General features: G+C 46.6%; 57 protein-coding genes and 3 pseudogenes. 49 read left to right on the plus strand and 11 right to left on the minus strand.

The genetic code is table 11. From position 1 onward, the window contains the following. Positions 1–13: 13 nt before the first annotated feature. Positions 14–370: a S24 family peptidase gene (locus tag ACQG11_RS25595; RefSeq protein WP_004199403.1), complete on the minus strand. Its 357-nt coding sequence runs from the start codon at positions 368–370 to the stop codon at positions 14–16. A gap of 2 nt (positions 371–372) precedes the next feature. Further along, entirely contained in the window at positions 373–612 is a 240-nt protein-coding gene (locus tag ACQG11_RS25600; protein WP_001549892.1) for a hypothetical protein, read from the minus strand. A gap of 101 nt (positions 613–713) precedes the next feature. On the opposite strand from ACQG11_RS25600, the gene ACQG11_RS25605 reads away from it, so the two are divergent. Then, on the plus strand, positions 714–1,934 hold the full coding sequence (locus ACQG11_RS25605) for an ISL3-like element ISKox3 family transposase (RefSeq protein WP_417645277.1): 1,221 nt from the start codon (positions 714–716) through the stop codon (positions 1,932–1,934). A gap of 88 nt (positions 1,935–2,022) precedes the next feature. Here ACQG11_RS25605 and ACQG11_RS25610 read toward each other — a convergent pair whose 3' ends face one another. After that, on the minus strand, positions 2,023–2,685 hold the full coding sequence (locus ACQG11_RS25610; RefSeq protein WP_001549893.1) for a recombinase family protein: 663 nt from the start codon (positions 2,683–2,685) through the stop codon (positions 2,023–2,025). Between the two features lie 380 nt (positions 2,686–3,065). Between ACQG11_RS25610 and ACQG11_RS25615 the strand changes: the two genes are divergently transcribed. From ACQG11_RS25615 to ACQG11_RS25630, 4 genes are all read left to right on the plus strand, one after another. Further along, the gene (locus ACQG11_RS25615; protein ID WP_000516402.1) at positions 3,066–3,728 is read left to right on the plus strand and encodes a division plane positioning ATPase MipZ; all 663 of its coding nucleotides are present in this window, start codon (positions 3,066–3,068) and stop codon (positions 3,726–3,728) included. 99 nt (positions 3,729–3,827) lie between these two features. Further along, positions 3,828–4,112: a hypothetical protein gene (locus ACQG11_RS25620; RefSeq protein ID WP_001185481.1), complete on the plus strand. Its 285-nt coding sequence runs from the start codon at positions 3,828–3,830 to the stop codon at positions 4,110–4,112. A 205-nt stretch (positions 4,113–4,317) separates the two neighbouring features. Beyond that, the gene (locus ACQG11_RS25625) at positions 4,318–4,629 is read left to right on the plus strand and encodes a hypothetical protein (RefSeq protein WP_000469598.1); all 312 of its coding nucleotides are present in this window, start codon (positions 4,318–4,320) and stop codon (positions 4,627–4,629) included. Between the two features lie 35 nt (positions 4,630–4,664). After that, positions 4,665–4,949, plus strand: a complete 285-nt coding sequence (locus ACQG11_RS25630) for a hypothetical protein (RefSeq protein ID WP_001043731.1) — start codon at positions 4,665–4,667, stop codon at positions 4,947–4,949. A 20-nt stretch (positions 4,950–4,969) separates the two neighbouring features. Here ACQG11_RS25630 and ddp1 (ACQG11_RS25635) read toward each other — a convergent pair whose 3' ends face one another. From ddp1 (ACQG11_RS25635) to ACQG11_RS25645, 3 genes are all read right to left on the minus strand, one after another. Continuing rightward, a complete protein-coding gene (gene ddp1 / locus ACQG11_RS25635) occupies positions 4,970–5,323 on the minus strand; it encodes a DNA distortion polypeptide 3 (protein WP_000877224.1) in 354 nt (117 codons plus the stop codon). A 187-nt stretch (positions 5,324–5,510) separates the two neighbouring features. Beyond that, entirely contained in the window at positions 5,511–5,954 is a 444-nt protein-coding gene (locus ACQG11_RS25640) for a hypothetical protein (RefSeq protein WP_001074369.1), read from the minus strand. Between the two features lie 8 nt (positions 5,955–5,962). After that, positions 5,963–6,976 (minus strand): replication initiation protein, encoded by a 1,014-nt coding sequence (locus ACQG11_RS25645; protein ID WP_001348704.1) that lies wholly within the window; start codon positions 6,974–6,976, stop codon positions 5,963–5,965. 610 nt (positions 6,977–7,586) lie between these two features. Between ACQG11_RS25645 and ACQG11_RS25650 the strand changes: the two are divergent. The 31 genes and pseudogenes from ACQG11_RS25650 to ACQG11_RS25800 all read left to right on the plus strand — a co-directional run. After that, positions 7,587–7,739: pseudogene (locus ACQG11_RS25650) on the plus strand (DNA-binding protein); the annotation flags it as partial. 589 nt (positions 7,740–8,328) lie between these two features. Further along, positions 8,329–8,844 carry a DnaJ domain-containing protein gene (locus ACQG11_RS25655; RefSeq protein WP_001025390.1) on the plus strand — a complete coding sequence of 172 codons (516 nt, stop codon included), beginning with the start codon at positions 8,329–8,331 and terminating at the stop codon, positions 8,842–8,844. Positions 8,845–8,902: 58 nt separating this feature from the next. Next, positions 8,903–9,139, plus strand: coding sequence for a hypothetical protein (locus tag ACQG11_RS25660; protein ID WP_000792381.1), 237 nt, complete (start codon positions 8,903–8,905; stop codon positions 9,137–9,139). A gap of 59 nt (positions 9,140–9,198) precedes the next feature. Further along, positions 9,199–9,750 carry a hypothetical protein gene (locus tag ACQG11_RS25665; protein ID WP_000662998.1) on the plus strand — a complete coding sequence of 184 codons (552 nt, stop codon included), beginning with the start codon at positions 9,199–9,201 and terminating at the stop codon, positions 9,748–9,750. Positions 9,751–9,758: 8 nt separating this feature from the next. Continuing rightward, a complete protein-coding gene (locus tag ACQG11_RS25670) occupies positions 9,759–10,028 on the plus strand; it encodes a hypothetical protein (protein ID WP_001006717.1) in 270 nt (89 codons plus the stop codon). Beyond that, positions 10,018–10,260, plus strand: a complete 243-nt coding sequence (locus ACQG11_RS25675) for a hypothetical protein (protein WP_000008707.1) — start codon at positions 10,018–10,020, stop codon at positions 10,258–10,260. The genes ACQG11_RS25670 and ACQG11_RS25675 overlap by 11 nt, the downstream gene beginning before the upstream one ends. Before the next feature lie 93 nt (positions 10,261–10,353). After that, entirely contained in the window at positions 10,354–10,692 is a 339-nt protein-coding gene (locus ACQG11_RS25680) for a hypothetical protein (protein WP_001099725.1), read from the plus strand. A gap of 74 nt (positions 10,693–10,766) precedes the next feature. Further along, positions 10,767–10,931, plus strand: coding sequence for a hypothetical protein (locus ACQG11_RS25685; RefSeq protein WP_000004083.1), 165 nt, complete (start codon positions 10,767–10,769; stop codon positions 10,929–10,931). Continuing rightward, positions 10,928–11,185, plus strand: coding sequence for a hypothetical protein (locus tag ACQG11_RS25690; protein WP_004199355.1), 258 nt, complete (start codon positions 10,928–10,930; stop codon positions 11,183–11,185). Before ACQG11_RS25685 ends, ACQG11_RS25690 begins: the two co-directional genes overlap by 4 nt. Before the next feature lie 340 nt (positions 11,186–11,525). Further along, complete coding sequence (gene ddp1 / locus ACQG11_RS25695) at positions 11,526–12,071, plus strand: DNA distortion polypeptide 1 (protein WP_001348698.1); 546 nt, start codon at positions 11,526–11,528, stop codon at positions 12,069–12,071. 2 nt (positions 12,072–12,073) lie between these two features. Then, positions 12,074–13,234: a MobP1 family relaxase gene (gene mobP1, locus ACQG11_RS25700; protein ID WP_004199101.1), complete on the plus strand. Its 1,161-nt coding sequence runs from the start codon at positions 12,074–12,076 to the stop codon at positions 13,232–13,234. A gap of 352 nt (positions 13,235–13,586) precedes the next feature. Then, positions 13,587–14,096 (plus strand): transcription termination/antitermination NusG family protein, encoded by a 510-nt coding sequence (locus tag ACQG11_RS25705; RefSeq protein WP_000455437.1) that lies wholly within the window; start codon positions 13,587–13,589, stop codon positions 14,094–14,096. 232 nt (positions 14,097–14,328) lie between these two features. Then, on the plus strand, positions 14,329–14,973 hold the full coding sequence (locus ACQG11_RS25710) for a lytic transglycosylase domain-containing protein (RefSeq protein ID WP_000953538.1): 645 nt from the start codon (positions 14,329–14,331) through the stop codon (positions 14,971–14,973). Beyond that, the gene (locus ACQG11_RS25715; RefSeq protein ID WP_000916156.1) at positions 14,957–15,247 is read left to right on the plus strand and encodes a TrbC/VirB2 family protein; all 291 of its coding nucleotides are present in this window, start codon (positions 14,957–14,959) and stop codon (positions 15,245–15,247) included. The genes ACQG11_RS25710 and ACQG11_RS25715 overlap by 17 nt, the downstream gene beginning before the upstream one ends. A gap of 24 nt (positions 15,248–15,271) precedes the next feature. After that, positions 15,272–18,025: pseudogene (locus ACQG11_RS25720) on the plus strand (VirB3 family type IV secretion system protein). A 9-nt stretch (positions 18,026–18,034) separates the two neighbouring features. Then, on the plus strand, positions 18,035–18,805 hold the full coding sequence (locus ACQG11_RS25725; protein ID WP_000716326.1) for a type IV secretion system protein: 771 nt from the start codon (positions 18,035–18,037) through the stop codon (positions 18,803–18,805). 9 nt (positions 18,806–18,814) lie between these two features. Then, entirely contained in the window at positions 18,815–19,072 is a 258-nt protein-coding gene (locus ACQG11_RS25730; protein WP_000759841.1) for an EexN family lipoprotein, read from the plus strand. An 11-nt stretch (positions 19,073–19,083) separates the two neighbouring features. Then, positions 19,084–20,139, plus strand: coding sequence for a type IV secretion system protein (locus ACQG11_RS25735; RefSeq protein WP_000235886.1), 1,056 nt, complete (start codon positions 19,084–19,086; stop codon positions 20,137–20,139). Positions 20,140–20,333: 194 nt separating this feature from the next. Continuing rightward, entirely contained in the window at positions 20,334–21,062 is a 729-nt protein-coding gene (locus ACQG11_RS25740; protein WP_004199085.1) for a virB8 family protein, read from the plus strand. Positions 21,063–21,067: 5 nt separating this feature from the next. Then, positions 21,068–21,997 carry a TrbG/VirB9 family P-type conjugative transfer protein gene (locus ACQG11_RS25745; RefSeq protein ID WP_000783386.1) on the plus strand — a complete coding sequence of 310 codons (930 nt, stop codon included), beginning with the start codon at positions 21,068–21,070 and terminating at the stop codon, positions 21,995–21,997. After that, the gene (gene virB10 / locus ACQG11_RS25750) at positions 21,994–23,208 is read left to right on the plus strand and encodes a VirB10/TraB/TrbI family type IV secretion system protein (protein ID WP_001295060.1); all 1,215 of its coding nucleotides are present in this window, start codon (positions 21,994–21,996) and stop codon (positions 23,206–23,208) included. Before ACQG11_RS25745 ends, virB10 begins: the two co-directional genes overlap by 4 nt. Before the next feature lies 1 nt (position 23,209). After that, positions 23,210–23,407 (plus strand): DNA-binding protein, encoded by a 198-nt coding sequence (locus tag ACQG11_RS25755; protein ID WP_000629109.1) that lies wholly within the window; start codon positions 23,210–23,212, stop codon positions 23,405–23,407. Beyond that, entirely contained in the window at positions 23,404–24,438 is a 1,035-nt protein-coding gene (gene virB11, locus ACQG11_RS25760) for a P-type DNA transfer ATPase VirB11 (protein ID WP_000650512.1), read from the plus strand. Before ACQG11_RS25755 ends, virB11 begins: the two co-directional genes overlap by 4 nt. Positions 24,439–24,440: 2 nt before the next feature. Further along, the gene (locus ACQG11_RS25765) at positions 24,441–26,276 is read left to right on the plus strand and encodes a type IV secretory system conjugative DNA transfer family protein (RefSeq protein WP_000053822.1); all 1,836 of its coding nucleotides are present in this window, start codon (positions 24,441–24,443) and stop codon (positions 26,274–26,276) included. Further along, complete coding sequence (locus tag ACQG11_RS25770) at positions 26,273–26,665, plus strand: cag pathogenicity island Cag12 family protein (RefSeq protein ID WP_000738524.1); 393 nt, start codon at positions 26,273–26,275, stop codon at positions 26,663–26,665. Before ACQG11_RS25765 ends, ACQG11_RS25770 begins: the two co-directional genes overlap by 4 nt. Positions 26,666–26,752: 87 nt before the next feature. Continuing rightward, positions 26,753–27,067, plus strand: a complete 315-nt coding sequence (locus tag ACQG11_RS25775; protein WP_000754496.1) for a TrbM/KikA/MpfK family conjugal transfer protein — start codon at positions 26,753–26,755, stop codon at positions 27,065–27,067. An 85-nt stretch (positions 27,068–27,152) separates the two neighbouring features. Beyond that, positions 27,153–27,479, plus strand: coding sequence for a hypothetical protein (locus tag ACQG11_RS25780; RefSeq protein WP_004208538.1), 327 nt, complete (start codon positions 27,153–27,155; stop codon positions 27,477–27,479). Then, positions 27,476–27,970 (plus strand): thermonuclease family protein, encoded by a 495-nt coding sequence (locus ACQG11_RS25785; RefSeq protein ID WP_001215543.1) that lies wholly within the window; start codon positions 27,476–27,478, stop codon positions 27,968–27,970. Before ACQG11_RS25780 ends, ACQG11_RS25785 begins: the two co-directional genes overlap by 4 nt. An 82-nt stretch (positions 27,971–28,052) precedes the next feature. Next, entirely contained in the window at positions 28,053–29,315 is a 1,263-nt protein-coding gene (locus ACQG11_RS25790; protein ID WP_000517490.1) for an AAA family ATPase, read from the plus strand. 3 nt (positions 29,316–29,318) lie between these two features. Beyond that, on the plus strand, positions 29,319–31,646 hold the full coding sequence (gene topB, locus ACQG11_RS25795; RefSeq protein ID WP_004199098.1) for a type IA DNA topoisomerase: 2,328 nt from the start codon (positions 29,319–29,321) through the stop codon (positions 31,644–31,646). Between the two features lie 11 nt (positions 31,647–31,657). Next, a complete protein-coding gene (locus ACQG11_RS25800; RefSeq protein ID WP_001293458.1) occupies positions 31,658–32,113 on the plus strand; it encodes an H-NS family nucleoid-associated regulatory protein in 456 nt (151 codons plus the stop codon). A gap of 37 nt (positions 32,114–32,150) precedes the next feature. On the opposite strand, the gene ACQG11_RS25805 is transcribed toward ACQG11_RS25800, so the two are convergent. Then, positions 32,151–32,801 (minus strand): YkgJ family cysteine cluster protein, encoded by a 651-nt coding sequence (locus ACQG11_RS25805; protein ID WP_000351937.1) that lies wholly within the window; start codon positions 32,799–32,801, stop codon positions 32,151–32,153. Between ACQG11_RS25805 and ACQG11_RS25810 the strand changes: the two genes are divergently transcribed. The 7 genes from ACQG11_RS25810 to dqlB all read left to right on the plus strand — a co-directional run bounded on the left by ACQG11_RS25810 (position 32,791) and on the right by dqlB (position 35,903). Further along, on the plus strand, positions 32,791–33,057 hold the full coding sequence (locus ACQG11_RS25810) for a hypothetical protein (RefSeq protein WP_032072053.1): 267 nt from the start codon (positions 32,791–32,793) through the stop codon (positions 33,055–33,057). The two genes, ACQG11_RS25805 and ACQG11_RS25810, sit on opposite strands and share 11 nt — an antisense overlap. Positions 33,058–33,073: 16 nt before the next feature. After that, positions 33,074–33,253, plus strand: coding sequence for a hypothetical protein (locus tag ACQG11_RS25815; protein ID WP_023408316.1), 180 nt, complete (start codon positions 33,074–33,076; stop codon positions 33,251–33,253). Next, a complete protein-coding gene (locus ACQG11_RS25820; protein ID WP_000196235.1) occupies positions 33,250–34,071 on the plus strand; it encodes a SprT-like domain-containing protein in 822 nt (273 codons plus the stop codon). Before ACQG11_RS25815 ends, ACQG11_RS25820 begins: the two co-directional genes overlap by 4 nt. Positions 34,072–34,180: 109 nt before the next feature. After that, positions 34,181–34,435, plus strand: a complete 255-nt coding sequence (locus ACQG11_RS25825; RefSeq protein ID WP_000510385.1) for a hypothetical protein — start codon at positions 34,181–34,183, stop codon at positions 34,433–34,435. 17 nt (positions 34,436–34,452) lie between these two features. Beyond that, a complete protein-coding gene (locus ACQG11_RS25830; RefSeq protein WP_000557557.1) occupies positions 34,453–34,728 on the plus strand; it encodes a hypothetical protein in 276 nt (91 codons plus the stop codon). After that, entirely contained in the window at positions 34,725–35,003 is a 279-nt protein-coding gene (locus tag ACQG11_RS25835) for a hypothetical protein (RefSeq protein WP_001093608.1), read from the plus strand. The genes ACQG11_RS25830 and ACQG11_RS25835 overlap by 4 nt, the downstream gene beginning before the upstream one ends. 804 nt (positions 35,004–35,807) lie before the next feature. Then, entirely contained in the window at positions 35,808–35,903 is a 96-nt protein-coding gene (gene dqlB / locus ACQG11_RS25840; RefSeq protein ID WP_000609145.1) for a DinQ-like type I toxin DqlB, read from the plus strand. Between the two features lie 251 nt (positions 35,904–36,154). Here dqlB and ACQG11_RS25845 read toward each other — a convergent pair. Continuing rightward, positions 36,155–36,667, minus strand: a pseudogene (locus ACQG11_RS25845) (Tn3 family transposase); the annotation flags it as partial. A gap of 143 nt (positions 36,668–36,810) precedes the next feature. Between ACQG11_RS25845 and ACQG11_RS25850 the strand changes: the two are divergent. After that, the gene (locus ACQG11_RS25850; protein ID WP_004199413.1) at positions 36,811–39,828 is read left to right on the plus strand and encodes a Tn3-like element IS3000 family transposase; all 3,018 of its coding nucleotides are present in this window, start codon (positions 36,811–36,813) and stop codon (positions 39,826–39,828) included. 219 nt (positions 39,829–40,047) lie between these two features. After that, entirely contained in the window at positions 40,048–41,049 is a 1,002-nt protein-coding gene (locus tag ACQG11_RS25855) for an IS30 family transposase (RefSeq protein ID WP_023408311.1), read from the plus strand. Between the two features lie 108 nt (positions 41,050–41,157). On the opposite strand, the gene ACQG11_RS25860 is transcribed toward ACQG11_RS25855, so the two are convergent. Further along, the gene (locus ACQG11_RS25860) at positions 41,158–42,138 is read right to left on the minus strand and encodes an IS5-like element IS5 family transposase (protein ID WP_000019402.1); all 981 of its coding nucleotides are present in this window, start codon (positions 42,136–42,138) and stop codon (positions 41,158–41,160) included. A gap of 234 nt (positions 42,139–42,372) precedes the next feature. Between ACQG11_RS25860 and ACQG11_RS25865 the strand changes: the two genes are divergently transcribed. Genes ACQG11_RS25865 through ACQG11_RS25875 form a run of 3 tightly spaced genes read left to right on the plus strand, consistent with a single transcriptional unit; the run spans position 42,373 to position 44,197 of the window. Then, positions 42,373–43,185: a subclass B1 metallo-beta-lactamase NDM-7 gene (locus ACQG11_RS25865; RefSeq protein WP_032495622.1), complete on the plus strand. Its 813-nt coding sequence runs from the start codon at positions 42,373–42,375 to the stop codon at positions 43,183–43,185. 3 nt (positions 43,186–43,188) lie between these two features. Beyond that, positions 43,189–43,554 carry a bleomycin binding protein Ble-MBL gene (ble, locus tag ACQG11_RS25870; RefSeq protein WP_004201167.1) on the plus strand — a complete coding sequence of 122 codons (366 nt, stop codon included), beginning with the start codon at positions 43,189–43,191 and terminating at the stop codon, positions 43,552–43,554. 4 nt (positions 43,555–43,558) lie between these two features. Further along, positions 43,559–44,197: a phosphoribosylanthranilate isomerase gene (locus ACQG11_RS25875; protein ID WP_004201168.1), complete on the plus strand. Its 639-nt coding sequence runs from the start codon at positions 43,559–43,561 to the stop codon at positions 44,195–44,197. 10 nt (positions 44,198–44,207) lie between these two features. Here ACQG11_RS25875 and ACQG11_RS25880 read toward each other — a convergent pair whose 3' ends face one another. Then, complete coding sequence (locus tag ACQG11_RS25880) at positions 44,208–45,239, minus strand: protein-disulfide reductase DsbD domain-containing protein (protein ID WP_004201169.1); 1,032 nt, start codon at positions 45,237–45,239, stop codon at positions 44,208–44,210. A 4-nt stretch (positions 45,240–45,243) separates the two neighbouring features. Then, positions 45,244–45,378, minus strand: a complete 135-nt coding sequence (gene cutA / locus ACQG11_RS25885; protein WP_023408307.1) for a divalent cation tolerance protein CutA — start codon at positions 45,376–45,378, stop codon at positions 45,244–45,246. A 58-nt stretch (positions 45,379–45,436) separates the two neighbouring features. Here cutA and ACQG11_RS25890 point away from each other — a divergent pair, with 58 nt between their 5' ends. Continuing rightward, positions 45,437–46,141: an IS6-like element IS26 family transposase gene (locus ACQG11_RS25890; RefSeq protein WP_001067855.1), complete on the plus strand. Its 705-nt coding sequence runs from the start codon at positions 45,437–45,439 to the stop codon at positions 46,139–46,141. The last annotated feature ends 20 nt before the right edge of the window (positions 46,142–46,161 follow it).

Here is a 46,161-nt window from a genome sequence, read left to right on the forward strand (position 1 = left end):
GGCTGCCTCATCGCTAACTTTGCAACAGTGCCACAATGTGCGTAATGACCCCCCTGACCTCCAACCCGTCCTCATCGTCATCAGGTATAGCCCTGAAGTTATCCAGCTTATCGAGTTCCTGGAGACACCGCTTGGGGTGTAGTCGCAATCGCATGATCCTGAATTCTTGTTCCAGGACACAGAGCACCAAAGACCCGTCAACGGGCGTGCCCCCAAAATCTACTATGAGCAGCGCACCAGGCTTTATCCCTTCCCGGAAAGAGTAGGTATCACTTCGAAAAAAGAATACTCCCGGCGCTCCTGTATTACAGTGCTGATCGAGTGACAGCCTGTTTTCCTGGTAGTCGGTTGCTGGCGATGGAAAACCCATTTTTAACGGCCTCCGTTGGGGTTAAAAAGCATGAATGTCCGGTTCTCTCCTTCCTGAGTGGAAATGTCTTTAAAAACGGTCACGTAGGTTTCAATCCACTGATTTGCTTGGCGACAACTCCAGTGAAAATTAATCAGCGCAAGCTGGCTGACAAAGGCTTCTGTCGTAACTGTCTGACGACCGTTCGGCTCACGCTTAATGCTCGCACGCCAGGCTGAGTCAATTTCATAGTGTCTAGGCATGAAAAACCTCCGATCAATATAGCTGTATGCATATGGGTCTTCCCTTGTTGTGGTGGCTGAAGGCATGATAATGGTGTATTTAATCGCCAGAGGTCACCGCCATGGACGAAAAGTCCCTCTACGCTCATATTCTCAACCTGTCCGATCCGTGGCAGGTAAAGTCCCTTTCTCTCGATGAAAATGCCGGTTCTGTTACTGTCACTATTGAGATCGCTGAAAACACCCGGCTAGCCTGTCCGACCTGCGGTAAATCCTGTTCTGTTCACGATCACCGTCATCGTAAATGGCGCCATCTTGATACCTACCAGTTCACCACTATTGTTGAAGCCGATGTTCCACGAATTATGTGTCCGGAGCATGGCTGCCTGACGTTGCCTGTTCCGTGGGCTGGCCCCGGAAGCCGGTATACGTTGCTATTCGAATCGTTCGTTCTCTCATGGCTGAAAATCAGCACCGTTGATGCTGTCAGGAAGCAACTTAAGCTCAGTTGGAATGCGGTTGACGGCATTATGACCCGGGCAGTTAAGCGAGGTCTTGCCCGGATAAAAAAGCCATTATCCGCCCGTCATATGAATGTGGATGAGGTCGCCTTTAAAAAAGGACATCGTTACATAACGGTGATCTCCGATCGCGATGGTCGGGCGCTGGCCTTAACGGATGATCGCGGCACAGAGAGTCTTGCCGGCTATCTTCGCACGCTCACTGATGGGCAGTTGCTGGCTATCAAAACGCTCTCAATGGACATGAACGCGGGCTATATAAGAGCAGCGCGTATCCACTTACCCAGTGCGGTTGAGAAAATCGCCTTTGACCGCTTCCATGTGGCGAAGCAACTGGGCGAGGTAGTTGATAAAACCCGTCAGAATGAACATCCGCACCTCCCTGTTGAAAGCCGACACCAGGCAAAAGGAACCCGCTTCCTGTGGCAGTACAGCGATAAGTGGATGACCGAATCCCGGCAGGAAAAGCTGATGTGGCTGCGTGCACAGATGAAGCTGACGAGCCAGTGCTGGGCGCTGAAAGAGCTGGCAAAGGATATCTGGAACAGGCCATGGAGCGAGGAAAGACGGAGTGACTGGCAGAGATGGTTGGCGCTGGCGGCTAACAGTGACGTTCCCATGATGAAAAATGCCGCGAAAACGATAGGAAAAAGGCTGTACGGGATCCTGAATGCGATGCGACACAGTGTCTCAAACGGAAATGCGGAGGCACTTAACAGCAAGATCAGGCTGCTGAGGATAAAAGCCAGGGGATACCGAAACCGGGAGCGCTTTAAACTGGGGGTGATGTTCCACTACGGAAAGCTGAATATGGCGTTCTGAGCCTTCCCACCATGATCGGGGAAGACCCATGCATATACAGTATAAAGAATCAGTTTTATTCTTCAACACACTGTTTATTATGTTGTAACTACTCCCTACCTTCAGGTTCATGGTTCATTTTGTTAACGGTCTGTTGCTTCACAGCTTTGCTGATAGTCGCCCGGCTACAACCCAGCACTTTTTGAATCTGGCTCCAGGAGCTGCCGCTCGCAATCAGCCTGTTTATGGCGTCATAGCGAGACTGATTAACCTGGCGGCCTTTATACTTCCCTTCCCTTTTCGCCCTGGCGATCCCCTGCTGCTGCCGTTCCCGGCGCTGTTCATAGTCTCGCCTGGCGACGGCGGCCAGCATATCCAGCAACATATCGTTTATGGCCGAAAACATTCGGCTGTCAAAATCATTGTGACCCGATGCGAGCCAGGTTGTCGGAACGTTGACGGCCACAACCCGGATATCTTTCTGCCGGATCATTTTCTTCAGTGTGTTCCAGTCCTCCCCTACCAGGCGTGAAAGCCTGTCCACATCCTCTACCAGCAAGATATCGTTTTGCTGACAATCTTTCAGGAGCCGGAACAACTCAGGGCGTTCAAGCTTAGAACCTGATTCATTTTCAATGTAGTAGTTACAGATGCTCAGGCCGCGCTCGATGGCGAAGGTATTTATCGTGTCCAGGGCGCGTGTTGCATCCTGTTCAGTCGTGGATGCGCGTAAGTAAGCTCTGACAAAGCCTTTCGGTACTGTTTGAGTCATTATAGGGAACCAGTTCATTTTGAGTTAACCAGACACACCCATACAGTACCCATTTCAGTTGGTTCAGGGAAGGCACACTCAAAAAGAACCAGCAAACAGACCCCAGCCCTATAGTGACAACGTCACACTAAAAATTTACAACATAAAGATGATGTAAAGACACACCAAGATTTACACCATAAAGCGCACATAAAGACACAGCAACATTTACCATGTAAAGACACCATAAAGATAAATATATCTTTATTTGTGCTTTACATGGTAAAGCCATTGCATTATAAAGACACTGTAAAGACAAAAGTATCTTTACGAAAAACACACCATGTAAAGACATTCATATCTTTACATGAGCTTTACAACATAAAGAGAGGGATTCTGAAATGGGTAAAATCTTGCTTGTCGTATCAGATAAAGGTGGGGTAGGCAAAAGCACCTACGTGGCTAACACAGGCTCAATGCTGGTCAACAAAGGTAAGTCGGTAATTATCCTGAAGACAGATAAAAACCACGATCTGTTGAGCTGGAACGAAAAGCGGACAGATAACGGCTTACTCACTATCCCGGTTCACGCAGCTTACGGAAACGTCAGCAACGAAATTAAGCGCCTTAGTAAGCTGTGTGAAGTTCTCATTGTCGATTGCCCCGGCCACGACAGCCAGGAGTTCCGTAGCGCCCTGACAGTATCAGATATCGTGGTGACACTGGTTAAGCCGTCCTCTGATTTCGAAAGCGAAACACTGACCAGTGTTACAGAGAAAATCCGCACCGCTCAGAAAGCTAACGCAGCTCTGGAACCGTGGGTGCTGTTCACCAGAATCAACTCAGCGAAACCCCGCCACAGAAAAGCGGCCATTGATCTGGATAAATTACTGCGTTCGGACAACATCTGGATTCAACCTCTGAAAACCCGGATATCCGAGCTGGATGTGTATGAAAGCGCCTGTAATGAAGGGGCAGGGGTACATGACGTTAGCCGGGCATCGAGCCTTTCAACAGCGAAAGCACAGATTGAACTTGTGGCACAGGAAATTGGCATTTTATAGAAATATCAACAATATTCATCGAAATCTTTACATTGTAAATACACCATAAAGATACTATGATATTTACAATTAATGCATACCGTACAAGGGGAAATTTTCATGGCTTTAAAACTAAACCGCCCGAACATCGATGAATCTCAGCAACCAGCAACAAACGCAGAAACCGCGCGTTTTATCTCCGGCGCTACCAGAGCGCCTGTAGCGGGTAAACCAAAGTTGATGAACTTCAGACTGCCAGCGTACTTTGAGGAGATCCTGGAAGCGGAGGCGCAGAGAACAGGCCAGAGCAAGACAACCGTTCTAAAGGCAGCGCTGGCCGCATTCGATAACCTGGACGAGAACCTGAAAAACCACTGGCTGCTTGAATCTGCAAAATTAGGGTAGCGTTATGGCTAAGAAAAAGAGATATGTTGTGATGGTTAGAGATAAACCAAATACAGCGGCAATCAGCGATTATTAGCCTGGTTAGTATGGTTCGCTAACAGGCATAATAAGGCCGTTGCCTATGACTGCGGAGAATGGATTGTCGAACCATCACATTGGTTAAGAATTGGAAATCCAAAATAGAAAGAAACCTAAGGAAAGAAAAATGTTCATATTCAGATATATTAAAACTCTTATTAATATCTACTTGTTATACATCCAACCGATATTGGGGATGTTCCTTATAGGTATAGGCTTATGGGGGTTCTATGCACCTGATGAGGGAACTTGTACTAATCTCAATATTGAGTTATGCGCTGTATCAGCTATTGATGTTCTGAAGCCTGCTATTTTTGTATTTTTAGGCATTATTACCGTTGCCGGATGGTACTTTACCGAACTTCAGCCGAAGCTAAGGGGGGAGGGCAAGTATATGAAGGTAAAAACAGGTGTAAAACCGGAAGATTTCGTTAAGTAAAAACCGAGCCTAAAGACGTTAACCGTGGGGGATTTATGAATAAATCATGGCTTGAACAACAGGTGCAAAATGAAAAATTAAAAAAAGTACAGGAAGAGAAAAAAGATGGCACTATCCAAAAAGGATTGTACAGGGTTCGTATAAAAGACAAATACAGGTGGGATTTGTGGGAAAATGATTTCAGAGTTGTTATTGCTTATTCGAAAGATGATGCAGAGCTAAAATTTACAGAAATGACAGGTTTTAATGAGCATTACTATATAGAAAGCATTGAAAAAATAGTGCTTTCAGATATAGAAAAAATCTTACTGGAAAACTGAAAAGATAGTTATCCAGAGGTTTAGTTAAATAATGGCGTCAGTTTTTCAACCAGTAGCAGATCGCTTAAACCGTCTAAAGAAACAACTTCTATACCAGAATCAACAAGTGAATCAACTCCACATACTTCACCGAAGCCGATAACCATAATCGGCTTTCGGTCTATCAAATCAAAAATCACCAAAGGCAATATTACACTGTTAATCGCTTCAAACTCCTGAAAAAACATTTCAGAGCCGTATTCGCTGGCAGGAAAAAGAATCTCACTTAATCTCAAACCATAAAAAATATGGTAGTGTTCTTTAAGGTTATCCTTTAAAATATTAACAGCCTTAGAATATTTTTCGTTAATAAACTCTTTAACCTGATATTTCATAACTCTCTCCAACAAGAACCGACTGTAGGTCACCGGGCAAACGTTGCGGAATGGCGTCAGAGACGTCATTTTGCGGCGTTTGCCCTATCCTGCATCGCAGTGAAAAGAACTCGCCTCGTGCGCTATGATTAACCGATGATAAAAGGCTGAAAGAAGCACTGCAAGCCGACTGGATAACATTGTTGCTTCACGGCTGATCATCATTGGTTGCCTCAGTGCTAGTGTGCTTTGCATCAGGAACCAGAAGACGATACCACGGCATTTTTTTGTTAAGCAGCTCCATCAGGGGAGTGGCAAACAAACTCAATCCCCACAGCGTTACGATTACTGGAATCGTGAAATTTTGCGGCGTCCAGAACTGGCGCTCAAGGTGGAACCATGTAACAACACAGAGCATTCCACCAATCCAGAAAATAGCTTTACTGAAAGCCCCCAGGACTGCCAGAGAAATAACAGAGACTAAATGCAGTGCGCCAGCCGTAGCAAGACGTAGATAAAACCAGAACCATTTAGCGTGCCGGATAACCGGGTTACCGTTCGTTTCTCGCAATCGTTTTTTACGTTCCCGGATGATTTCTTTTTTCAGCTTACTTCGTTCGGCTCCCTGCGGAAACTCATATATTTTAGCCATGTTTTGCCTCACTTATTCTTTTTTGGTGGAACGACTTTGTCAAACTCCTCTAAAAATGCCATATCATCTTCCGAAAAGGATGAGGATTTTTCATTTATACTAAACTCAAATCTAAGCATGTGAGCCATTCTCCCTTTTTTCCCAACAACAGAGAAAGATAACTGATTTATTTCCGTTTTCTCAATTATCTCATTAATGCTTTTATTGATAACATCACGAACAAAAAATGAGTATTTAGGATACTTATATTTCTTCTCCCCTTCCTCAATAGTATAAAGTCCCATTTCCTCTTTTAAATCATCCACGGATATATCAAAAGATTTTTTTGAACTATTCTGACTGTAATATTTCCTAATGACTTGATAAAGGTTTGTTGAGTTTACACTGTTCAACAACACAACTGATTTCAATACCTGAGTGGTATATCTATTTTCAGAACCAATCAACTTAGAAAAATATCGCTTAGCTGTATTTGTGAATTTTATCCGTACAGTTGCAAGATGATCGTAATAGGCACAGAATTCTGTTAAGTTTAAATCCAAGCGATCAGGTATTTTATTCTTAGATGATAGTATCCCAAGTTCATCAGCCAAATTTTTTAAATCATCTCTGTTTAAAACTAACGTAGTTGAAGAAAGAACTTTAGCTCCCTCTTTCAGAGCTGCATAAGAGGCATATTTATCTAAAGAAGTAGCTTTTGAAAAAAAGTCAGCATCAACCTCCAAAATATCATCATCTAACATTTCCTTTGTATCAATCTGGCAAAGAGCCAGAAAAAGCACTCTTTTTGCTGAAAGGGAAAGGGATGCAAGAGTTACCCCAACTTCATTTCTATGTCTAACTTTCGTTAATCCCGTTACTGTCTTCACGATAAGCCTCATATAACCTTTCCTATGTAGGCAAATCATAACCCCACAAAGGTTGTAATTCAAGACAACAATACAACCTTTAATTAAAAAACCTCTCACCTTTAGATATGAAGATCTGAGGATCTTCATATCTAAAGATAGCAACAACCGCATGTTTCACTTGATGTTCAGTCAAACTGTGGAAACCGTTAAAAATCTTCTCACCTTACGTGAAAAATCCTCTCATCTTTAGTGAAAAATCTAACTACCTTAACTTAAAAATCTTCTCACCTTACGTGAAAAATCCTCTCACCTTACGTGAAAAATCCTCTCACCTTTAGCAATTTTTTTCCATAATTTTCAGGTAATTGAAGCGAGCTAAGTTTTTAAGTTTTTAAGATCAAGAAGAAAATATAAGGCTTTTAATGCACAGCGTCTGTGGATAACTCAGCATAAATCCAGAGGATAGATCCGTCTGGCCTCCCTGAGCACTGCACCACCAAAAATTGAGCAAATATTAACCTTAGCGCGTAAGTGCTCTATTGAAACCCCGTGGAAATTCCGCTTCCTCGCTCACTCGCGGGCTTCGCCCTGTCGTTCGGCTGCGGCGAGCGGTGTAATCTCTCTAAAAGATCCAGACGGGATCCTTTTCCGATCCAATTCTTAAATGCTCTCAAAAGCCCTCAGAGGCGTTTTAACCGCTTTAACCCGGTCATGGTTCAACGGAGCGGGTAAAATGCGCTTAGAACGTCATACAGCTCGTTTTTAACCTGATCCCTAATCAGGGGGTATAACAGAGGCGGCCAAAAAATCCGGCCTTGCTCGTCAGAGTATCTACCGCGCATTATCCCCGAACGGAAACCCGACCATCACAACACTTGCACAGCTTGCAGCAGTAGCCGGGTTACAGTTCACTCTCAGTAAGCCCAACCACTAACCTTTCAGACAAGCCCCTCATACCGGGGGGATTATTTCTTATGCCAGCAAAATTTCACGACCGGCGAGGATGGCCAAGTGTTTTTTGCTGGCAATTTTCGTGCAGCAGCTGGCGCCCGGATTCATTTTTTGCTGTCAGGCATCAATCGGTTTCAGCAACCCGCCCCGTAATTCGCTGCTAACGCATCTCATAACGCGCAGATACAGCGCCCCGCGCCAGTGTTTCACACTGACCCGGCGTACCGTTCGCAAGCTCACGCGCTAACTGCGACAGGCTAAACATCGTCTGATAGTCAGAAATTGGCCTGGCAGGGGTGAGGGGGGTTATCGCTCTCATTCGGGCTTGTTGGTTCGCCAGTCCTGGCGAACGTCTCCGGCGCGATGTTACGACAGCGCATTATGTAACTACAGTTCGCGCCTCTTTCGGAAATCCCTTCATGCGCGGTAAAGCAATATACATCTTTATGTAATCTTTACAATGTAAAGCATTAAAAATGATTCCATAACCATCATTTGATGGTATAATGAATTTGTTGGTTGGGAATGGTTCCCTGCCAGATTCCAGAAGCCCACACGGGCGGGAGCGAAAAATGAATATTCAGGAAGCATTAAACGTTTTTGGTTTATCCGGTGATCTGACTGAAAAGGACATCAAGGCGGCATACAAAAAAGCGGCTTTAAAATATCATCCAGACCGCAATCCATTGGGTGCCGAGCTGATGAAAGCAGTAAATGCTGCGTTTGATTTTCTCATGGCTAACATTGATAAAATCAATCAGTTTCAAAGCACTGATGAAAACGCACGTTACAACTACGGTGAAGATCTGGAAAAAGTTCTGAATACGCTTTCCGGCCTTACAGGGATTGTCTATGAAGTTATTGGTAATTGGGTCTGGATTAGCGGAGAAACTAAAGAACACAAAGACATTTTAAAGGAAATGGGCTGTAAGTGGGCATCTAAGAAAAAACAATGGTTTTACCGTCCTGAAGAACACAAAAGCCGCTGGAACCGTAAAGAACACAGCATTGAAGAAATTCGTGAAATGTATGGTACAGCGGGTAAACGTAAGGCGTCAGGCTGGACACGTGTAGAAGCAAGCGCATAACCGGAATGGGGGCGAAAGCCCCCTAGAACATGGCAAAGATTGATTCGGAGACACGTTGATGAAAAACAAGACCATAACGGAAGCGGAGCTGATAAACATTTTTGAAAGTTACGGAGCCTACATTTGCCCGGATGAGATCGAAGTTACAGCCAAAGAATGCAATGAAAATGGTTCAGTCTTGCACCGTGGCTTAAACGCAGAAGGATGGGCGCATCTTTTTGCGAAGGAAGAAGCATATCAGCAGGAATGCGAAGCCCAGGAAGCTGCAAGTGATGATGGACACTTTGATGAATAGTCTTAAAACTGCCGTAATTCGATTTACGGCTTTTTTATTGAGTTCAAAAGGCTGAATCGATGAAAGAACAGAAAAATTTCTTTGAACGGTATAAACCGGTGTTTGAAATCGTTTGTCGAATCCTGGGGAACGGCTGGCGTGTAAATCTGCTCGATGATTGCCAGTACAGGATTAAGCTAACCTCACCTGATTTTAAAAATTACTCTATACATATTCGAATGGAGAAAGGAAGGTTAGTTATCATTGGAAGCGTAGATAGTCGCAGCTGGAGAAGTCCTTACCATACTTGCACAGTATCGCCAGAGCGTAACCCTGTAGAAATCGCCGCCGATATTGAAAAGAAAATCCTGTCGGATGCTTTAGATAATGTAGATATGGCGCGAGAGTATGAACAACAGTTACAGCAAAAACGCGAGAAAAAACTGATCCTGAAAGGAATGCTATCTCGTTTAGTGCATCTTGAAAGCTGGCATGGGACATTGACCGGGTTTAAAGTTGAGAATGGGTTAGATGGTAACGTATCAGAACGGGGCGACGGATATGAAATGGTAATTCGTGGCCTGAGTGTAGATCAGCTCATAAAGGTAGCGGGGTTTATTAAACAGCTATGAGGCAAAAAATGAATGAAGTCCTGAGCGACAGGAAAAACAAAGGTAATGTAACATACAGGATTGTTGTGTCTGAAGATGCAACACGTTTGTTTATTGAACTTGAAAAACTGATGAAGGTACGCTCTAAAGAAGCGGATAAAAAAACAACTAAAAAGATTGTTTTCCAAAAATCATTTTATTACGAAGAATTCTCGAACGTTAAAGATGAAATTGATGATCCAATTTTATTGAAATTCTATACAGATACTATTGTGAAGGTACAAAATCATGAGTTTTAAGCCAACACCTGAAGAGGTGAAACAAGCACGTATTAAAGCTGGCTTTACGCAGCAGGAAGCCGCTGAACGGTTTGGTTTTACGTTATCAGCCTGGCAAGCCAAAGAAACATCCGGTAAAACGTCTCGTGGTTTAGCCGCTGGTACGTATGAATTACTTTTGCTCCTGGCTGATGAACATCCAGATTACCAGCTCGTTAAGAGAGAAAAAAATCAGGATAAAGTGACTAAATAAATTGCATTACCATCATATGATGGTATAATTTATTTGTAGGTCGGGAATAGTTCCTTACCATGATCCAGTAGCCCAAACGGGCGGGAGACTAAAATGAACACGTATGTTATCACTTTCCAGGCTTTAAACACTAAGAAAGAAAAAATCACCTGCTCTGCTTTTGTCCATTCAGAAACTCTCTTCCTTGCCGTTCATTCTTTCGAAGATAAAAATCGCGGTCGTGGTTATGTTATCACGTCTGTTAGTGAATTGTTGTCCGAGGAACTGACGGCGAAAAATTCCCTCAAGAAAAATATTAACTTTTGGTTTAATGAGTGTGGTTTAAGTAAATCTGAGGTTATAAACGAAGTAATTAACTGGAAGAATTTCGCATATACCCTTAAAGAACTGGAGGAAGCCAAAAATGAAGCGATAAGAGAACTGCGGAGTTAATCAATTAGGGGTGGTATCAGGTTGTGGAGGCAACCTGATACCGTGACACTCAATTCCCTCGCGAGGAATATAAAATGTCGGAACGCATGTTATCAGCAATACAGACTGTTGAAAAGGGTGGGCGTCCGGTTTTTCCCTTGATGCCATTCTCTGCTTTTCCTGAGTACATGGCATTACTCAGAAAAGCCCTGGAAAAGAAAGAAACAAAAGCACTGATAGAAAAACAGGAGGTGCTATGAAAAAACAGGAGTTTTTAGATTTTATCAGTGCAGAACAGAGGCGGGGAGCTGTCCGGTTTTCGCTGGGATTTAACAGCAAAGGGGAAATTGTATTGCACTGGACTAACGAGGCCGGGTTAAGAGTCTGGAGTATACTAAGCGGTAACAGGGGAAAAAGTCCCAGCCGGGCAAACCGGGAAAGAATGAGTAACCTCCGCCGCTGGCTCCATGATGCCCGGCAGGGCATGGAAGGCGACACACCAGAGGCAGAATAAAATTCCCGTTCCTGAATCGCCGAAGCCCTCCCGTTTACGGGAGGTGCTTTTTTTGTATATTCCGTAAAACAGCGCTCGCGCCCCCTGCCAGGCCATTCGCGTAGCGAATTTATTTCCGCCCAAGTTAGCCGCGAATCCGTTGTCTCCGGTCGCAGACGCACCAGATCACAGCCACGATAGCCTTTCATTTTTTGCATTTCGATGGACGCTGAAGCACAATTTATGTGTGGAGGTAGTTCACTGCGATGCAGGATAGGGCAAACGCCGCAAAATGACGTCTCTGACGCCATTCCGCAACGTTTGCCCGGTGACCTACAGTCGGTTCTTGTTGGAGAGTTTTATGAAAAAAGTTCAATTCAGGATTGAAGAAAGCCAACATGATGATCTACTTGATTGTCTTAAAACACTTTATCCAGATGAACCGGGTTTAACCGTGGCAAAAGGAATGAAGCTGCTTGCCAATGCTTTACTGAAAAGCAAGGTTAAAAATGAAGATGTTAATGTGTCAAAAGACAATGATGATTTTATCAAAACCACAATGTATTTGACAGGGAAACAAAGAACTTTAATAGAGAAAGCGGCTCATCGTCATGGCTGGAATTTATCCAGAGAATGTCGTTATCGAATCCAGACGACACTTGAAAATGAACTTGATTTTTTCGATCAGGAACTTCTGGTGATGAATCGTTGCCGTAATGCAATAGATAAAATAGGGCGAAACTTTCATTATATTATCGTTAATGATAATGCCAGAGTACTTGATAAAGATGGGTTCTATCAGGACGCTGAGCGGTTGAGTTCAGAGATAATGAGTCTCAAAAGTGAGTTTGAAAACTACATTATGTTATGCAAAGGGCGAACTGTTTCTAACAAGGTTGAGGTGTAATCATGGGCGTTTATGTTGACAAGGAATTCAGGGTTAAGCGTAAGTCCTCTGAAGCTGGCCGCAAGTCTGCTTTCGCCCATAAAGTTAAAAATGGTGGTAAAAACTATCAACGCAACGTTCAGGAACGTATCAACCGCAAGGGTGCCAGTAAGGAGGTTGTTGTCAAAATCTCAGGAGGTGCGATTACCCGGCAGGGAGTTCGAAACAGTATTGACTATATGAGCCGGGAGTCAGAGCTGCCAGTGATGAGTGAAAGCGGTCAGGTATGGAAAGGTGATGAGATTCAGGAGGCTAAAGAGCACATGATAGATCGTGCTAATGACCCTCAAAATGTTTTCGATGATAAAGGTAAGGAAAATAAAAAAGTAACCCAAAATATTGTGTTTTCACCGCCTGTATCAGCAAAGGTAAAACCTGAAGATCTGCTTGAGTCTGTCAGGAAAACGATGAACAAGAAGTACCCAAATCATCGTTTTGTGCTTGGCTATCATAACGACAAAAAAGAACATCCACACGTGCATGTCGTTTTTCGTATTCGTGATAATGACGGTAAACGAGCTGATATCAGGAAAAAAGATTTACGGGAAATTCGTACAGGTTTTTGTGAAGAGCTGAAGATGAAGGGCTATGACGTTAAAGCCACTCATAAGCAGCAGCATGGACTTAACCAGTCTATTAAAGATGCGCACAAAACAGCGCCAAAACGACAGAAGGGCGTTTATGAGGTTGTTGATGTTGGCTACGACCATTATCAGAACGATAAAACCAAACCAAAGCAGCATTTCATAAAGCTTAAGACACTGAACAAGGGCGTGGAGAAAACATATTGGGGGGCTGATTTTGGTGAGTTAACCACTCGCGAGAACGTTAAGAAAGGTGATCTTGTTAAGCTGAAGAAGTTAGGACAAAAGGAGGTGAAAATCCCTGCACTTGATAAGAACGGTGTACAGCATGGCTGGAAGACTGCACACAGGAATGAGTGGCAGCTAGAGAACCTGGGGGTTAAGGGCATAGACAGAATCTCTTCATCCAGTAAAGAGCTGGTGCTGAACAGCGCGGAGATGATTAAGAAACAGCAACTCCAGATGAGAAATTTCTCGCAAATAAAACAGTCGATGATTCAAAGCGAACAGAAAGTGAAAATCGGAATTCGTTTAGGATAATTCATACTCTCCGGTAACTTATTGATTAAGATCGATTTATTTATCTTGTTAGCAGAGTTTTTGTAAAAAGTAACTAGCGGTAAAAAATTTAGTTAACTTGACTATAAAATAAGCGCATGGTGATCAATCGATCTGCTTTTTTGTTATCAAATAGCATATGTATCTAGATATAAATAAAATACAAGCACAAACAAAATGAAATGTGTCGTAAATGCGATCTAAAGATCTGCTTGTGTGGTTGAACGCAGCACATGTAGCTGATAAAGTTTTTATGAGATGTAAATTTGTCCTTTTGTTTTTTTTCTCTGATTCGGGGTCATCCGAGTCGAGAGAGCGCCTGAAAGGAAAAACTATGGAATGGTATGTTTTGCAATTCACCACTACGAGATTTGCAGCAGTTTTTGCTCATCTCGAACGCCTGAACTTCTCTTACTTCTGTCCTATGGAGACTGAAAGGTATCGTCGCCCGGATAAGATAATTTCATATCGAGAAAGACGTTTGCCGCTTTTTCCCGGTTATCTTTTTATCCAGGCAGATTTTGAAGAGGTTCATTCCACTACAATAACTGCTATCCCTTACGTACAACGCTTTATCTCATTTGGCGGTGAGCCTTTACCTGTACCAGAAGATGTGATGGCGGAGCTTTTGTACAGACAATCACATACAACAGCTCAGGCAAATCTTTTAAGGAAATCAATTCCACACGATTTTGCTGAAATTCTACTCATGGATAATCCGCAGCAAAGAAGTATGGCTTTCATCCACTACATCACAGAGAGAAGCTTAACCCACAAAATGAAACGGAAGAAAAATGACTGCTACCCGAAAAAAAACCGCAACGAGACGCAAGCCCCAACGTAATACACTCTACCTGCCCTCAGCTTCTCGTGAGGAACTGGATAAAATTGCTCTGGAGATTGGCTATCGCAGGGGGCGACGTATTTCAAGCTCTGGTGTTGTCCAGTACCTCATAAAAAAATATTCCAGCCAGGCTATTGAGGAGCTGATAAACGAAGACGATGAAGACGATGACGACTTCGATGACTAACCATTCAGTCTAAACTTTCCGCGCTGTTCTGGCCGGGAGAAAATCATGTTATCTACTACTGCTTTTGCGGCGCTTGCTTTGCAATGCGCGGCCAGCGTTCATCCCGATACTGCGCATGAAGTTGCAAGGGTTGAATCTGGTTTTAACCCATATGCTATTGCCGAGATAATACCGAAGGTTGAACGTAAGCCCGGTGACAAAGGCGTAGTGTCCTACTTTCCCAAAACTAAGGAGGCTGCACTCCAGATCGTAAATCAAATTGAATCACGAAATCATCGTTACTCAGTCGGTCTTATGCAAATAACGAGTACGAATTTTGCAAACTTCAATACAACCGCTGAGAAAATGTTTGACCCCTGCGAAAATCTCAAGGTTTCAGAGCAAATTTTGGTGGATTGTTATAAACGTGGTGGCGATATTTTACGTGGCCTGAGTTGCTATTATTCCGGCAATCCAGAAACAGGAACTAAACCTGAATCAGATTTTAATAACACCAGTTATATACAGCGCATAGGGTTTAATCCGCCTGATAACAAAAAAAACTGGGTGGTTCCTTCAGTTAAAGATGCAATCAGAAAGGAGAATGTAACACAGAGTATCAAACCTAAAGAAGTTACCGTATATCCCCAATATGCCATGCGTGGCACTGTTTTAGATGAAAAGGAAACAAACGATGTTAAAACTCAATAAACGTTATTTAACTCTTTCTGTATTTATGGCTGCATTGATGCTTTGTGTAGCAGAACCCGCCTTTGCTGATGATGTATCCACTAAAACAACTGGCTTCTTGCAGAAGATTATCGATTTTCTGACGGATATCCGTAAGCCAGCAATCACCATCATTGCGCTGGTAATTGGTTATATCGCTATCTTCTCACGCCAGCATGCAGCGTGGATTACGCCTTTAATTATCGGGATTATCATCTTTATTGTTGCGCCATATCTGCCTGACTGGTTAGCGTAATATGTAATAAAAGGGGGCGTAAAAATGAGTACCGTTTTTAAAGGGCTGACACGCCCCGCTTTGATTAGGGGGCTGGGCGTTCCGCTCTACCCCTTTCTTGGAATGTGCGTTATCTGCGTTTTGCTTGGTGTCTGGATTCATGAGGCTATGTATGCCCTCATCCTCCCTGGCTGGTATGCCATCAAGCGAGTTACGAAGATAGATGAACGCTTTTTTGACCTGCTTTATCTGCGAATGCAAATCAAAGGTAATCCTCTGGCAAACAAGCGCTTCAATGCCGTCCATTATGCGGGGAGTTCGTACGACGCAGTCGATATATCGAAAGTGGACAATTTTATGAAGCTTAAAGACCAGTCTTCTCTTGAAGAGTTAATCCCGTATTCATCACACATCACTGATAACCTCATTGTTACCAGAAACCATGATCTACTGGCGACCTGGCAGATTGACGGAGCTTATTTTGAATGTGTAGATGAAGCGGATCTAGCCTTGCTTACTGACCAGCTCAATACGCTGATACGTAGTTTTGATGGGAAACCCGTTACCTTTTATACGCATCGTATTCGGGTTAGAAAAGAAGTGCGACCTGTATTTGACAGCAAGATCCCATTCGTCAACAGAGTGATGAACGATTATTACGAATCGCTTTCGGCGGCTGAGTATTTTGAAAACAAATTATACTTAACCGTATGCTATAAACCGTTCAGCGCTGAAGATAAAGTGACGCATTTTCTTTCAAGGAAAAAGGGTAATAAAAATATCTTCGAAGAACCCATTAATGATATGAATGAAATATGTGGCAGATTGAGCACCTATCTCTCCCGGTTTCATTCCCGTCGTCTTGGGTTATATGAAGAAAATAATATAGTTTATTCAGAACAGCTTACGCTGTTCCAGAAACTGCTATCCGGGCGCTGGCAGAAAGTCAGAGTCACCAATAGTCCGTTTTATACATACCTGGGTGGTAAAGACCTGTTCTTTGGTAACGATGCTGGACAAATCACTGCCTCTGACCATGCCCGGTACTTTCGTTGCATCGAGATCAAGGACTACTTTCAGGAAACGGATGCCGGAATTTTTGATGCACTGATGTATCTCCCGGTTGAGTATGTACAGACTTCCTCTTTAACTCCGATAGACAAGCAGTCTGCAATCAAGGCGCTGGATGATCAGATCGACAAACTCGAAATGACCGATGATGCCGCTAAATCCTTGCTCGCTGATTTGAAAGTTGGTCTCGATATGGTCTCCAGCGGCTATATTTCTTTCGGGAAAAGTCACCAGACACTGATTGTTTACGCAGATTCGCCGGAGCGTCTGGTGAAGGACACCAATATTGTAACGACGACCCTGGAGGATTTAGGGCTGATCGTAACCTATTCAACCTTGAGTCTTGGCGCAGCGTATTTTGCTCAGTTACCTGGTAACTACACGTTACGGCCACGCCTGAGTTCTATCAGCAGTCTGAACTTTGCCGAAATGGAAAGCTTCCATAATTTCTTTACGGGCAAGGAGAAAGGAAATACCTGGGGTAACAACCTTATCACCCTGGGCGGCTCAGGAAATGATATTTATAACCTGAACTATCACATGACTACCGAGCATCAAAATTACTTCGGTAAAAACCCCACGCTGGGGCATACCGAAATTCTTGGTACGTCAAACGTGGGTAAAACGGTAGTGATGATGACTAAGGCTTTCGCCGCCCAGCAGTTCGGAACGCCGGAGTCTTTTCCACCTGAGAGGAAATTAAAGAAGTTAACTACAGTATTTTTCGACAAAGATCGGGCAGCGGAACCCGGTATACGTTCAATGGGAGGTGCTTACTTTCGGGTGAAAGAAGGAGAGCCGACTGGCTGGAACCCTGCGGCTTTGCCACCAACCAAACGAAATATTTCCTTTATGAAAGACCTGGTGAGGCTACTTTGTACGCTTAACAGTGAGCCGCTTGATGATTACCAGAACCGCCTGATTTCTGATGCCGTTGAGCGCCTGATGCAGAGGTCAAACCGCTCTTATCCGATCAGTAAGTTGCGACCACTCATTCTGGAGCCTGATGATACTGAAACCCGGCGGCATGGGCTTAAAGCACGCCTGAATGCCTGGGTGCAGGGAGGGGAATTTGGCTGGGTGTTTGATAACCCGGACGATACGTTTGATGTGGACAACCTGGACGTTTTCGGTATAGACGGAACGGAGTTTCTGGATAACAAAGTACTTTCCAGCGCCGCTTCATTCTATCTCATCTACCGTGTCACCATGCTGGCTGATGGCCGCCGACTCCTTATCTACATGGATGAGTTCTGGCAATGGATTAACAACGAAGCGTTCAGAGATTTTGTTTATAACAAACTCAAAACCGCGCGTAAGCTGGATATGGTGCTTGTCGTAGCGACACAATCGCCGGATGAACTAATTAAATCACCTATCGCGGCTGCCGTTCGTGAGCAGTGCGCAACACATATTTATCTGGCGAACCCCAAAGCGAAACGTAGTGAGTACGTAGACGAGTTGGAAGTGAGAGAACTTTATTTTGACAAAATTAAAGCCATTGACCCGTTATCTCGTCAGTTCCTGGTCGTCAAAAACCCACAGAGGAAGGGGGAAAGTGATGATTTTGCGGCTTTCGCAAGACTGGATTTGTGAAAAGCGGCGTATTACCTACCGGTTCTCAGCGCATCGAAACCCCAGCTTGAACTGTTCGATGAAATCTGGAAAGAGGGTATGAAGCCGGAAGAGTGGCTTGATACCTATCTGGAACGTGCAAACCTGATTTAAGGAATCCCTATGAAAAAGCATATCGTTGCGGCACTTATCGCCTCTGTTACGGTTATTTCTGGTGCTCAGGCTGGTGTTCCCGTTGCCATTGATGCAAACCCTGAATGGGCTGTCGAAGCGCAGCGCTGGACAGAACGCCTCAAACAGTGGCAGGACACCGTGAACCACTACCAGAAACAGATTAATGCCTATAAGCAGGAGCTGCTGACCAAAACGGGCATTCGTGATGTTCAGGGACTGGTGCAGTCTGCGCAATCTGTCAGTAAGGAGCTGGAGAATATTTACGACCAGGGGAACTCCTTCATTGATGATTACATTAAGAACCCGGAAGCCACCCTGTCTGAGCAAGCCAGATCACTACTGGCCGATTATAAGGTGACAAACACCTGTAAGGGGCTGGGATATACGGGCGACCTGGTGCGGGGCTGTGAAGCCTCGTTCCTGTCCCAACTGGCGGGGATCGAGTACGGCAATAAGCTGGAAAGTAAACTGCGTGAAGATAATCAGGAAATGGCCGACCTTATCGACCAGGTGAAGAACGCCCAGGACACGAAAGCCACGCAGGACGCGACAAACGCTGTATCTCTGGCAAGCCTGAAATTTAACAAGCTCAAATTTCAGTATGAAATGTATCGCGATAAGCAGCGCGATCTTGCAGAATACAAGGAGAAAATGTTACAGGCTGCTTTCCAGGAGAAACAATTAGGGGCTGTTAATAAAGAAACTCCAGTTGTTGATTATAAGGCAGCATTTGAGCAGCAGAGTTATGAAATGAACTGAGGGGGCATTTTGAAAAAATATGGATTAGTTGCGGCGTTGGGGCTTACATTCTTTCTTACCGGGTGTGAAGAGGTTAAATCTGTAGACTGGTGGCAGTCTCACGTAGACGATGCAACGAAAAAAGTAGCTGAATGCAAAAAGTCTGGGAGTGATAGCGAAAATTGTAAAAACGCTAAGGAAGGTTTGTTTAGGTATAAGCAATTACATCCTAAGCATGTTGACTATAAAGATGCATTCAAAAATGTATTGGGTAAAGATGGAAGTTAAAAGGAGCCACTATGGCAACTTCTAGGTATTTCCAGGCCGCTCATGACGTTATTGTTAAAACTCTTGACCAGTCTTTGACTGGTCAGTTAGATAACTTTTCTTCAATAGCGTCTCAGTTGGGTAAGTATGGTATTTCCATTTATATATTGTGGTATGCTTATACCACAATAGTTGGGAAGCAAAAAACCGCAGTGCAGGATTTTTTATGGAATCTATGTCGATTCTGGTTAATTCTTGTTTTTGTCAAAAATATGGGGGGGTGGTTAGATAGTGCAACTCAGGCCATTGATGGGCTGAAGGAAACATTTGCAGGAGGTGATCCTTGGAAATGGGTTGACGAGCTTTGGGAGAAAGTTCAGCAGGTAGCTGCATATCTTATGTCCAAAGATACTTCGAAGTATGTGAAAACAGATGGGGCAATCGCATCTTTATTAACATATGCTGGAGGGATAATTGCATTATTGCTAACTTCAATAGTTTATCTCGCCGCCGAAGTTACTATTAAGATACTTACTATTACCGCGCCGTTGTTTATTATTTGTCTTTCATTTGGTTTTTTAAGGCAGATGTTTAATAGCTGGCTTCAGTTAATATTTAGCTCATGCTTCATATTCTTGTTTTGTGGACTGGCAATTAAAGCGGGAATGACGTTCCTTAATGGCATTCTGACAATCTCGATAGCTAACGCAGATGAATTAAATCTGATATCAACAGGTGCTCAGGCCGGGGTTGCAGGTGCATTTATGGCCTGGATTATCTGGCAAGCCAAAACCTATGCTTCCCAGCTCGCAGGGGTAGGTGTTGAAGGCGCGATGCAAGGGGCAGCCGCAATGGGGATTGGTGCTGGCGTGTTCGGCGCTTCCCGTATGGGGCGTAATCTGCTTGGTATGGGTAAAAATGCAGGGATTGGCGCATGGAAAGGCGTTCGCCGTCAGGATGGAGGGTTCAACCAGTCTCCTGGTGTATCCGGTAAGTTGGGGAATCTGACCGGGCAGGGCGTTAATATTGGCGCTAAGAGGCTTCGCCAGGCTGCGATAGATGCGGCGAAAAAGAAATATGGAGGTTAACCGATTTATTATTTAAATCTGTCAACTCTGAGTATTCCGCAGTAAATATTCACTCCTCTATTTAGGTTCTCACATTATGAAACTACTTATCACGGCTATCGTGACGCTTTGCCTTGTCGGATGCCAGGCGTCACATAAACAACCTCCGGTATCCGGAAAAAGCGAACCTGTTAATTCAGCAGAGGTAATGCGCAATGGGGTTTAAACTCTCAGGATTAAAACTTCCCGGTTTTAACAAGAAAAAAGAAGTAACAGACTCTTCAACTACTTTTGAAGAGAAAAATGTATTGATGCAGGAGAAAATGAACCGCATTTATAAATTCGGTGGTATTGCAGGAATTGCCGTAGGTGTGTTGTCTCTGCTGGCACTGAATGGAGCGCTACCGTTAAAGAGTACGGTTGTCGAAGCTTATCTTATTAATGGTGTCACTGGCGTTGCTGAAAGACTGACTTCTGTTAAAAAAGAAAACCTCTCTGAAAATGAAGCGCTGGCGAAATACTTCATTACTCAGTATGTGAAGCGTCGTGAAGGGTATAACTATTTCAGTCTCCAGCATGATTATGATTATGTTCTGTTATACAGCGCTGAGAATGTGGCGACGGATTACAACGCTTTAATCAACGGCAACCAGTCACCAAAGGTTATTTATAATAAAGCGGAAAAAACCGCATCTGTTCAGGATAATCCGTCCGTGATTATCAGTCCGTCATCCCGGCGCGATGATAAGGATATGGGAGCATATATCCGGTTTAAATTAACCATTCGAAATGTCGCGACAGGCCAGGATGATTATGAATACTGGAACGTCCGGTTGACCTACCGTATTGAACCACAGGTCGAAATGGCATCGGGTGACCGAAACAATAACCCGCTTAAATTCGTTGTAACGAGCTATGTACGCGATAAAGAAGTGAAAGGGTGAAAACTATGAAAATGAATAAAGGAGCGCTAATTGTGGCGCTTCTGTTGGTGTCGCACGTCTGCCATGCAGCCGTTACGCCAGCAGCCAGCCGTTTTGATCCCCGTAATCAGATTGTCAGTTATAACCCGCAAAACACGACAGTCATAAACAGTGCGGTTGGCTATACAACCACACTGGTATTTGACGAGGATGAAACGGTCATCAGTGCCAGAACCGGCTTTCCCCAGGGCTGGGAAGTGAACAAAGAAGATAACCTGGTGTATCTCGAAGTGAAGCCCGTCAAACAGACCGTACAGAAGAACAGTACCGATGACAATGGCAACCAGTCTTCAGAGGTGGTCAGTGTAGCCCTTGATCCTGAAAACGACCTGGAACGCTGGCGAACAAACCTGTTTGTTCGCACAACAAAACGTAATTACAGCATGGAGCTGAACGCCCGAACGTTCCGGCAGCCGGATAAGATCGCGTTTGTTGTTAATTACCAGTACCCGCAGGAACGCCGGAAGGAGCAAGCCGAAATCGAGAAGAAACGGATTGAGGCTCTTAACAAGCGGCAGGAGGAGCAGGCAATCAACCGTTCTCTTGAAAATGCGAAGTCGCCCAAGAACTGGGATTACTGGAAGCGGGTAGCTGACGGCAGCCAGTCAATCAGCCCGGATTATGCGTATGACGATGGCCGCTATACCTGGTTTGGCTTCAGCCCCCTGAAGAAAATCCCCAGCGTCTTTGTTATGAGCGGCGAACAGGAAACGCTGACTAACCCGGTAGTCAAAAACAGCGGTAGTTTCACCGTTGTTGGTGTTCCTGTAGACCAGCGCTTTGTTTTGCGTATGGGAAATCAGGTTGTTGGGGTTGAAAACCGGGGCTTTGGCAAAGTCCGTCTTCCGGCAGGAGATACCGTTTCCCCGAACGTTGAGAAAGAGGTGATCCAGTGAGCGAACAGGAAAATAAAATCCCGACCGCTGTAGAAATTGAACAGGCACTACGGGAACGGCATCAGAAAGAAATTGAGCAAAACGATAAAACGGATAAGGGAGATGAAGATGACGGTAAATCAGTAAAACGCCTGGGTATCGAGAAGCTTAAAAAATCGCGTAAGGGGCTGGTGATTATTGTGGCCGCTTTCCTTCTGCTGGCCGCCGGGGTGTCTGTCTACTATATCCCGTCGATTATTCGTGCAATGTCCAGCGGTGATGATAAGCCTGCCAGTAATGCGGTATCTACTGGTTCAGTAAAACGCGCGACAGGACTCAGCGATGATGTTGATCCATTCAACACCAGGGAAGAACCGGCTAAGACGGAAGAACGGAAGGAAAGCAGCGGCAAAGCGGAAACGCCACCGGAAAAAGTACAACAAAACTTCAGTCGTGCGCTGGATGTGGCCTATGGGGGGAGCAGCTCTGCTTCCTCAAATTCCGGTGGTAGCTCATCAACGGCCAGCAATACCAGGAACGAGGGGGACGGCAGTGACAAACAGGCAGAGGTTCAGCCTGTTAATGCAGGGCAACCCGCGCAGCTTTCTAAAATTACGCGCGTTCCTTATGACCCTAACCTTTTCATTCCTGAAAATACCGCGATTAAGTGCTCGCTGGACAGACGATTTATTTCTGATCTGGCTGGCAAGCTGGTCTGTACGATTAATGAGGACGTATACAGTGCAAACAGGAATGTAAAGCTAATTGAAAAGGGAACAGCCGCATATCTGATGTATAAAACGGGCACGTTCAATCATGGTCAGGGAGCCGTGTTTATCGCTGCTACGAAGCTTAGAACACGTAAGGAACCTTTCATTGATATTCCGCTGATTGATACACAGGCGGCGGGAGCGCTGGGTGAGGCCGGGGCTTCAGGCTGGATTGACACACATTTTGCAGATCGCTTTATGGGCGCGATGATGGTTGGCATGATCCCCGATGTGGCACAGGCCGCAAGTGGAGCGGCTAAAAGTAATAAAGACAATCAGACCGACTATACAGCTAACAGTCGCCAGGCTTTTGCTGATATAGCACGCGAAGCGTTTGCAAACAGCGTAAATATCCCTCCAACGCTTTATAAAAACCAGGGGGAAATCATTACTCTGATCGTTGGTCAGGATTTGGATTTCTCCAGCATCTACAAATTAAAAATGGTGGGTACCCGGAGGTAATTTGATAACGCTGGATATCAAAGAGTTTTCAATGCTGTTAGGAATAAGGGAAAGCGAAATATACCATCATATTCGTAAGGGCATACCAATAAATGGCGTTCCTTTCCCCAAACCACTGAAACAAATCAAAACGCATCGATTTAATTACGAAGAAGTCATGCGTTTTATTGAAGATCTTAAAGGAAAAGGTGAATTATGAAGGATGCAGAGAACAGACATATTGTTTATGAAATAATAGATGAATACTTCCACCACTGGCTTAATGAAGTCGATGGTTTAACTGAAATCGCGGTAAATCGGCCTGATGAACTGTTTGTTAAAGTGAGTGGGAAATGGCAGCAGCATGAATTAAAAATGGATTTTAAAGATTGTATGTCATTTGCAGGGGCAATTTCTGATTATCATGATGGTGGGTCGGTTACGCCAGAATATCCCTTACGTTCTGTTACGCTCCCCGGAGGGGAGCGTGTACAAATAGTTATTCCCCCGGCAACGGAACGGGAAACGGTGTCTATTACAATCCGTAAGCCGTCCAGTGTGTTTATCGACCATGATACCTTTGTTAAACAAGGGTTTTACTCAAGGCTAAATCAAGGGGGGAAATTCAGGGATAAAGAAGATGAATTATCTTCAATGTTTAAAGATAATTGTTTTGAACAATTTGTCCCTGAATGCCTGGTTAAGGGTAAAACGATGGTATTTTGTGCCGGAACGGGGGCGGGTAAAACCACCTTTGCAAATGCCTGTCTTCAGTACATACCCCATCATTTACGATGTATTTCAATTGAAGATACAGATGAAGCAAAGTTCAGGTTCCACAAAAATCATGTGAAATTGTATTACCCGTCAGAAGGGGAAAGTAGCACTGTCAGTTCCGCTTCTCTTTTACGTTCTGGTTTTCGTATGAACCCGGACAGAATCCTCATGACTGAGGTTCGCGGCGCGGAAGCCTGGGATTTTCTCAAAGGCTCAAGTTCCGGCCATGCAGGGAACCTTACAACCGTCCATGAGAGCACCCCTGAAGATGCTGTGCTTGGACTGGTTCAACGGTGCTATATGAACCCTGAATGTCAGAATTTGCCTTATAACATTATATTGCGGAGGGTGTTAAGCAACGTCGATGTGATTATGAGTATTAAGTACATCGATGAGGAAGATAACCGATTTGCATCGGGTATTTACTATCGTGATATTCATTTTCAGGAATACTTTGAAAAGCTGAAGGAGTGATTATGTCTCTGAAACTACCCGATAAAGGCCAGTGGGCTTTTATCGGTCTGGTTATGTGTCTTGTGACGTATTATACTGGCTCAGTTGCTGTTTACTTCCTGAACGGAAAAACGCCGCTTTATATATGGAAGAATTTTGATTCCATGCTGCTGTGGCGGATAATAACAGAGAGTAATATACGGACAGATATCAGGTTAACCGCAATCCCCTCTCTTTTATCAGGTATGGTTTCGTCTCTCATTGTGCCTGTTTTTATTATCTGGCAACTGAATAAAACGGATGTTGCTCTTTATGGTGACGCGAAGTTTGCCAGTGATAATGATTTAAGAAAATCGAAACTTCTGAAATGGGAGAAAGAAAACGATACTGATATTCTTGTAGGTGCATATAAAGGTAAATACCTGTGGTATACCGCACCAGATTTTGTATCACTTGGCGCAGGAACCCGCGCAGGTAAAGGGGCTGCAATAGGTATTCCAAACCTGCTGGTCAGGAAACATTCCCTGATTGCATTAGATCCAAAACAGGAACTGTGGAAAATCACCAGTAAGGTACGTGAAAAACTGCTGGGTAATAAGGTCTATCTTCTTGACCCTTTCAACAGTAAAACGCATCAGTTTAACCCGCTTTTCTATATTGATTTAAAAGAAGAGAGCGGGGCTAAAGACCTGCTGAAGCTGATTGAGATCCTGTTCCCGTCTTACGGTCTGACCGGAGCGGAAGCACACTTTAATAACCTCGCGGGGCAGTACTGGACGGGGCTGGCAAAATTGCTTCATTTCTTTATTAACTACGACCCCTCCTGGCTTGGTGAGTTCGGGCTTAAACCTGTTTTCTCAATTGGTTCTGTAGTCGATTTGTACAGCAACATCGACCGGGAGCTGATACTCAGTAAGCGAGAAGACCTGGAGGGAACAAAAGGACTTGATGAAAACGCGCTGTATCATCTGCGCGATGCCCTGACCAAAATCAGGGAGTATCACGAAACCGAAGACGAACAACGTTCGAGTATTGATGGTTCGTTTCGTAAGAAAATGAGTCTGTTTTATCTTCCGACTGTTCGCAAATGTACAGACGGCAATGATTTCGACCTTCGCCAGTTGCGCCGGGAAGATATCACTGTTTATGTTGGCGTTAATGCTGAAGATATGTCCCTGGCCTATGACTTCCTCAACCTGTTCTTTAACTTCGTTGTGGAAGTCACGTTACGAGAAAACCCTGACTTTGACCCGACACTGAAACATGACTGTCTGATGTTCCTGGATGAGTTTCCGTCTATTGGTTACATGCCAATCATTAAAAAAGGTTCGGGTTATATTGCCGGGTTTAAACTCAAACTTCTGACGATTTACCAGAATATCAGTCAGCTTAATGAAATCTATGGTGTTGAAGGTGCCAAAACGCTGATGAGTGCGCATCCCTGCCGGATTATCTACGCTGTCAGTGAAGAAGATGACGCTAAAAAGATTTCGGAAAAGCTGGGCTATATCACCACCAAATCGACAGGTTCAAGCAAGACAAGCGGACGCTCAACGTCGAAAAGCAGTTCAGAAAGTGAGGCGCAGCGCGCCCTTGTGCTCCCGCAGGAGCTGGGAACGCTGGATTTTAAAGAAGAATTTATCATTCTTAAAGGTGAAAACCCGGTTAAAGCTGAGAAAGCCCTCTACTTCCTCGACCCGTATTTTATGGACAGGCTGATGATGGTAAGCCCCAAACTTACCGAGTTAACCGCCTCTCTGAATAAGACTAAAAAAGTATTGGGTGTTAAAGGGCTTAAATATCCTTCTAAAGAAAAAATGCTCTCCGTCGGTGAGCTGGAGTCAGAGGTTTTACTATGAAAAAAATGTTAATGGTCAGTGTCCTTTTTCTCTCTGCCTGTTCCTCTCCGCCTGAACCACCACAGGTTGACTGGGAACAGAATCCTGAAACGGTGAATACACAATTAATGGACTGGCAACCGACATACTCAGTTATTAAATCAGACAAGGTTAATTCATCGTGGGTTAAGGTTATCCATAATTTCAGGCCTGAAAACCGCCTTTACGATGATGCTGTTTTTTATTCTGTTGCACATTCTGATTCAGTGATTGTTGAAACCAGTAACGGAACAGACTTTTTCACAGCTAAAAACTGGTTGAGGGCGAACGGTGCAAACGGTGTCATACAGTATCGTTATAAAATGAACTGTTTTTCTTGCCGGACTACCAGTGTTTATTTATCACGATAACGCCGGATTAATAAAATTCTTGTAATTTTATTGAGCCGGGGTTGAACAACCGCAGGGCGTTAGTTGCCCGTTATCCATGAGGTGTATATGAAAAAGACCGTAACCACGGCAGTGCTGCTTTGTGCGTTCGCTGCCGGAACTGCTCATGCTGAGGAAAAGGCCGACCCGAACGATCCATGTGCAATGGTGTTATGCCTTGCCGGAAAACTTGACGGAAGTAGTCCGGCAGAATGTGACCCGATGTATAAAAGTTTTATGTCAATCAGGAAAAAGAATAAACATGGTTTTTTACCCGATCACACGGCAGATGCCAGAAAGAAAAAACTAAATGAATGTCCTGCGGCTGATGCAGGTACAGTAAGTAAAATTATTTCAAGCTTTGGCCGATTGAAAAACTTTTAATTCTGTTTGATTTAATTCTGATGTGAATACGCAAGTTTCAGGTTTGAGACTGGAACTTGCGAACATTTTTTACAGGGGTGGGAGGATGAAAATTATTAACGTACCTGATGCAAGAAGTGTGAGAATTGCCGGAATTGAAATTATCGATAGTGTCAAATCGGTCGCTTCTGTTTTTACTGAAATTTTGTTGTTTATGGTCTGGTTTCCGGCAATTGTCTATGGGCTTTATCGTTTTGTTATCGTTTTGTGGGATGCTTCCTTAAAGCCGCAATCGCTCATTGAGTTTATTAATTTCATGGTTGAGTTATACAGCTATGTACTTCCTTCGTTGGCTGTTATCGCAGTGGCTTTAGTCGTCGTTTTATCCATTTTTAAAAGACTCTCAGCAATATGGGAGGGAAGAAAGCAATGAGACATTTTTTTAATGTTCTTTCCTTTGCTGTTGCCCTGTTGCCAGCTACATTGTGTGCTGCTCAGATTCAGGGGAAAGTTATTCGCGTTCTCGATGGAGATACCATCGAAGTTAAAACACTACCCGCGAAAATTGTTGTGTATGAAGTTCCGATTCGAGTCCGATTGATAAATATCGATGCACCGGAAAAAAAACAACCCTTTGGTCGCTGGTCAACCAATCAACTTAAAGCCCTGCTGGCAGGGCAATCAGTTACCGTCTCTTATACGCAAACAGATCGCTACGGGCGAGTCCTGGGACGAGTGGTGACAGCGAACGGCACTGAGGCTAACCGCCAGCAAGTGCTAAAAGGGGCTGCATGGGTTTATGACAGGTACAACACCGATAACTCATTACCGGCTCTGCAACGGGAAGCTCAGACACAGAAGCGCGGCCTGTGGGCTGACAGTAATCCCGTTCCTCCGTGGGAGTGGCGTCATAAACAAAACTGACGCGCTTCGCTTGTCCAACCCCTCCTCTGCCTGAAGAAAATCTTCAGGCAACGTCACGGTTTTTAATATACATGGTGCGCATATGGGTAAATTAACTCTGGTAGAGCAGGCTTTACGGCTCCATAAAGAATATTACGGTGAAGATAATTTTGGTACTGTCGTAAAGGATTGTGATTACTATCCTAAAGTGGCAGAGATTTTTATAAACAGAAAGAATCGTAAAATTTATTCGAATCTTGATATCGAACCCGTTGCTTCAACCGTCGTTCATACGGGAAGTAGCCCTGTTATGGCTAAAGCCGGGAGGATTAAAAAGCTTATGTTTAAAGATGGTTCGGGAGCATACCGGATTCATCTTGGTCAAAATGAAGTGGTTCATATTATTCGCTTCATTCTTAACTCTAAAGTCAGAATGGAGTACGCAGTTGGCACAACCAAAAGTATGTCGATGCTTCATAATCTTTGCGAAGCTGGACGCGCTAAATTAAACCGCTCTTTACCCCGTAAAGGTATCTGGAAAATCGGGTGTTACGACGGCGTTTATTATCACGGTAAGGCAAGGAAGGAAGAAATAGAAAACGCTTTACGTTTTTCTGTTCATCCAAAGTTTAATGAGCTGGAGAATGACTTTAATCAGTTCTTTTCGGATATTGATTTCTACACCCGTTATGGTCAGTCAGGAATGCGAAAAGTGCTTTTTACTGGTCCTCCGGGCACAGGGAAAACGACTATCGCAAAAGCTTTGGGGGCAAAATATCAGGATAAATATGTATTTGTTTATGCTGATGATTACTTTAAAGATGTTTGCTATGCCGCAGCTCAAAAGAAAATACCCGTTATCATAATAGCTGAAGAGGTTGATGAACTTTATCGGGCTGATGCCGGAACGTTAAGTTTTCTTGATGGGGCTGATACACCGCGAAATCTTGCCGGGACATATGTTATTTTTTCAACGAACTATCCTAACCGGATTGATCCGCGCATCAGAAAACGCCCTGGCAGAATTGACAGAATCATATCTGTAGGTGCTTTTCGGACTAAAGCCGCTGCCGCTTGTGCCAAAATGTACTTACCAGACGATATAAATATTGACCTTAAAGAACTTGGCGCGGTGCTGGACAGAACGACTCCTGCTGAAATAAAGGAGATAATAAATATTGCTATTGGCATGATTCGCGGAACAAAAAACGAATTAACAGTAGATGTAATCAAGAATGCGCGTGCCTTTTTGAAAGGAACCCTTGACCTTAGTGTGCAGGAGGCAGAAGAAGACATAGAGGAAAGGGAAGAAATCTTTAAAAAGAATGGTGCGCAGCCTGACTATTCAAGTTACCTTGAGGATTGATTAATGAGACTTTTTATTGCAGAAAAACCGTCTTTAGCAAAGGCTATTTTTGAAGGACTGGGCGGAAATCCCAATACAGAAAAGAAAAACGGCTATTTTGAACACGGTTCTGATGTCGTTACCTGGTGTTATGGTCATATGCTGGAGCTTTACGACCCACAGGATTATGACGACAAATATTCCAACTGGCGTTATAGTGATTTACCCATTAAAGCGGTTTATCCGCCAAAATATAAAATCAAGCCTGAATCAGAAGCACAGACCCGCATTATTTTGTCTCTTATCGATAAAGCCGACAGCATCGTTCATTCAGGCGACCCCGATGATGAAGGATGTTTGCTGGTTGATGAGATTCTGGGTTATGCCGGAAACAAGAAACCCGTCCAGCGACTGCTTGTTGCCGACCTCAACCTTGCGCCAGTGCAAAAATCACTGTCGAATTTACAACCTAACGATAAATTTCGCGGTATGACGTTAAGCGCCCTGGCGCGTTCCCTGTGCGATCAGGGTTTTGGCTATAACATGACGCGGGGATGTACATTAAAAGGCCGTGAGAAGGGCTATGACGGCGTTCTGAACGTTGGCCGGGTACAAAGTGCCGTTCTTGGTCTGGTGAACATGCGCACGCTGGCGAACCAGAATCACACAGAAAGCTTTTATTACGATGTATTCGCCAGTCTGTCGATGAACGGGCATCAGATTAAGGCGAAATATCAGACAACAGACGACGATCAGATAGACGAGAAAAAACGCCTGATCTCCGAAGCTCAGGCCGCGCATATTGCCGGACGTGTTACGGGTAAGGATGCTATTGTTACTATCGCGACGACAAAGCCGGAAAATAGCAAGCCTCCGCTTCCGCTTAACCTTTCCACGCTTCAGCAGCTCTGCGCAAAGCGATTTGGTTATTCTGCAAAAGATACGCTCGATGTGATGCAGGGGCTGTATGAAACTCACAAGCTTCTGACCTATCCACGTTCTGACAATCGCTATCTTTCAGATGAGCATTATTACCAGGCCGGAGATATTGCCACTGCTATAGCGGCCACCGTACCCGAACTGGCGTCTGCGATCGTAGATATGGATAAAGGCCAGAAACACAAAGCCTTTAATGCCAGTAAGATTGAGGCGCACCACGCCATCATCCCGACGACAAAAAGCGGAGCCGGTATTCAGCTTAATGAAAAAGAGCGGAACGTTTATAACCTGGTGTCCGTCTACTTTATCGGGCTGTTCTACCCGGATGCGATCCGCAACAAGACGAAAATCCACTTTGATATTAAGGGGGATACCTTTACGGCCACACAGAGCGTTCTGGTACAAAAGGGCTGGGAAGCGCTGGGTAAGGATAGTGATGACGAGGACGAAACCGAAGATGCCGGAACGGACGGTTTTGACCTTTCATTGCTGAAATTTAATGACAGCGGCCTGTGTGAATCGGCAGACGTGGACAAGAAAAAGACTACACCACCTCGCTATTTCACAGAGTCAACGTTACTGGCCGCCATGACGAGTGCGGCAAAATTCATTGATGATCCGGCTCTCAGAAAGGCGCTGGAAGCGAAAGACGAGGGCAGCAGTGATCGTGGCAGTATCGGAACGGAAGCCACCCGCGCGGGTATTCTTGAGAAACTGGCGGCAAATACCGGGCTTATCTCCATCGAAAAAGAAAAGGGGTATTCGGAGCTGGTATGGAAAACCACAAAACAAGGCCAGGAGTTTTGCGCTGCACTGCCTCCTGAAATCACTAAACCGGATATCTCCGCTCTGTGGGCTGAAAAGCAGTCTCAGATCAAAGCCGGAGAGCTGACAGTTGAGGAGTTTATTAAGGAAAATGATGAGTACGTCCAGGGGTTAATCGACGAGCTGGACAGGAACGGAATTTCGATTTCTTCAAATGCCACGCCCTGCCCGGTTTGTAACAACGGTTTCCTGCGTAAGCGTAAGGGGCAAAATGGCTTTTTCTGGGGATGCTCCTGCTACCCTGAATGCAAGACAACATTCCCGGACAAAGACGGCAAACCGGATATGGAAGCAAAATCCAGATCAGAAGGTTCCATGTCCCGGCTCGAAGCCCCCTGCCCTTCATGCAGTAAAGAAATTATTATCCGGCCTAAAGGCTTTTTCTGTTCCGGGTGCGAGTTTAAAATCTGGTCTGAAGTGTCAGGAAAAAAACTGACACAAAATCAGGTTGAGACATTAATCAAAAAAGGTAAAACCGGAGAGATTAAAGGCTTTACCAGTAATAAAACCGGGAAAAAGTTTGACGCTGCAATTGTTTTGCAGGATAAAACTACGGGTAAACTTGGGTTTCAGTTCAGTAAAAAATAAGGATTAACTCGATGAGTGAAAATGAAACGTTTGACGCAACAAAAAAGCTACTCCTGAATATTCGCTCTGTTCGTGTTTTTGCGCGAGAAACCAGCTTTGAACAACTGCTGGAAATGCAGGAAAAGCTTAACGCCGTGATCGAAGAACGTCGTGAAGAAGCAGAGCGTGAGGCAGCAGAACGCGCAGAGCGCGAAAGAAAGCGCCAGGAACTGCTCCAGTTGATTGCCGGAGAAGGTTTTTCACCGGAAGAACTGCTTGGCCTGTCCGAAGATGCGCAAAAAACACGCAAAAAGACGTTGCCAAAAGCGCCGCCTAAATATCAGTTTGATGAAAACGGCGAAACGAAATACTGGTCTGGTCGTGGCCGGACACCAAAACCAATCGACGAAGCGTTAAAAGCTGGCCGTTCTCTTGATGAGTTTCTCATCAAAAAAGATGCTTCCAGCACTGCTGGTGACGAACAGTAATCTAACAAGCCTCTGACACTGCGTCAGAGGCTTTTTTTTAGCAAAAAGGGCGCGGGGGGTTATGGTGAAGAAATCTTTGGATATCTTCGCGGGGATAAGGGAAGTAGTCTCTGATATCTTTGGTTTCTAACTTACCAGTGCAGTGATACGTCTGAAAATAGATCCACTCTGCTATTGTTTTGTAGATGTGATTTCCCATGTTCGCGCTTTGAGAACCATACTGCATGACTTGTGCATCCAGGTCATTACACATCTCCGGCGGAGTGAGTACATGATATGTCCTGCATAACAGCGGGCGGTAATTGTAGATTGAGCATGTTCCCTTCTCAGACAAAAACGGACATTTTGACTCATGCCCGGTCGTAAGCGGGTTGTCTCTGGCAGTAAGTTTACTTGCTTGTGCAATATGTGTTGCCTCAAGCGCGGTTAAATGAACATCCATTTTACAGCACGAAGAGCACCCCTTTTGACAGGAGGTAAACGTGCTCACAAATTCTTTGTTAAAACGATCCAAAAAGGCGTACATCTGTTTTAACTTGAGGTAAATATTACCGGATTGAGTATTGAGTTTATTTATGAGTGCCTTTAACTCATCGAAATACTTATCAGGTACGGGTTTCAGATTGGTATAGCCGGGTAATGTTTCGCCTGGCTCCAGGTGGATCACTGAGTTAGGTTTGATATCCATTGCTTTTGCTTCCTATATTCTTCTCGCGCTGGTTGTTCATTTGACACTAAAACAAGCGTCATACAATGGCAAGGTGTCAAGCCCAGCAGTAAATCACGCTTGCCAGCAAACCAGTTTCCTGCAGCCGGTTTGGCCGTTGATTTTTGCCAGCAATATTACCCGCTCGATGCCCGCCCTGGGCGTGAAATTGCCAGCAAAAAAGATTGCCGCTATCAAAGGTGTGGTTTATATTATCTGTATCGTACGATACAGATAATGGAGAAGCTTAATAGATGACTGAAAAAATCACTGACGAGGAACTGGTAGATTTGTTGGAGGCGCTCAAAAGAGCACATGGTATGGGCGTTTGTTCAAAGGCGGTTAAGCTGGCACAGCGTTGCGCTGATGTGTTCCCTGCTATTGTTGCAGAGTTACAGGAATATCGGAACGCCGCTAAGCGAACTTCAGCATGACAAGAGCCACGGAACGCGCTTACAGCGAGCTACAACAGGCGTTTGATTTCTATAACCAGCGCCTTTTTGACGGCGAACTCCCTGACTGTCTGATTACGTTCCAGCGCGGCAAGAACACAATGGGCTATTTCAGTTACAGGCGCTTTGTTGCTGCTGACGGCAGCGGCAGGATGATTGATGAAATCGCCCTCAATCCTGAATACTTCCCGGTGTACCCGCTTATTGAAGTCATGCAAACGCTGGTTCATGAGCAGTGCCATATGTGGCAGTACCACTACGGCAACCCGTCGCGTAAGACGTACCACAATGCGCAGTGGGCGGCAAAAATGGAAAGTATCGGACTTATGCCCTCCTCCACCGGGAGACCTGGTGGTGCGAAAGTCGGCCAGAAGATTAATGACTATCCGATCCCTGGTGGCCGCTTCCAGCGCGTCACACTGGAACTGTTCCAGGGGCAATTTGCTTTGAGCTGGTTTGATCGCTTCCCTGTCCAGGTCGAACAACAAAAAGATATGACCGCCGTAATAGAGCAATGGCGCGAAACGCTTGCTCTGGCGCATCAAAATGCTGAGGCCGGGATTGATATAGAAGCGGTGCTTTCTATGGCTCTGCTGCCGTCAGTGTCACCGCAGAACGGGAGCCATTCAGATGATATGGCCGGGAGCAATGACAATGATTTGTCAGTTGCAGCATTTGAGGACAAGCCAAAACGAAATAAAGTTAAATATCAGTGTCGCGGGTGTGGCGCTGCCGTGTGGGGCAAAGCCGGACTGAATATTGAATGCGGCGATTGCGAGCTGGCTTTCATCGAAAATTAATTGCCAGCAAATTTTCCCGGTCACATCTGTTGGCCAGTGTTTTTTGCCAGCAAAGTTTCTTCCCGGGTTCGCGCCGGCAGCGCAAAAATGACAGCAAAAGAGGGGTATCATGGGGCATTACACAATCAGAACGAATGACGACGAAGATCAGGCCATTAAAAAGGCGCAGGAAGCGACCGGACAGGCATCAGCCAGCAAAACCTTTATGACGGCTATCCTTGAGCTTCAGCGTAACAGAGACGAGATGGCGCAGCTACGGCGTGAACTGGCGCAGGAAAAAGCGCGGAGTCAGGAGCTGGTATCATCGGTAAAACAATTCCGTTCCAGCCTGAACAATCTGTTTGATCTGGCTGACAACCCTTAAATAACAAGGAGCGAAACGTGCATACCACAAATGCGATTATCCTGTGCCTGGTGTCATATCCCTGCATCGTTGCATGGGTTATCTATAAAAACAGATTTGTCGATTACTTGTTTTTAACTCTGCTTGCTTGTTTGGGGAGCATTTTTTCAGTCGTATTGTATAAACAGCCCGACTACTCATTGACCATATATCAGGCCGTTGCTGTCGGCTATGCTGCCGTGATCATGCCAACGGTGTTAGTTTTGAGTGTCGTTAATATCTTCATGGGAAAAGCAGAGAGAACGTGCAAATGAATACACTGGCTGCACTGGAAAATACGTTTCGTGATATGAGAAAGCATGGCTGCCAAACAGTCATGGTCACGCAGTCTTTAGCTGATTTTGGCCGCTACAGCTATAAACCGCGCCCTGCATTTCAGGACTGGATCGAACGGCTGAAGACTGGCGAACGTCTGCCGCGAGGCCGTTACTTTGTTGGCAAGAAGCCTGGTGGCCGCCTGGTGCTCATTGATGAATTGGGGGGAACATGGACAGAAAAAGTAACAGTGATTCATACCAACGCTGGATGATAGAGAAGGCTGACAAAAGGGAAAGGACGCAAATCAGTATGTCGTTCGTAAAGATGAAGGACGTACTTTTTAACGTGCTGGCTATCGGTACTGTTTTAGCAGCCCTGGTGGTGATCTTTTATGAAGTGCAAAGCAGCTTATAAATTGATGGCCGTTGACAATGAATGTCATACTACCTGACCGGGCAATGCCGGAAGATTTCTTTCACGGGTGATGGTTTGTGATCCCGGCATTGTTCCGGCGCTCTCTCGTAAATTCTCGCGCCCAATCCCCCTCGCAAAACCTCAGAATTCACGTAACGCACCGCGATTTCGGCAACCATCAACCCTAACGTCCTTATGTTGTTGGGTTTGCCGCAGAACAATTTATTCATTTAAAATAGATTTAAACGAAGCGGGAAACCGCAGACGTAAAAAAACCGACTGGTGAGGTCGGCTTTTTTACGGTTCCGGTGCGAGCTGGTAACTCAGCCCGGAAGGGAAACTCTCTACAACTGACAATAGTATGATAATCCGTGAAGCCTGATTATGCAATATGACGGGCAGTGACTGTGCGTTAACGGTTTGCCTGAACGTTAGATAAACGTATAATCAGAGGGTTAGCTCTGTGGTGAGTCTCTCCCTGCATTCCGCTAAATGCGGCATGAACAGGTTCAAAGTCCTGACAGGTAATACAGGTGGTGCTGGTTATCTGTGCTCTGGCAGGAGTGAGACTCTCTACAACTGACAAGACGAAGAGAAGCCGTGGTGACAGGCAGTGTAAGAGCAAGCCACGGTGTCTTTACTCCATTTATGGAGAAAACGGATGATTAACCTGTTAATCATCGTTCTGAGGGCGGTAGCGGCGCTTGCAAACGCGCTGATTGCCATTCTGGAACTGATCCGCCAGTTCATCGACTAATGAACACGGAAACGTAATTAAGGCCGGAGGAACACCACCTCCGGCCTTTAATAAAAATATAGTTTAGTTACAACATTCACTAGTCTGTACTAACCACCACACACCTGACCTTCTGCGCACAAGTTACCTTTAATCACTCCTAAACAGGCATTTCATGAAACTCCCCTGTTCTTGCATCGGTAACAGGGGTCTGACGCTCAGTGGAACGAAAACTCACGTTAAGCAACGTTTTCTGCCTCTGACGCCTCTTTTAATGGTCTCAGATGTCCTTTGGTCACCAGTTCTGCCAGCGTGAAGGAATAATGGCCGAGCATATTGATATGTCCGTGGCAAAGCGGGGAGAGGCGTGCGATATCTTCATCATTCAGTGTTTCACCCTGCGCCCGGAGATGATCCAGGGCTGCCTGCATATAAATAGTGTTCCATAACACGACGGCGTTAGTGACCAGCCCCAGTGTGCCCAGTTGATCTTCCTGACCGTCGGTATATCGTTTTCTTATCTCACCTTTTTGACCGTGACAGATGGCTCTGGCAACGGCATGGCGACTTTCTCCCCGATTAAGCTGGGTCAGAATGCGCCGGCGGTAATCTTCATCATCAATATAATTAAGCAGATACAGCGTTTTGTTGATGCGCCCCACTTCAATGATTGCCTGAGTCAGTCCGGAAGGACGTTCACTTTTCAGCAATGAACGGACCAGCACTGAAACCTGTACTTTGCCCAGCTTCAGGGAGCCAGCGGTCCGGATCATTTCGTCCCACTGAGGGGTTCTAGGGATTTTCCGTCCAAAAACGACAAAGTGCTCTGGAGGCCCCGCCGTCTGTGGCCTCCAGAGGGGTATTACTTTTTTCGAGATCCCTATTTGGGCTCTGTTTGAGTAAGATTTAGTCTTTTTGGGCTAAATCCATGGCATTCGAAGAACGTGTCCAAATCTTGTCCGAGGCAGAACAAGATGAGTTATATGGACCCCCCGCTTTCACCTCCGCCGACCAACGCTTCTTTTTCTCGCTGAACGATAAGGAACTGGCGATCGCTAAAAGCCTCCGTCATCGGGGCCAGCGTTACATGCTGGTGGTACTGCTGGGCTATTTCAAAGCCAAGCCGGTGGTGCTGAATCCCGGCTTTCATCAGATCAAGCAGGACCTCAAATACGTTTATCAAACCGTTCTACCAGGCCCAGGCTGTAGACCCTTTAATCTCACGCCAAAAGAGAACGAACGGATTTACCAACGTGTTTTCCAGCTCTGCAACTACCAGCGCTGGAATGTCAAAGACCATGGAGCGGCGTTGAGAGATTACTTATCCCAGCAAGCCAGAGCCTGGACAGCGCCTAGGCACCTCTTCGATGCGGCCAATGAATATTGTTCGGGGCAGAAGATCGCAATCCCTGCCTACAGCACGCTGCAAAAGATCATCAGTCAGGTGGTGGGAGACGAACAGGAACACATGGCCGCGCACCTTGAGCGTGCAATGTCACGCGGTCTTAAGCAAGCACTGGCGGAGCTCGTGAACGGCACAGGTCCACTGCCGTTCCGACAGTTGCGACAATCGGCTCGTAACTTCACCGGAACCGAGTTGGAGAAAGAACTGATTGTCTATCGCCATATCCAGCATTGGATGCCGGAAGTGGATCTGCTGTTGAGCACGCTATCACTGTCGCAGAAAAATCTGCAACACCTGGCAGAGAAAGTCGACTACTACGGTGCCAAACTGAAACGTCAAACCGTAGGCAGCCAATGGCTGTATTTATTGTGCTATCTTCAAACGCGATGGCAGCAAGCGCTGGAACGTATTGCCGATGGCTTTGTGCATCATGTCAGACAGACCAAACAGAAGGCAAAGGATTATGCGCAGGAAGCGGTGTTTAAGGATTGGCAAAAAGCAGCTAAAAATGTCAGCAAGGCAGCTGAAGTACTGCACCTGTTCATTGATGACAGCATTGATCTGCAACTACCGTTTGCAACAGTAAGACAGCAAGCACTGAGCCTGCTGACCAAAAGGGATCTGGAATCTGTATGTCTCTTCCTGAACGAGCAGCGACGATCGGTCGATGAAGCCATGTGGCAGTACTGCGACGAGAAAGAAAGTCTGCGGAAAGGTTTGCTGCGAGAGTTGTTCCTATGTCTGCGCTTCGAAGGCTGCGACGGCACCCAGCACTTAGCGGCCGCCTTGGCGAAAACACAAAACGAACTCAACGGCCAGGACGCTCAGTTGCAAACTGCCGACACCAGACTCCTTTCCAAAAAATCACGTGAATTCCTGCTGGATGGTGAAGGGAATATCCTGATCGATCGTTATGAGTGGTTCCTCTATCAACAGATTCCTGATCGCCTGAATGGCCAGCTGACGCTGCCTGATATCACTAAATACCGGGCACTCGACGCCGACCTGATCGACGGGGAACATTGGCGAAAAAACAAATATACGCTGCTTCAACAGAGCCATTTTACAAAATTAGCGGAGGAGCCTGAAAAGCTGATCAAACAGATGGCCATGGAATTGGATACCCGTTTGTACGAAGTCGGCGAATATCTTGAACAGGAAGACAACCGGAATATCATCTTGCGTAATCCGCAGGGTAAACGCTTCTGGCGCCTGCCTTCGGCCAGCAAACATCATCTGGTCAACAATCCCTTCTTCCAGCAAATTCCCACAACGGGGATTGCGGATGTACTGCGCATGGTTGATCGTGACACCGGTTTCATTGACTGCTTCGCTCATGTGCTGGGTTCCCAATCCAGAAGCCGTTCCCATGAATATGACCTGTTGGCAATTCTGGTCGGCAATGCAACCAATCAAGGCATTTACGGCATGGCACAGATCTCTGATCGTACCTATGATCAGCTCAGCACTATCCAGGCGAACTATCTTCGCCTGGAAACATTGAATGCTGCTAACGACAACATCAATAACGCGACAGCCAAGCTACCCATCTTCCGGTACTACAACATCCAGGAAGATGTGATCCACGCCAGTGCCGATGGTCAAAAGTTCGAAGCCCGGCGCGAGACCTTCAAAACCCGTTATTCGTCGAAGTACTTTGGCACTCAAAAAGGTGTTTCTGCCATGACCTTGATCGCCAATCACGCTGCGATCAACGCCAGAGTGATCGGCGCCAACGAACATGAATCGCACTACATCTTTGATTTGTTGATGAGCAATACGTCAGACATCATTCCGGATGTGCTCTCAACCGATACCCATGGGGTGAACCATGTGAACTTCGCGTTACTGGATCTGTTCGGATACCAGTTTGCCCCACGCTATGCCCAGGTTGGCAAAGTGATCAATGACATGTTTGATGTCAAGGAAGACAAAGAACACCGAATTCAGCTGTGCTTAAAAAAGCCAATCAATACCCATCGTATTGCGCAGCACTGGGATACCATCCAACGGATTGCAGTATCACTTAAGCAGCGGAAAACAACGCAAGCCACCTTGGTGAGAAAGCTCTCGGAGTACAAGCGCAATCACCCGCTGCTGGAAGCCCTGACGGAATACAATCGCCTGGTGAAAGCGAATTATCTACTGTGCTACATCGATGATGCCAGTTTAAGAAACTATGTTCAGCGCGCGCTGAACCGGGGAGAGGCCTATCACCAACTGCGTCGGGCCGTGAGCAGCGTCAATGGGGATCAGTTCCGGGGCAGTTCAGACGAAGAAATCCAGCTATGGAATGAGTGCGCTCGCCTGGTCACCAATGCCATCGTTTACTTCAACTCCAGGATACTCAGCCAGCTGTTGACCAGCTTCGAATACCAAGGAGATACCAAGAGAATAGATATCGTCAAACAGGCATCCCCTGTGGCCTGGCACAACATTAACCTCAAGGGGACTTACCACTTCGAATTGAGCGAAAAATTGCCAGATCTGGAGGAGCTTATGCGCTCAATCGAGGGATATTTACCCGTCAGCGAAAAGTAATACCCCTCTGGAGGCCACGGACGGCGCGGCCTCCAGAGCACTTTGTCGTTTTTGGACGGAAAATCCCTAGAACCCCATTATCTAAAAATACTTAATTGTCTTTTAACGTCGCTAAATTTTAAATAAATAAGTGAAGAGTGTTAGTGGAGCCACTGATTTAAAGTTGGCAGAGTAAAACTTGAAGTGCGACATAAACCACCTAATTAATTTAAAGGGTTTATGGAGTATATAAAATTGTCATACCATCATCTTAACTTTGAAGATCGTACTGCATTAATGCTTGAGTCAAGAAAAGAAGGCTTTTCAGCCAGAAAATTTGCTGAACTCATTAAAAGACATCCTAGTACGATCTATCGTGAGCTTAAAAGAAATAGCATCAATGACGTTTATCAAGCTCGATATGCTTCTGATAACACCTTCGCTAGACGTAGACGTGGTCACAGAAAACTCAAAATCGATTCAATCCTCTGGAAATTTATTGTTGAAGCGATCCGTTGTTTATGGTCTCCTCAGCAAATAGCAAAGCGTTTAAAGACATTTCCTGATTTGGATCAAACAATGAATGTAAGCCATACAACGATTTATTCAACGATACGAGCATTACCAAAGGGTGAGTTGAAAAAAGACTTATTATCCTGTCTACGTCATGAAAATAAAAAGCGAAAAGCTAACGGTGAACCTAAAAAAGATTCTATATTACAGGATATTAAAACTATTCATGAGCGCCCAGCCGAAGTTCAAGAAAGAAAAATACCGGGTCATTGGGAAGCTGATTTAATTAAAGGTAAAGACAATAAAAGTTCGATAGCAACACTTATTGAACGAAATACACGGCTCTGTATCTTGGCAACATTACCTGATGCAAAGGCAGAATCAGTGCGCAAGGCTTTAACTGAAGCTCTGAAATATTTACCTGCAGAACTGCGTAAAACGTTGACCTATGACCGTGGACGTGAGATGTCAGAACATAAAATACTCGAAGAAGATTTAGGCATAGATGTATATTTCTGTGACCCACATTCACCCTGGCAAAAAGGCACATGCGAAAATATGAATGGTTTAATTAGGCAATATTTACCTAAAGGGATTGATTTAAATCAGGCAGATCAGCATTATTTAAATCAAGTTGCCATGTCACTGAATACTCGTCCTAGAAAGGCGTTAGATTGGCTTACACCATTAGGGAAGGTGCGAATAAGCGGGGAAATTCTTCTCGGCTGACTCAGTCATTTCATTTCTTCATGTTTGAGCCGATTTTTTCTCCCGTAAATGCCTTGAATCAGCCTATTTAGACCGTTTCTTCGCCATTTAAGGCGTTATCCCCAGTTTTTAGTGAGATCTCTCCCACTGACGTATCATTTGGTCCGCCCGAAACAGGTTGGCCAGCGTGAATAACATCGCCAGTTGGTTATCGTTTTTCAGCAACCCCTTGTATCTGGCTTTCACGAAGCCGAACTGTCGCTTGATGATGCGAAATGGGTGCTCCACCTTGGCCCGGATGCTGGCTTTCATGTATTCGATGTTGATGGCCGTTTTGTTCTTGCGTGGATGCTGTTTCAAGGTTCTTACCTTGCCGGGGCGCTCGGCGATCAGCCAGTCCACATCCACCTCGGCCAGCTCCTCGCGCTGTGGCGCCCCTTGGTAGCCGGCATCGGCTGAGACAAATTGCTCCTCTCCATGCAGCAGATTACCCAGCTGATTGAGGTCATGCTCGTTGGCCGCGGTGGTGACTAGGCTGTGGGTCAGGCCACTCTTGGCATCGACACCAATGTGGGCCTTCATGCCAAAGTGCCATTGATTGCCTTTCTTGGTCTGATGCATCTCCGGATCGCGTTGCTGCTCTTTGTTCTTGGTCGAGCTGGGTGCCTCAATGATGGTGGCATCGACCAAGGTGCCTTGAGTCATCATGACGCCTGCTTCGGCCAGCCAGCGATTGATGGTCTTGAACAATTGGCGGGCCAGTTGATGCTGCTCCAGCAGGTGGCGGAAATTCATGATGGTGGTGCGGTCAGGCAAGGCGCTATCCAGGGATAACCGGGCAAACAGACGCATGGAGGCGATTTCGTACAGAGCATCTTCCATCGCGCCATCGCTCAGGTTGTACCAATGCTGCATGCAGTGAATGCGTAGCATGGTTTCCAGCGGATAAGGTCGCCGGCCATTACCAGCCTTGGGGTAAAACGGCTCGATGACTTCCACCATGTTTTGCCATGGCAGAATCTGCTCCATGCGGGACAAGAAAATCTCTTTTCTGGTCTGACGGCGCTTACTGCTGAATTCACTGTCGGCGAAGGTAAGTTGATGACTCATGATGAACCCTGTTCCATGGCTCCAGATGACAAACATGATCTCATATCAGGGACTTGTTCGCACCTTCCTTAGAGAAATTTGCTCAGCTTGTTGATTATCATATGGCTTTTGAAACTGTCGCACCTCATGTTTGAATTCGCCCCATATTTTTGCTACAGTGAACCAAATTAAGATCATCTATTTACTAGGCCTCGCATTTGCGGGGTTTTTAATGCTGAATAAAAGGAAAACTTGATGGAATTGCCCAATATTATGCACCCGGTCGCGAAGCTGAGCACCGCATTAGCCGCTGCATTGATGCTGAGCGGGTGCATGCCCGGTGAAATCCGCCCGACGATTGGCCAGCAAATGGAAACTGGCGACCAACGGTTTGGCGATCTGGTTTTCCGCCAGCTCGCACCGAATGTCTGGCAGCACACTTCCTATCTCGACATGCCGGGTTTCGGGGCAGTCGCTTCCAACGGTTTGATCGTCAGGGATGGCGGCCGCGTGCTGGTGGTCGATACCGCCTGGACCGATGACCAGACCGCCCAGATCCTCAACTGGATCAAGCAGGAGATCAACCTGCCGGTCGCGCTGGCGGTGGTGACTCACGCGCATCAGGACAAGATGGGCGGTATGAACGCGCTGCATGCGGCGGGGATTGCGACTTATGCCAATGCGTTGTCGAACCAGCTTGCCCCGCAAGAGGGGCTGGTTGCGGCGCAACACAGCCTGACTTTCGCCGCCAATGGCTGGGTCGAACCAGCAACCGCGCCCAACTTTGGCCCGCTCAAGGTATTTTACCCCGGCCCCGGCCACACCAGTGACAATATCACCGTTGGGATCGACGGCACCGACATCGCTTTTGGTGGCTGCCTGATCAAGGACAGCAAGGCCAAGTCGCTCGGCAATCTCGGTGATGCCGACACTGAGCACTACGCCGCGTCAGCGCGCGCGTTTGGTGCGGCGTTCCCCAAGGCCAGCATGATCGTGATGAGCCATTCCGCCCCCGATAGCCGCGCCGCAATCACTCATACGGCCCGCATGGCCGACAAGCTGCGCTGAGCCATGGCTGACCACGTCACCCCCAATCTGCCATCGCGCGATTTCGATGTGACAGAGGCGTTTTATGCGAAGCTGGGCTTTGCGACGAGTTGGAAGGATCGCGGCTGGATGATCCTGCAGCGCGGCGGTTTGCAGCTCGAATTCTTCCCCTATCCTGACCTCGACCCAGCTACGAGCTCGTTCGGCTGTTGCCTGCGGTTGGATGATCTCGATGCCATGGTGGCATTGGTGAACGCGGCGGGAGCCGAGGAAAAAAGCACCGGCTGGCCGCGCTTCAAAGCTCCGCAACTGGAGGCGAGCGGCCTGAGGATCGGCTACCTGATCGATCCCGACTGCACGCTGGTGCGGCTGATCCAGAACCCCGACTGACCGCATGCCCGCGAAAATCAAGATTTGCGGGATCAGCACACCCGAGGCGCTCGATGCGACCATCGCGGCGCGGGCGGACTATGCCGGGTTGGTGTTCTATCCAGCGTCGCCCCGTGCGGTTACGTCGAATGTCGCGGGCGCTTTGACATCGCGCGCAGCTGGCCAGATCGCCATGGTCGGTTTGTTCGTCGATGCGGATGATGCTGTCATCGCCGACGCACTGGTGGCAGCCAAGCTGAACGCGCTGCAGCTGCACGGTTCGGAATCGCCCGAACGCGTGGCCCAGTTGCGCGCGCGGTTTGGCAAGCCGGTGTGGAAGGCGCTGCCCGTCGCCAGCGCCAGCGATGTCGCACGCGCCGCAGCCTATGCCGGGGCGGCGGACTTGATCTTGTTCGACGCCAAGACCCCCAAAGGCGCGCTGCCCGGCGGCATGGGGTTGGCGTTCGACTGGTCGCTGCTGGCCGGATATCGCGGTGCCTTGCCGTGGGGGCTGGCAGGCGGGCTAAATCCGACGAATGTTGCCGAGGCGATTGCGCGCACCGGAGCGCCGCTGGTCGATACCTCCAGCGGCGTCGAAAGCGCGCCGGGCGTCAAGGATACCGACAAGATTACCAATTTCGCCTTTGCGGTGCGCTTGGCCTAAATCGCGTCGATCAATAGGCGTCGTTCAGCGCAAAGATCGGCTTGCGGGTGCGCCACTGCCCTCGGGTGAAGTCGGGAAAATCTAACGTGCGATTGCCCTCAGCAATCGATTGTTCCGACAGAGGCGTGATCGCGCTCCAGGCCAGCGCGTCGTAAATGTCGATTGGCATCGGGGCCTTGGCCTTCAGCGCCTCGACAAAAGCGTGGATCACGAACCAGTCCATCCCGCCATGCCCGGCCCCTGCCGCCAGATCGGCGTAGCGTTTCCATAGCGGGTGATCGTATTTCGCAAACCAGCCCTCGGCAGGCTCCCAGCGGTGCGGCTGTGGGCTCTTGCCCTCCAGATAGATCGACTTGTTGACGTCCATCCACAGCCCCTCGGTGCCTTGCACCCGAAAGCCGAGAGAATAGGGGCGCGGCAGCGAGGTGTCGTGGCACAGCATGATCGTTTCACCATTAGTGCAGCCGATCATGGTGTTGACCACATCACCCAGTGCGAATTTCACCTCGGCGTTGGGATGATCGGCAGAGCCGTTCTTGACGACATAATCATGCAGCCCGCGCGCCTTACAGCCGAAGCCGCCAGCGCCCGCTTCGCCCGGCAACGCGACCTTCAGGGTGCGGGTCTGCGGCGGGTAGCACACGCCGGCATCGGCGCAGCCCTGGTACTTCACGGTCAGGGTGGTCGCGCTCGCGCCGGCCGCGGGCGTGCCGGTGAGGGTGCCGAGCAATTCCTTGCGGTAGGTTTCGACGTCGCCGAAGAATTCGTCGCGGTAGGCCTTGCCCTTCGGCAGCGCCATGGTCGCGCCGGTGAAGGCGGCATCGGCCTTGACCGAGGTGCGGTGCCGGTACAGGTAATAGCCGTCGGCGATCCGCCAGCGCACCTCGATGCGGTCCGGCGCGGTGGCCTGCGCGGACAGGACGAAGACCTCGTCGACCGGCGGCAGTTCGAAGTCCTGGGCGACGGCCGAGGTCGCGGGCAGCGCAAGCAGCAGGGCGAGCCCGGCCAGCCAGCGGCGCAGGCGGATCGTGGATGCGGTCATTGGCTCAGTTTACCGGTCGGCTCTCGGCGGCCAGCCATTGCAGGTATTCGGGCAGGCCGGACGCGGCTTCGACCGCGAGCAGCTCCGGGAGTTCGTAGGGATGCAGTTGGCGCAGGCGTTCCTGCAGGGCGGGGGGCACTGTTGCAAATAGTCGGTGGTGATAAACTTATCATCCCCTTTTGCTGATGGAGCTGCACATGAACCCATTCAAAGGCCGGCATTTTCAGCGTGACATCATTCTGTGGGCCGTACGCTGGTACTGCAAATACGGCATCAGTTACCGTGAGCTGCAGGAGATGCTGGCTGAACGCGGAGTGAATGTCGATCACTCCACGATTTACCGCTGGGTTCAGCGTTATGCGCCTGAAATGGAAAAACGGCTGCGCTGGTACTGGCGTAACCCTTCCGATCTTTGCCCGTGGCACATGGATGAAACCTACGTGAAGGTCAATGGCCGCTGGGCGTATCTGTACCGGGCCGTCGACAGCCGGGGCCGCACTGTCGATTTTTATCTCTCCTCCCGTCGTAACAGCAAAGCTGCATACCGGTTTCTGGGTAAAATCCTCAACAACGTGAAGAAGTGGCAGATCCCGCGATTCATCAACACGGATAAAGCGCCCGCCTATGGTCGCGCGCTTGCTCTGCTCAAACGCGAAGGCCGGTGCCCGTCTGACGTTGAACACCGACAGATTAAGTACCGGAACAACGTGATTGAATGCGATCATGGCAAACTGAAACGGATAATCGGCGCCACGCTGGGATTTAAATCCATGAAGACGGCTTACGCCACCATCAAAGGTATTGAGGTGATGCGTGCACTACGCAAAGGCCAGGCCTCAGCATTTTATTATGGTGATCCCCTGGGCGAAATGCGCCTGGTAAGCAGAGTTTTTGAAATGTAAGGCCTTTGAATAAGACAAAA

Origin of the sequence: Enterobacter cloacae complex sp. 372C4, from assembly GCF_050030615.1 — a bacterium.
Taxonomy (GTDB): domain Bacteria; phylum Pseudomonadota; class Gammaproteobacteria; order Enterobacterales; family Enterobacteriaceae; genus Enterobacter; species Enterobacter intestinihominis.

Coding starts and splice junctions, on each gene's coding strand:
- ACQG11_RS25595 (WP_004199403.1), bottom strand. CDS start 370: ATGGGTTTTCCATCGCCAGCAACCGACTACCAGGAAAACAGGCTGTCA.
- ACQG11_RS25600 (WP_001549892.1), bottom strand. CDS start 612: ATGCCTAGACACTATGAAATTGACTCAGCCTGGCGTGCGAGCATTAAG.
- ACQG11_RS25605 (WP_417645277.1), top strand. CDS start 714: ATGGACGAAAAGTCCCTCTACGCTCATATTCTCAACCTGTCCGATCCG.
- ACQG11_RS25610 (WP_001549893.1), bottom strand. CDS start 2,685: ATGACTCAAACAGTACCGAAAGGCTTTGTCAGAGCTTACTTACGCGCA.
- ACQG11_RS25615 (WP_000516402.1), top strand. CDS start 3,066: ATGGGTAAAATCTTGCTTGTCGTATCAGATAAAGGTGGGGTAGGCAAA.
- ACQG11_RS25620 (WP_001185481.1), top strand. CDS start 3,828: ATGGCTTTAAAACTAAACCGCCCGAACATCGATGAATCTCAGCAACCA.
- ACQG11_RS25625 (WP_000469598.1), top strand. CDS start 4,318: ATGTTCATATTCAGATATATTAAAACTCTTATTAATATCTACTTGTTA.
- ACQG11_RS25630 (WP_001043731.1), top strand. CDS start 4,665: ATGAATAAATCATGGCTTGAACAACAGGTGCAAAATGAAAAATTAAAA.
- ddp1 (WP_000877224.1), bottom strand. CDS start 5,323: ATGAAATATCAGGTTAAAGAGTTTATTAACGAAAAATATTCTAAGGCT.
- ACQG11_RS25640 (WP_001074369.1), bottom strand. CDS start 5,954: ATGGCTAAAATATATGAGTTTCCGCAGGGAGCCGAACGAAGTAAGCTG.
- ACQG11_RS25645 (WP_001348704.1), bottom strand. CDS start 6,976: ATGCGGTTGTTGCTATCTTTAGATATGAAGATCCTCAGATCTTCATAT.
- ACQG11_RS25655 (WP_001025390.1), top strand. CDS start 8,329: ATGAATATTCAGGAAGCATTAAACGTTTTTGGTTTATCCGGTGATCTG.
- ACQG11_RS25660 (WP_000792381.1), top strand. CDS start 8,903: ATGAAAAACAAGACCATAACGGAAGCGGAGCTGATAAACATTTTTGAA.
- ACQG11_RS25665 (WP_000662998.1), top strand. CDS start 9,199: ATGAAAGAACAGAAAAATTTCTTTGAACGGTATAAACCGGTGTTTGAA.
- ACQG11_RS25670 (WP_001006717.1), top strand. CDS start 9,759: ATGAATGAAGTCCTGAGCGACAGGAAAAACAAAGGTAATGTAACATAC.
- ACQG11_RS25675 (WP_000008707.1), top strand. CDS start 10,018: ATGAGTTTTAAGCCAACACCTGAAGAGGTGAAACAAGCACGTATTAAA.
- ACQG11_RS25680 (WP_001099725.1), top strand. CDS start 10,354: ATGAACACGTATGTTATCACTTTCCAGGCTTTAAACACTAAGAAAGAA.
- ACQG11_RS25685 (WP_000004083.1), top strand. CDS start 10,767: ATGTCGGAACGCATGTTATCAGCAATACAGACTGTTGAAAAGGGTGGG.
- ACQG11_RS25690 (WP_004199355.1), top strand. CDS start 10,928: ATGAAAAAACAGGAGTTTTTAGATTTTATCAGTGCAGAACAGAGGCGG.
- ddp1 (WP_001348698.1), top strand. CDS start 11,526: ATGAAAAAAGTTCAATTCAGGATTGAAGAAAGCCAACATGATGATCTA.
- mobP1 (WP_004199101.1), top strand. CDS start 12,074: ATGGGCGTTTATGTTGACAAGGAATTCAGGGTTAAGCGTAAGTCCTCT.
- ACQG11_RS25705 (WP_000455437.1), top strand. CDS start 13,587: ATGGAATGGTATGTTTTGCAATTCACCACTACGAGATTTGCAGCAGTT.
- ACQG11_RS25710 (WP_000953538.1), top strand. CDS start 14,329: ATGTTATCTACTACTGCTTTTGCGGCGCTTGCTTTGCAATGCGCGGCC.
- ACQG11_RS25715 (WP_000916156.1), top strand. CDS start 14,957: ATGTTAAAACTCAATAAACGTTATTTAACTCTTTCTGTATTTATGGCT.
- ACQG11_RS25725 (WP_000716326.1), top strand. CDS start 18,035: ATGAAAAAGCATATCGTTGCGGCACTTATCGCCTCTGTTACGGTTATT.
- ACQG11_RS25735 (WP_000235886.1), top strand. CDS start 19,084: ATGGCAACTTCTAGGTATTTCCAGGCCGCTCATGACGTTATTGTTAAA.
- ACQG11_RS25740 (WP_004199085.1), top strand. CDS start 20,334: ATGGGGTTTAAACTCTCAGGATTAAAACTTCCCGGTTTTAACAAGAAA.
- ACQG11_RS25745 (WP_000783386.1), top strand. CDS start 21,068: ATGAAAATGAATAAAGGAGCGCTAATTGTGGCGCTTCTGTTGGTGTCG.
- virB11 (WP_000650512.1), top strand. CDS start 23,404: ATGAAGGATGCAGAGAACAGACATATTGTTTATGAAATAATAGATGAA.
- ACQG11_RS25765 (WP_000053822.1), top strand. CDS start 24,441: ATGTCTCTGAAACTACCCGATAAAGGCCAGTGGGCTTTTATCGGTCTG.
- ACQG11_RS25770 (WP_000738524.1), top strand. CDS start 26,273: ATGAAAAAAATGTTAATGGTCAGTGTCCTTTTTCTCTCTGCCTGTTCC.
- ACQG11_RS25775 (WP_000754496.1), top strand. CDS start 26,753: ATGAAAAAGACCGTAACCACGGCAGTGCTGCTTTGTGCGTTCGCTGCC.
- ACQG11_RS25780 (WP_004208538.1), top strand. CDS start 27,153: ATGAAAATTATTAACGTACCTGATGCAAGAAGTGTGAGAATTGCCGGA.
- ACQG11_RS25785 (WP_001215543.1), top strand. CDS start 27,476: ATGAGACATTTTTTTAATGTTCTTTCCTTTGCTGTTGCCCTGTTGCCA.
- ACQG11_RS25790 (WP_000517490.1), top strand. CDS start 28,053: ATGGGTAAATTAACTCTGGTAGAGCAGGCTTTACGGCTCCATAAAGAA.
- topB (WP_004199098.1), top strand. CDS start 29,319: ATGAGACTTTTTATTGCAGAAAAACCGTCTTTAGCAAAGGCTATTTTT.
- ACQG11_RS25800 (WP_001293458.1), top strand. CDS start 31,658: ATGAGTGAAAATGAAACGTTTGACGCAACAAAAAAGCTACTCCTGAAT.
- ACQG11_RS25805 (WP_000351937.1), bottom strand. CDS start 32,801: ATGGATATCAAACCTAACTCAGTGATCCACCTGGAGCCAGGCGAAACA.
- ACQG11_RS25815 (WP_023408316.1), top strand. CDS start 33,074: ATGACTGAAAAAATCACTGACGAGGAACTGGTAGATTTGTTGGAGGCG.
- ACQG11_RS25820 (WP_000196235.1), top strand. CDS start 33,250: ATGACAAGAGCCACGGAACGCGCTTACAGCGAGCTACAACAGGCGTTT.
- ACQG11_RS25825 (WP_000510385.1), top strand. CDS start 34,181: ATGGGGCATTACACAATCAGAACGAATGACGACGAAGATCAGGCCATT.
- ACQG11_RS25835 (WP_001093608.1), top strand. CDS start 34,725: ATGAATACACTGGCTGCACTGGAAAATACGTTTCGTGATATGAGAAAG.
- dqlB (WP_000609145.1), top strand. CDS start 35,808: ATGATTAACCTGTTAATCATCGTTCTGAGGGCGGTAGCGGCGCTTGCA.
- ACQG11_RS25850 (WP_004199413.1), top strand. CDS start 36,811: ATGGCATTCGAAGAACGTGTCCAAATCTTGTCCGAGGCAGAACAAGAT.
- ACQG11_RS25855 (WP_023408311.1), top strand. CDS start 40,048: ATGGAGTATATAAAATTGTCATACCATCATCTTAACTTTGAAGATCGT.
- ACQG11_RS25860 (WP_000019402.1), bottom strand. CDS start 42,138: ATGAGTCATCAACTTACCTTCGCCGACAGTGAATTCAGCAGTAAGCGC.
- ACQG11_RS25865 (WP_032495622.1), top strand. CDS start 42,373: ATGGAATTGCCCAATATTATGCACCCGGTCGCGAAGCTGAGCACCGCA.
- ble (WP_004201167.1), top strand. CDS start 43,189: ATGGCTGACCACGTCACCCCCAATCTGCCATCGCGCGATTTCGATGTG.
- ACQG11_RS25875 (WP_004201168.1), top strand. CDS start 43,559: ATGCCCGCGAAAATCAAGATTTGCGGGATCAGCACACCCGAGGCGCTC.
- ACQG11_RS25880 (WP_004201169.1), bottom strand. CDS start 45,239: ATGACCGCATCCACGATCCGCCTGCGCCGCTGGCTGGCCGGGCTCGCC.
- ACQG11_RS25890 (WP_001067855.1), top strand. CDS start 45,437: ATGAACCCATTCAAAGGCCGGCATTTTCAGCGTGACATCATTCTGTGG.